At 51.6% G+C, this 42,720-nt stretch carries 68 protein-coding genes; 54 read left to right on the top strand and 14 right to left on the bottom strand.

Annotated features, from left to right (window positions below):
- Nucleotides 1-190: 190 nt before the first annotated feature.
- The 3 genes from L1D31_RS21820 to L1D31_RS21810 all read right to left on the bottom strand — a co-directional run bounded on the left by L1D31_RS21820 (nucleotide 191) and on the right by L1D31_RS21810 (nucleotide 1,565).
- The gene (locus tag L1D31_RS21820; RefSeq protein ID WP_203506454.1) at nucleotides 191-538 is read right to left on the bottom strand and encodes a hypothetical protein; all 348 of its coding nucleotides are present in this window, start codon (nucleotides 536-538) and stop codon (nucleotides 191-193) included.
- Nucleotides 531-800, bottom strand: coding sequence for a hypothetical protein (locus tag L1D31_RS21815; protein WP_203506452.1), 270 nt, complete (start codon nucleotides 798-800; stop codon nucleotides 531-533). Before L1D31_RS21815 ends, L1D31_RS21820 begins: the two co-directional genes overlap by 8 nt.
- A 114-nt stretch (nucleotides 801-914) precedes the next feature.
- Complete coding sequence (locus L1D31_RS21810; RefSeq protein WP_203506450.1) at nucleotides 915-1,565, bottom strand: LexA family transcriptional regulator; 651 nt, start codon at nucleotides 1,563-1,565, stop codon at nucleotides 915-917.
- Nucleotides 1,566-1,761: 196 nt separating this feature from the next.
- Between L1D31_RS21810 and L1D31_RS21805 the strand changes: the two genes are divergently transcribed.
- The 52 genes from L1D31_RS21805 (at nucleotide 1,762) to L1D31_RS21550 (ending at nucleotide 36,543) form a co-directional block, all read left to right on the top strand.
- Nucleotides 1,762-1,983 (top strand): helix-turn-helix domain-containing protein, encoded by a 222-nt coding sequence (locus L1D31_RS21805; RefSeq protein WP_238774943.1) that lies wholly within the window; start codon nucleotides 1,762-1,764, stop codon nucleotides 1,981-1,983.
- Nucleotides 1,980-2,423 carry a hypothetical protein gene (locus tag L1D31_RS21800; protein ID WP_239839056.1) on the top strand — a complete coding sequence of 148 codons (444 nt, stop codon included), beginning with the start codon at nucleotides 1,980-1,982 and terminating at the stop codon, nucleotides 2,421-2,423. The genes L1D31_RS21805 and L1D31_RS21800 overlap by 4 nt, the downstream gene beginning before the upstream one ends.
- Entirely contained in the window at nucleotides 2,420-2,668 is a 249-nt protein-coding gene (locus tag L1D31_RS21795; RefSeq protein WP_239839055.1) for a hypothetical protein, read from the top strand. Before L1D31_RS21800 ends, L1D31_RS21795 begins: the two co-directional genes overlap by 4 nt.
- On the top strand, nucleotides 2,665-2,877 hold the full coding sequence (locus L1D31_RS21790; protein WP_203506445.1) for a hypothetical protein: 213 nt from the start codon (nucleotides 2,665-2,667) through the stop codon (nucleotides 2,875-2,877). The genes L1D31_RS21795 and L1D31_RS21790 overlap by 4 nt, the downstream gene beginning before the upstream one ends.
- A gap of 9 nt (nucleotides 2,878-2,886) precedes the next feature.
- Complete coding sequence (locus L1D31_RS21785) at nucleotides 2,887-3,252, top strand: hypothetical protein (RefSeq protein WP_203506443.1); 366 nt, start codon at nucleotides 2,887-2,889, stop codon at nucleotides 3,250-3,252.
- Nucleotides 3,253-3,256: 4 nt separating this feature from the next.
- Complete coding sequence (locus tag L1D31_RS21780) at nucleotides 3,257-3,418, top strand: hypothetical protein (protein ID WP_203506441.1); 162 nt, start codon at nucleotides 3,257-3,259, stop codon at nucleotides 3,416-3,418.
- 104 nt (nucleotides 3,419-3,522) lie between these two features.
- Complete coding sequence (locus L1D31_RS21775; protein ID WP_239839054.1) at nucleotides 3,523-4,764, top strand: site-specific integrase; 1,242 nt, start codon at nucleotides 3,523-3,525, stop codon at nucleotides 4,762-4,764.
- A gap of 39 nt (nucleotides 4,765-4,803) precedes the next feature.
- Entirely contained in the window at nucleotides 4,804-5,016 is a 213-nt protein-coding gene (locus L1D31_RS21770; RefSeq protein ID WP_239839053.1) for a hypothetical protein, read from the top strand.
- A gap of 329 nt (nucleotides 5,017-5,345) precedes the next feature.
- The gene (locus L1D31_RS21765; protein WP_239839052.1) at nucleotides 5,346-5,999 is read left to right on the top strand and encodes a hypothetical protein; all 654 of its coding nucleotides are present in this window, start codon (nucleotides 5,346-5,348) and stop codon (nucleotides 5,997-5,999) included.
- Complete coding sequence (locus L1D31_RS21760; RefSeq protein WP_203506436.1) at nucleotides 5,993-6,217, top strand: hypothetical protein; 225 nt, start codon at nucleotides 5,993-5,995, stop codon at nucleotides 6,215-6,217. The genes L1D31_RS21765 and L1D31_RS21760 overlap by 7 nt, the downstream gene beginning before the upstream one ends.
- Entirely contained in the window at nucleotides 6,207-6,596 is a 390-nt protein-coding gene (locus L1D31_RS21755; protein WP_239839051.1) for a hypothetical protein, read from the top strand. The genes L1D31_RS21760 and L1D31_RS21755 overlap by 11 nt, the downstream gene beginning before the upstream one ends.
- On the top strand, nucleotides 6,593-6,943 hold the full coding sequence (locus L1D31_RS21750) for a hypothetical protein (protein WP_239839050.1): 351 nt from the start codon (nucleotides 6,593-6,595) through the stop codon (nucleotides 6,941-6,943). Before L1D31_RS21755 ends, L1D31_RS21750 begins: the two co-directional genes overlap by 4 nt.
- Before the next feature lie 210 nt (nucleotides 6,944-7,153).
- Nucleotides 7,154-7,447, top strand: a complete 294-nt coding sequence (locus tag L1D31_RS21745) for a hypothetical protein (RefSeq protein WP_239839049.1) — start codon at nucleotides 7,154-7,156, stop codon at nucleotides 7,445-7,447.
- 105 nt (nucleotides 7,448-7,552) lie between these two features.
- The gene (locus L1D31_RS21740; RefSeq protein WP_206971505.1) at nucleotides 7,553-8,164 is read left to right on the top strand and encodes a lytic transglycosylase domain-containing protein; all 612 of its coding nucleotides are present in this window, start codon (nucleotides 7,553-7,555) and stop codon (nucleotides 8,162-8,164) included.
- Nucleotides 8,155-8,535: a hypothetical protein gene (locus L1D31_RS21735; RefSeq protein WP_206971506.1), complete on the top strand. Its 381-nt coding sequence runs from the start codon at nucleotides 8,155-8,157 to the stop codon at nucleotides 8,533-8,535. Before L1D31_RS21740 ends, L1D31_RS21735 begins: the two co-directional genes overlap by 10 nt.
- 276 nt (nucleotides 8,536-8,811) lie before the next feature.
- A complete protein-coding gene (locus tag L1D31_RS21730; protein ID WP_239839048.1) occupies nucleotides 8,812-9,315 on the top strand; it encodes a DUF1441 family protein in 504 nt (167 codons plus the stop codon).
- Entirely contained in the window at nucleotides 9,305-11,368 is a 2,064-nt protein-coding gene (locus tag L1D31_RS21725; RefSeq protein ID WP_203506427.1) for a terminase gpA endonuclease subunit, read from the top strand. The genes L1D31_RS21730 and L1D31_RS21725 overlap by 11 nt, the downstream gene beginning before the upstream one ends.
- A 9-nt stretch (nucleotides 11,369-11,377) precedes the next feature.
- Nucleotides 11,378-11,593 carry a hypothetical protein gene (locus L1D31_RS21720; RefSeq protein ID WP_193243578.1) on the top strand — a complete coding sequence of 72 codons (216 nt, stop codon included), beginning with the start codon at nucleotides 11,378-11,380 and terminating at the stop codon, nucleotides 11,591-11,593.
- Complete coding sequence (locus L1D31_RS21715) at nucleotides 11,593-13,080, top strand: phage portal protein (protein ID WP_193243579.1); 1,488 nt, start codon at nucleotides 11,593-11,595, stop codon at nucleotides 13,078-13,080. Before L1D31_RS21720 ends, L1D31_RS21715 begins: the two co-directional genes overlap by 1 nt.
- Nucleotides 13,070-14,413: a S49 family peptidase gene (locus L1D31_RS21710; protein WP_239839047.1), complete on the top strand. Its 1,344-nt coding sequence runs from the start codon at nucleotides 13,070-13,072 to the stop codon at nucleotides 14,411-14,413. The genes L1D31_RS21715 and L1D31_RS21710 overlap by 11 nt, the downstream gene beginning before the upstream one ends.
- Before the next feature lie 43 nt (nucleotides 14,414-14,456).
- A complete protein-coding gene (locus L1D31_RS21705) occupies nucleotides 14,457-14,816 on the top strand; it encodes a head decoration protein (RefSeq protein WP_203506419.1) in 360 nt (119 codons plus the stop codon).
- 41 nt (nucleotides 14,817-14,857) lie between these two features.
- Nucleotides 14,858-15,871, top strand: a complete 1,014-nt coding sequence (locus tag L1D31_RS21700) for a major capsid protein (RefSeq protein WP_239839046.1) — start codon at nucleotides 14,858-14,860, stop codon at nucleotides 15,869-15,871.
- Nucleotides 15,871-16,251, top strand: coding sequence for a hypothetical protein (locus tag L1D31_RS21695; RefSeq protein ID WP_239839045.1), 381 nt, complete (start codon nucleotides 15,871-15,873; stop codon nucleotides 16,249-16,251). The genes L1D31_RS21700 and L1D31_RS21695 overlap by 1 nt, the downstream gene beginning before the upstream one ends.
- Nucleotides 16,232-16,852: a hypothetical protein gene (locus tag L1D31_RS21690; protein WP_193243584.1), complete on the top strand. Its 621-nt coding sequence runs from the start codon at nucleotides 16,232-16,234 to the stop codon at nucleotides 16,850-16,852. The genes L1D31_RS21695 and L1D31_RS21690 overlap by 20 nt, the downstream gene beginning before the upstream one ends.
- A gap of 9 nt (nucleotides 16,853-16,861) precedes the next feature.
- Nucleotides 16,862-17,392, top strand: coding sequence for a hypothetical protein (locus L1D31_RS21685; RefSeq protein ID WP_203506413.1), 531 nt, complete (start codon nucleotides 16,862-16,864; stop codon nucleotides 17,390-17,392).
- On the top strand, nucleotides 17,385-17,987 hold the full coding sequence (locus L1D31_RS21680) for a phage baseplate assembly protein V (protein ID WP_193243587.1): 603 nt from the start codon (nucleotides 17,385-17,387) through the stop codon (nucleotides 17,985-17,987). Before L1D31_RS21685 ends, L1D31_RS21680 begins: the two co-directional genes overlap by 8 nt.
- A 9-nt stretch (nucleotides 17,988-17,996) precedes the next feature.
- The gene (locus tag L1D31_RS21675; protein WP_193243588.1) at nucleotides 17,997-18,194 is read left to right on the top strand and encodes a hypothetical protein; all 198 of its coding nucleotides are present in this window, start codon (nucleotides 17,997-17,999) and stop codon (nucleotides 18,192-18,194) included.
- Between the two features lie 6 nt (nucleotides 18,195-18,200).
- Nucleotides 18,201-18,548 carry a hypothetical protein gene (locus tag L1D31_RS21670; protein WP_206971512.1) on the top strand — a complete coding sequence of 116 codons (348 nt, stop codon included), beginning with the start codon at nucleotides 18,201-18,203 and terminating at the stop codon, nucleotides 18,546-18,548.
- Complete coding sequence (locus tag L1D31_RS21665; protein WP_239839044.1) at nucleotides 18,541-19,380, top strand: baseplate J/gp47 family protein; 840 nt, start codon at nucleotides 18,541-18,543, stop codon at nucleotides 19,378-19,380. Before L1D31_RS21670 ends, L1D31_RS21665 begins: the two co-directional genes overlap by 8 nt.
- The gene (locus L1D31_RS21660; RefSeq protein WP_239839043.1) at nucleotides 19,377-20,120 is read left to right on the top strand and encodes a phage tail protein I; all 744 of its coding nucleotides are present in this window, start codon (nucleotides 19,377-19,379) and stop codon (nucleotides 20,118-20,120) included. The genes L1D31_RS21665 and L1D31_RS21660 overlap by 4 nt, the downstream gene beginning before the upstream one ends.
- Nucleotides 20,117-20,665 carry a phage tail protein gene (locus L1D31_RS21655; RefSeq protein ID WP_239839042.1) on the top strand — a complete coding sequence of 183 codons (549 nt, stop codon included), beginning with the start codon at nucleotides 20,117-20,119 and terminating at the stop codon, nucleotides 20,663-20,665. Before L1D31_RS21660 ends, L1D31_RS21655 begins: the two co-directional genes overlap by 4 nt.
- On the top strand, nucleotides 20,662-21,498 hold the full coding sequence (locus L1D31_RS21650; protein WP_239839041.1) for a hypothetical protein: 837 nt from the start codon (nucleotides 20,662-20,664) through the stop codon (nucleotides 21,496-21,498). Before L1D31_RS21655 ends, L1D31_RS21650 begins: the two co-directional genes overlap by 4 nt.
- A 9-nt stretch (nucleotides 21,499-21,507) precedes the next feature.
- Nucleotides 21,508-21,795 carry a hypothetical protein gene (locus L1D31_RS21645; RefSeq protein ID WP_239839040.1) on the top strand — a complete coding sequence of 96 codons (288 nt, stop codon included), beginning with the start codon at nucleotides 21,508-21,510 and terminating at the stop codon, nucleotides 21,793-21,795.
- A 118-nt stretch (nucleotides 21,796-21,913) separates the two neighbouring features.
- Nucleotides 21,914-23,050, top strand: a complete 1,137-nt coding sequence (locus L1D31_RS21640; RefSeq protein WP_239839039.1) for a phage tail sheath C-terminal domain-containing protein — start codon at nucleotides 21,914-21,916, stop codon at nucleotides 23,048-23,050.
- Between the two features lie 12 nt (nucleotides 23,051-23,062).
- Nucleotides 23,063-23,575, top strand: a complete 513-nt coding sequence (locus tag L1D31_RS21635; RefSeq protein WP_239839038.1) for a phage major tail tube protein — start codon at nucleotides 23,063-23,065, stop codon at nucleotides 23,573-23,575.
- Between the two features lie 74 nt (nucleotides 23,576-23,649).
- Nucleotides 23,650-23,910, top strand: a complete 261-nt coding sequence (locus L1D31_RS21630) for a phage tail assembly protein (RefSeq protein WP_203506393.1) — start codon at nucleotides 23,650-23,652, stop codon at nucleotides 23,908-23,910.
- A 17-nt stretch (nucleotides 23,911-23,927) separates the two neighbouring features.
- Complete coding sequence (locus L1D31_RS21625) at nucleotides 23,928-24,065, top strand: GpE family phage tail protein (RefSeq protein ID WP_239839037.1); 138 nt, start codon at nucleotides 23,928-23,930, stop codon at nucleotides 24,063-24,065.
- A gap of 60 nt (nucleotides 24,066-24,125) precedes the next feature.
- Nucleotides 24,126-26,942, top strand: coding sequence for a phage tail tape measure protein (locus L1D31_RS21620; RefSeq protein ID WP_239839036.1), 2,817 nt, complete (start codon nucleotides 24,126-24,128; stop codon nucleotides 26,940-26,942).
- Nucleotides 26,943-26,996: 54 nt separating this feature from the next.
- On the top strand, nucleotides 26,997-27,425 hold the full coding sequence (locus tag L1D31_RS21615; protein WP_193243510.1) for a phage tail protein: 429 nt from the start codon (nucleotides 26,997-26,999) through the stop codon (nucleotides 27,423-27,425).
- On the top strand, nucleotides 27,425-27,628 hold the full coding sequence (locus L1D31_RS21610) for a tail protein X (protein ID WP_239839035.1): 204 nt from the start codon (nucleotides 27,425-27,427) through the stop codon (nucleotides 27,626-27,628). The genes L1D31_RS21615 and L1D31_RS21610 overlap by 1 nt, the downstream gene beginning before the upstream one ends.
- Nucleotides 27,629-27,699: 71 nt before the next feature.
- Nucleotides 27,700-28,674, top strand: a complete 975-nt coding sequence (locus L1D31_RS21605; RefSeq protein ID WP_239839034.1) for a contractile injection system protein, VgrG/Pvc8 family — start codon at nucleotides 27,700-27,702, stop codon at nucleotides 28,672-28,674.
- A 127-nt stretch (nucleotides 28,675-28,801) separates the two neighbouring features.
- Nucleotides 28,802-29,005, top strand: a complete 204-nt coding sequence (locus tag L1D31_RS21600; protein ID WP_239839033.1) for a hypothetical protein — start codon at nucleotides 28,802-28,804, stop codon at nucleotides 29,003-29,005.
- A 300-nt stretch (nucleotides 29,006-29,305) separates the two neighbouring features.
- Entirely contained in the window at nucleotides 29,306-30,334 is a 1,029-nt protein-coding gene (locus L1D31_RS21595) for a hypothetical protein (RefSeq protein ID WP_239839032.1), read from the top strand.
- Nucleotides 30,335-31,130: 796 nt separating this feature from the next.
- Complete coding sequence (locus L1D31_RS21590; protein WP_239839031.1) at nucleotides 31,131-31,364, top strand: hypothetical protein; 234 nt, start codon at nucleotides 31,131-31,133, stop codon at nucleotides 31,362-31,364.
- A gap of 39 nt (nucleotides 31,365-31,403) precedes the next feature.
- Nucleotides 31,404-31,700 (top strand): transcriptional regulator, encoded by a 297-nt coding sequence (locus L1D31_RS21585; RefSeq protein WP_239839030.1) that lies wholly within the window; start codon nucleotides 31,404-31,406, stop codon nucleotides 31,698-31,700.
- 186 nt (nucleotides 31,701-31,886) lie between these two features.
- Nucleotides 31,887-32,990, top strand: a complete 1,104-nt coding sequence (locus L1D31_RS21580; RefSeq protein WP_239839029.1) for a phosphoadenosine phosphosulfate reductase family protein — start codon at nucleotides 31,887-31,889, stop codon at nucleotides 32,988-32,990.
- 36 nt (nucleotides 32,991-33,026) lie between these two features.
- The gene (locus L1D31_RS21575; RefSeq protein ID WP_239839028.1) at nucleotides 33,027-33,203 is read left to right on the top strand and encodes a hypothetical protein; all 177 of its coding nucleotides are present in this window, start codon (nucleotides 33,027-33,029) and stop codon (nucleotides 33,201-33,203) included.
- Nucleotides 33,204-33,232: 29 nt separating this feature from the next.
- Nucleotides 33,233-33,571: a hypothetical protein gene (locus tag L1D31_RS21570; RefSeq protein ID WP_029858751.1), complete on the top strand. Its 339-nt coding sequence runs from the start codon at nucleotides 33,233-33,235 to the stop codon at nucleotides 33,569-33,571.
- Between the two features lie 17 nt (nucleotides 33,572-33,588).
- Nucleotides 33,589-34,953: a replicative DNA helicase gene (gene dnaB, locus L1D31_RS21565; protein WP_239839027.1), complete on the top strand. Its 1,365-nt coding sequence runs from the start codon at nucleotides 33,589-33,591 to the stop codon at nucleotides 34,951-34,953.
- 53 nt (nucleotides 34,954-35,006) lie between these two features.
- The gene (locus L1D31_RS21560; RefSeq protein ID WP_237487161.1) at nucleotides 35,007-35,420 is read left to right on the top strand and encodes a hypothetical protein; all 414 of its coding nucleotides are present in this window, start codon (nucleotides 35,007-35,009) and stop codon (nucleotides 35,418-35,420) included.
- A gap of 326 nt (nucleotides 35,421-35,746) precedes the next feature.
- On the top strand, nucleotides 35,747-36,094 hold the full coding sequence (locus L1D31_RS21555; protein WP_203506480.1) for a hypothetical protein: 348 nt from the start codon (nucleotides 35,747-35,749) through the stop codon (nucleotides 36,092-36,094).
- A 131-nt stretch (nucleotides 36,095-36,225) separates the two neighbouring features.
- Nucleotides 36,226-36,543: a recombinase family protein gene (locus tag L1D31_RS21550; protein WP_239839026.1), complete on the top strand. Its 318-nt coding sequence runs from the start codon at nucleotides 36,226-36,228 to the stop codon at nucleotides 36,541-36,543.
- Here the strand turns inward: L1D31_RS21550 and L1D31_RS21545 are convergent, their stop codons facing one another.
- Complete coding sequence (locus tag L1D31_RS21545) at nucleotides 36,544-36,873, bottom strand: helix-turn-helix transcriptional regulator (RefSeq protein WP_239839025.1); 330 nt, start codon at nucleotides 36,871-36,873, stop codon at nucleotides 36,544-36,546. It lies immediately after the preceding gene.
- Between the two features lie 184 nt (nucleotides 36,874-37,057).
- Here L1D31_RS21545 and L1D31_RS21540 point away from each other — a divergent pair, with 184 nt between their 5' ends.
- A complete protein-coding gene (locus L1D31_RS21540; RefSeq protein WP_238774977.1) occupies nucleotides 37,058-37,234 on the top strand; it encodes a hypothetical protein in 177 nt (58 codons plus the stop codon).
- A gap of 114 nt (nucleotides 37,235-37,348) precedes the next feature.
- Nucleotides 37,349-37,516 carry a hypothetical protein gene (locus L1D31_RS21535; protein WP_239839024.1) on the top strand — a complete coding sequence of 56 codons (168 nt, stop codon included), beginning with the start codon at nucleotides 37,349-37,351 and terminating at the stop codon, nucleotides 37,514-37,516.
- A 269-nt stretch (nucleotides 37,517-37,785) separates the two neighbouring features.
- On the opposite strand, the gene L1D31_RS21530 is transcribed toward L1D31_RS21535, so the two are convergent.
- The 10 genes from L1D31_RS21530 to L1D31_RS21485 all read right to left on the bottom strand — a co-directional run.
- Complete coding sequence (locus tag L1D31_RS21530) at nucleotides 37,786-38,028, bottom strand: hypothetical protein (RefSeq protein ID WP_029858497.1); 243 nt, start codon at nucleotides 38,026-38,028, stop codon at nucleotides 37,786-37,788.
- 21 nt (nucleotides 38,029-38,049) lie between these two features.
- Complete coding sequence (locus tag L1D31_RS21525; RefSeq protein WP_029858496.1) at nucleotides 38,050-38,691, bottom strand: ParA family protein; 642 nt, start codon at nucleotides 38,689-38,691, stop codon at nucleotides 38,050-38,052.
- Between the two features lie 149 nt (nucleotides 38,692-38,840).
- Entirely contained in the window at nucleotides 38,841-39,161 is a 321-nt protein-coding gene (locus tag L1D31_RS21520; RefSeq protein WP_239839023.1) for a hypothetical protein, read from the bottom strand.
- A 20-nt stretch (nucleotides 39,162-39,181) separates the two neighbouring features.
- Entirely contained in the window at nucleotides 39,182-39,589 is a 408-nt protein-coding gene (locus L1D31_RS21515) for a hypothetical protein (RefSeq protein ID WP_239839022.1), read from the bottom strand.
- A gap of 14 nt (nucleotides 39,590-39,603) precedes the next feature.
- On the bottom strand, nucleotides 39,604-39,798 hold the full coding sequence (locus tag L1D31_RS21510) for a hypothetical protein (protein WP_239839021.1): 195 nt from the start codon (nucleotides 39,796-39,798) through the stop codon (nucleotides 39,604-39,606).
- 24 nt (nucleotides 39,799-39,822) lie between these two features.
- Complete coding sequence (locus L1D31_RS21505) at nucleotides 39,823-40,203, bottom strand: hypothetical protein (RefSeq protein WP_238774958.1); 381 nt, start codon at nucleotides 40,201-40,203, stop codon at nucleotides 39,823-39,825.
- Between the two features lie 9 nt (nucleotides 40,204-40,212).
- Nucleotides 40,213-40,818 (bottom strand): ASCH domain-containing protein, encoded by a 606-nt coding sequence (locus tag L1D31_RS21500; RefSeq protein WP_238774955.1) that lies wholly within the window; start codon nucleotides 40,816-40,818, stop codon nucleotides 40,213-40,215.
- A gap of 12 nt (nucleotides 40,819-40,830) precedes the next feature.
- Complete coding sequence (locus tag L1D31_RS21495) at nucleotides 40,831-41,721, bottom strand: hypothetical protein (RefSeq protein WP_238774952.1); 891 nt, start codon at nucleotides 41,719-41,721, stop codon at nucleotides 40,831-40,833.
- A gap of 21 nt (nucleotides 41,722-41,742) precedes the next feature.
- Nucleotides 41,743-42,096 (bottom strand): hypothetical protein, encoded by a 354-nt coding sequence (locus tag L1D31_RS21490; RefSeq protein WP_238774949.1) that lies wholly within the window; start codon nucleotides 42,094-42,096, stop codon nucleotides 41,743-41,745.
- Nucleotides 42,097-42,105: 9 nt separating this feature from the next.
- Nucleotides 42,106-42,720 (bottom strand): phage N-6-adenine-methyltransferase (locus L1D31_RS21485; protein ID WP_239839020.1); only part of this gene is annotated, 615 nt, incomplete at its 5' end.

Below are 42,720 nucleotides of genomic sequence, written 5' to 3'. Positions count from 1 at the left end.
GCGTCGATTTCAGGGGTAAAGTACACCGCGCACTTTGCCGATTTGTCGGTCGCGGCGAGGTCAATGCCGAACTGGAACTCGGCATCGAACGCGGCGAACAGCCAGTCGGTTGTGGACGTTTGGTCGCGATAGGCTTTGTTTGTCTTACTGTGTTGCTGATGATTTCTTCCCATTGGTTGTGTTCCTGTTGTTAGCAAGTGGCTTCGTTGCGGCCGCTGCGAACGGTGCGGCTGTATTCGTTTCGGGTGCGTGTTCTTAGGCGCATCGCCTGATCGTCGAGGTCGGTCACGATGGAGAAACAAAGGACCAGACAAATCACGCGTAAAATGCCGTGTTCAAACGCACGGGTGATCATGTGCATTGGGCTGTTGGCGCGGAGCTTGAGCCGGATGTCTTGCTCGATGAGCTTCATTTCCGGCGGGGTGAGATCAAGTTCCTTACCAAGTTGTGAAGGGCGTTTCCCTTCGGCGTGGCCTTTCAGGACGGCCAGTTCGTCAAAAGTAAGCCCCATCCCTGGGACCAATTCGAGACTACTCACGGCTTTGGTCCTCCAGTTGAATGTTGTCGATTTGGGCGACGAGTTTGTCAAAGGTGGTTTGTACCTGGTTAACCTGGAAATACGCCGCGTTGATCAGGGCGTGGGTTTCGTCGTCGAGGTTGCCATCAAGGGCCTTTTCCAAAAGTGCCGCGGTAGCCAGTAAGTCGGCGGTGGCCGCTTGAACGGTTTTCTTTTGTTGGCGCTGCACCATTCGAAATTCATTCGGATTGTTGATGCAAATCAGCGATAGTGAGCCGGTCATTGTAATTCCTTAGCCGTTGTTCGTTTTGCGTTATAGTTGTTATCTAGTACCGCAAAATGTTGTTTGTTGCCCGGTAAAAAAACGCGACAAAGCCGCGCTTTTAAAAAGCGTTGTTTACTGGTCGTTGTGCCAGCTTCCCTTAAAGACGAACTTTCCGATGACGGTCAGTTCGGCGAACTGGTCGTCGGTGAATTTCTGGGTCGGGGCGTGTTTCTCGTCGTTGGCGTACACGCTGTAACCGGATCCGATGTCTCGGCGAACGTAACGGACAAACATGTCACCCGCGCCCGTTTCCAGGGCGTAAATACCTGCGCCGGTGATGGTGGTCGCGGTCTTATCAATCAGGATCAGGTCGCCGCGCTCGATGTCCGGCGTCATGGCATCGTCTGGGGCTGTCAGTAGGCGTAAATTGTGTTCGTGTAGGCCGTGACGCTTGAGCGCTTCCACGTTGAACGCCAATTCGTCCGCCACACCGCCCTGGTTCACGTTGGCCACGATGTACTTATTAGTTTCCACCCCGATCCCGGCTTCATCGGTCCAGCCGGCTAAATACTGCGGCGTGGTGTCGAGCACTTTCGCCAGATAGGGGTAAAGCTCCACGCCTGGGCTACGCTGGGCACATTCCCAGTTTTGCCAGCGTCCGGTGGAAATGGATTCCGGGGCGGCTATGGTGGCCGCTGCCGCGGCTTCTCTCGCGGTCCAGCCTTTCTTTAAACGGCGCTCTCGTATGCGGTCGCCGATGATTTCTTTTATGTCTGTTTTCATTCGTTACGCCCTGTTAAACGGGGAGTTTTGTTACCTGGTTAACGTTTTCGTTATTTCATTAATTCGTTAACCACGGCTTTTCAATCGTTATTTTACCACAAAATACCACATTTTGCGGAAATTGCTACACCTCGATCATTGTCATAACAACGTTTTGTTGTTAATCTGTGTCGCAAATCGCGGAAAGGACAACTAAATGAGGTTTCAAGACTGGATCACATCGAAGGGTTTCGGCGCTCAAACTTGGCTGGCCCGCCTGATTGACGTCAGTCCTAAAACGGTGAATGAGTGGGTTCACTTACGCCGTTCGCCTAAACCCTCAAGCAGAAACAAGATCCGCCGCATCTCTGGCGGGAAAGTCGATTTCAGTCTGTTCGATCTGGAGTACGAGCAAGCGCAAGCAGAGAGGGCAGCATGATTGTAATGGCGTTATTAGGCGGAACAGAGGACGACGGCGAGGCGGTATACCTGGCCTTAGTGAGTGAACTCGGCGCGGGTCGGGTTCGTCGCTTATACCTGGGCTATTTGCCGGACCCGGCCGAAAGGGCGCGTCGTCTTCGGTTAGAACTGTCGGGCCGTTGGCCGGATGACATTGTCACCCTGGTTATTGGCAGCAATAGCGCCGAAGAACTGCAAGCACTGCGCCGTTTGGGCGCGTTCGTTTGCCATCAATACGGGTCATTGACCGAGTTTTATGATCGCCTGGACATCAAACATCACGATTTGATGGTCAGCGAAGCCGACAACACGCCGGCGCACGTACTGACCGCCATCGAAGCCTGGTCGGAATGTTATGTCCGAAAGCTCGATCGCCGTCGTAAGCGCAAGCAGCAAACAACCAATAAGGCGGTGGCATGAGTTTAACCAAAGGGGCGGTGATGCTGGGACAGCGTCCCCGCTTTCGTGAGTTCCTGGCGGCATTACTAAGCCGTCATGTAGACAGCGAACAACAGGCCGCGGTGGCCGTTCGTGATTACTGCGGCATTGCGTCCCGCCGTGAGCTGAACACCAACCGCGCCGCGGGCGACAAATATCGCCACCTGATCCGTTTGTTCAATCGTTGGATGAACGGCGAACCCATTCACCAGGAGAGAAGCCAATGAGCAAGCCGACTAACCGTTTCGCCGTCACCGGTGAGAAAGAAGCCGAGGACCAATTAAAAGCCCTGTACGGTCGCGCACCGGTGCGAACGGGCTCGACCTCGGCCCACCGCATGACCTGGTTTGTGAAAAACCGCTCCGCTCAAATGGCGCGCGCCAGTACCCACCGTAACGGCGCGGGTCAGCCCCTTTTCATTGTGGAAGTGAAGTAAGGGCAATTCATGGCGAACTGGGATGAGATTTTCGACCAATGGGCGCGGTGGGTACATCGCGGCGCATTGGTGCCCGGTGGCCAGTCGATTTTGGGCAAGCTGATCGAGTGTCAAGGGGTGTTTGGCGGCGGTGGCGCGGGCCCTGTTTTGGATTGCATCGAAGCCGAAGTTGAGGCGGCGGTGTTACGTTTGGCGGCAGAGAATAAAGCAGCCGCGACCATTCTACGCATTGAGTACGGGGCCGTTGGCAACATCAACGACGATACCCAACTCAAACGAGCACTACGGGCCGGGATCAGCTTGCCCACCTATAAACGCCGCCTGAAAACGGCGCGCGAATTCGTGATCGAGTCATTAATCAAGAAAAGGACTTAAACGCATGTATCGGACCTCTGACGAACGCCATTTACTGAACCACAAACAACGGGATAAGTCGCGCACCATCCCAATCGTGAAGGTGAACCCGGATAAGGTCCACTGTCGCCGTCGTATCGAGGACATTCTCGAACAGCGTCGCATTAATGCCGATTTTGAACTGTAAAGAATTAACGAATTAAAGAAAGTGAGAGAGCTTATTTTATTGGGTGTCAGTCTTCCCGCCGCGTATGCGCTGTTTGGTTGGCTGGCACCGTAAGCGGGGCCAGTATGAAAACCAACGTCATCACCTTTTCAGAGCCGAACATCAAAGCCGAGAAAGCCGGCACCGCCCGCACCTTACGAGAGGCGGGACTCCCGCTTCGCTTTCGCTTCCATCAAAACCGCGACAGTGGATCCTGGTATCTGGTCCGCCGTGACCGTTGGTATCTGCTGGGCTATTGGCCGTTATTGACCGCGAAAGCCGTGAAGAAACTCTTACCCGAGAAGCTGGCCGCGCTGGCCATCAATGCCAACAGCAACTTATTACACACCGAGTTCGAGAGCGTCGGCGACGTGTTGAACTGGTATCAAGGGCGCATCGAGAAGGACGCCCACCGCTCGAAAACCCGTAAGGCCACCATTAAAAGCGCCATCAAGTGCCACCTGATCCCACACATTGGCGATCTGGCCATTGAAGCGTTAAACCGCCAGGTATTGGATGACGCCTTGATCTGGCCACTCCAGGAACATCGCTCCCTGGCGACCGTGAAATCCGTGTTATCGGTCCTCAAGCAAGCCTTTAAGCAAGCCGAGAAACTGGGCCGCATTGAGGTGAATCCGTTGGCCGGGGTGGTGTTCTCGGACTTCATCTCCGTATCGATTGAACCGAAAGACGGCCGATTGCTGGCCACCGACATCGAACCGCTGTTCCGGGCCTTGGTTGGGTGTGACCTTGTCACGCAATGTTTGGTTGTGATGCTGCTATGTCATGGCACCCGGATCACCGAAACCTTAGCCGCGAAGTGGAGCCACATCGACATGATGGGCCGTCAATGGCGTTTACCGATGGCGGACACCAAAACCGGCGACTGGCATGTGTTGCCGATCTCGGATCCGGTCGCGGACTGGCTGCATCAATATCGTGCCTGGCAAATCGAAACCGGGTATCGCGGGGTGTTCCTGTTCCCCGGTCACAGCCACGCCCAGCCATTAAGTTACAGCACATCAAGAAAACACATTAAGCGAGTGAGTGAGAGTGCCTGGAGCGCCCACGATTGCCGCAAAGCCTTAAAGACCATTTGCACCGATTTAGGGATAGACCACTCGGTCAGTGAGCGCCTGTTAAACCATGCCCAAAGCAAACAGGACAAAGCCTATAACCAGTCGCTTTTCATGGGTCCGATGCGTGACGCCTTAGCCCGTTATCACGCCTGGTTAGACGAACGCGGTTTCATGCTGTTGCGTGGCGAGACAGACACGAGATCAACAAGATCATTTAAACACGACGAGTTAAGTCACTGCGCGGCCTGAGCCAGCAAAGCGACCATCTATCACAGAGGAATAAACAACATGGTGAAAATCATTGAGCTAACACCAGTCGGAAAGGCAGTGAGTTATCAGATTCACCACCGCCGGATACTCGCTACTAAAGGCGATAACTATCTGATTGATAAGGAATTAGATAGATACAAAAGCATCCGTGAAGTGGTCATCGAAGACCAGAAAGCCGGGGACCCTGGGACCCAGAACCATTACCACGGGTGCGAGGCCCGCGGTGTTTGAGAATTTTTCGGCTGTCCTATGCGCCGTCAGCACTCTCGCCAGATCCCTGACGAATCGCAGATCCCGCAAGGGTTGAGCCCTGCCGAAACGATCCTTTTTTAGTGAGTGATATGCCGATGCGATACATGAACATCACCCAGATAGCCATCACCTTCGACCTGAGTCGCGACACGGTACGAAAGCGACTGAGAGCGGCGAACGTCGGGTCGGCCATGAAGGGAAAAAAGCGCGAAGATCTGTATGACATGGCCCAGGTTGGACCGGCCTTGTTTGGTTAATTAACTAATCACCTTTGAGGTGAATAAGAAATTTAGATAAGAGGTAATGATATGCCGCTATTGAAACAGGACATCCGTTCGCCATCGAGAACAGGCAAAACCACCATGTTGTTGGCCCTGGCTGCGGGGTACTTCGCACAAAACATTCCAGGGGTGATCGTGACCCGAACCCAGCAAGCGGTAGGGGAATTTAAAAAACGCCATGCTTCACCGTTTGATGTGTGGGGTCCGAATGAGTTGGTTCGCTATCTTCGAAGAACTCGAAGCAGTGCGCCCCATTACCGTGTGTTCCTGCTGGATGATTCGGATCTGATGTCGTCCAGTGAAGGCCATCCGGCGGAGCTGTTGGAACATCACTTCAAAGATACGTCCGATTACATCGTCGTGGCGTCGTTCTATACCGATGAGCAAACGAAGTCGCCGATCTTGATGTCCCGAGAAAATCCGACCGGTTGGAAACTGGAATCGCTCACCGAAAAGCTACGCGAAGAAATTAATCGTAAGTCGCTGAACATCGCGTCCGATCCGTCATTCGAGGCGCAAATCGTGACGAACAATAACTTTCAAATCATTGGGCTATTGATGCAAATCGAAGCCTTACAGCGCGAATCAATGGTCATTATGTCGCAAATAGGCCCCGACCAGGGACCGACTGGCCGCGCGCGTTTGGGAAACAAAGAGAAACAGGAAGGTGCTACATGCTAATCAACAATTGGAAACAGGCTTATAAGTTGTGGAGTGTCCAGTGTGCCCTGGCCATTGCCCTGGTTAACGTTCTTCTGGCGGTGCTGCCATCGCTCCAGGACTACATGACCGTAACGGTTTACGCGGTGTTGAATGCTGTTCTTGCTGGCGGGATTGCTGTGTTACGTGTTCTGTCCCAGGTTCCCGTGGATCAGTTGAAGGCAAAACATGGCCAGTGAAACCGACCAGGAAAAACTGGAAAAGAAACGCGCCGCGGATCGACGTCGAAAGCGTAAGTCGCGCGCCAAACTGAAAGCCGAACGCGAAGCCCTGGAGGAAAAACAGGGCATCGCTAAGGTTGAGCTGGAATTGCCCGCGACCGATCGGGATCGCCTTGATGCTATGCGCCAGGCCCGCGCCGTGGTTGGCGAACCGTACAGCCGAGAGGAATACATCGCCGAGTTGATCCAGCAAGACGAAAAGCGATACCAGGAACAGGTGGCCGCGCTCGGTTGTTGTGGGAAATGTAAGTCACCGTTGCCGCAAGGCTGTGAAGGTGTGTTCGAGGGTGACAGCGAATGCTGGCGCACCCGTAAGTTTAGGGAATTGATGCTATGAGACTAAGCCACAAACGAAAAATTGCACATAAGAAAGGGGCTTATCAGCCTCGCCTGGTAAGCCGAGTTAAATTTCGCTGGCCGCATTTATTGCCTGGTGAAAAAGTTTGCCTCATGAAATGTCGGACAGGTATGTCTCGTTCGATGTTGCATGATGAAATGATGGGGACGGCCTTGTTTACTGGCAAGCCGCTAAAGGTTGTTATGTCTTGTCACGCAGATGATTGTCTTAAATCTTTGTCTTTGGCCGCGAAACGATTGTCGGAAGTGTTCATTCCTAAAAAGCTATTGTCGTTATTCAAAGGTTCTAGTGTGACAGGTCACAATAAAACACTTAATCAAGCGTGACGCGTCACGCTTGGCTAAGTCCCCGATATGGGGTCAAATGTGATTTAAGTCACCAACGAAAAGATTTTTTAACAACGAAGTGTTGTTTTTTCTGAGCTATTAGATTATGGTTTTCTATAACGTGGTTTTAGTGCGTCCAGAGGGCGGGCTGAATCGCATTCCTAGCCAGCTACTTTTATAAGCCCACCGTATCTTTGGTGGGCTTTTTTTATGCCTATGCAAAAAGTCATCGATAAAGTTTCCGAATGGAAAGGGCGGCTTATCGCGTATGGTGGCGGCTCCGGCGTTTCGGCCTACAGTGCGAAATCCGTCGCCCAACCTGAAAAAATACCCGAAACCGCTCACCAAGTGACAGACATCCTTTCTGTTTACATTCTTCCAGGCGTGACCTTTGGGTCCGCGATCACCATCCTCGGCGCTGCCGTTGTCGTTGGGCGTTTTATTTTCGACGTCTGGAAATACTTCGATCAGCGAAAGCGCCATCAACCAAGTGAGGCCGCTTAATGCTATCCGTAACGCTGTTTAATCTCGCGTATCTGGTTGTTGCCGTTATTACCGTATTTCTGGCGCTCCGAATCCGCGACTGGTTATCAAAGGTTAAATTCCGCGATGAAATCATTCCGATCATCAAAAAAGACCCGCTGGCAACGGCGGTTTATTACGGCTTTTGGGCTGTCGGTGTTTGCCTTCTCGCCGGTTCAATGTTGGGCGTCGGTTGACAAATACGACAGTCAAATTAAGGCCGCCTGGCGTCGCTATGTGCCCACCTATCCCTGGGGACTGGGATGGGCGCAGTTGTGGCAAGAGTCCAGGCTAAACCCGGATGCAGTGAGTCCGGTCGGCGCGGCCGGTGTTGGACAGTTTATGCCTGGCACCTGGTCAGATATGCAGAAACAGGGCGTCGTTCCCGAGGGTGTTTCCCCTCGGGATGCTCGATTCAGCATTCAAGCCGCCGCGTATTACATGCGCCAAAACCTGGACGGTTGGAACGTTTCCGGCCGAACGTCGGGCAGTCGTTACGATTTGGCCGCCGCCGGTTATAACGCGGGCCGTGGTCATTTGTACCGTGCCCAAAAGTTATGTAATGGGGTGATGGAATACACCGGGATCATTGCTTGTTTGCCGGATGTTACCGGCAGACACTCGGCCGAAACCATCGACTACGTGAACAAAATTCACCACTGGTACGAAAAACGGTTCGGGGTGTCCTTATGGTGGTAACAAAAATTCGCATGTTCCTGGCGGTTGGCGTTTTAGCCGCCGGGGCTGTTTTGCTGTGGCGGCTGGATACAGTCACCGACGAACGCGATCAGGCTAATGTTCGCGTGGGCCAGCTAGAGCAAAGCAACAATCAATTAATCGCAGATCTGGCGGCGCAGCGTCGCGAGGTGTCCGCCTTGCAAAGCAGCTACCAGAACGAACAGTCCCGAGTGGCCGACCTGGTCAAAGACTTGGAGCAAGCGCAACAGCGCCGCGCCGAGCGTCAAAAGGTGATCTATGAAACGGCAAATCAATCTGATTGTGGCGTCCAGCCTTTGCCTGATGAGCTTATCCGGTTGCGCCGTGAGCGAACCGCCGCCACCGGTGATTAAAACCGAAGTCATTTATCGTACTCCGCCGGCCGCTTACATGGTCGATTGTGTGGTCCCGCCGTTTACCGGGTCCACCTGGGCCGATTTGGCCGCGGATAATGACGCGCTGATCTCAGTGATCGAGTCTTGCGATAAACGATTCAAACTCATTCGAGCCTGGGAGCAATCGCAACCAGGTAAAACCAATACCGACCCGATGCAATAGGGGACCACTTCCACGCATTCCTTGAAAAGACGCCCTTCACGCATCGGGTCGCTATGCCTTGAGGTGGAAGCGTGGGAACAGTCAGCCACTTAAACGATGCCTTTGCCTGGAACATAACCCGGATCGCCGAGGCATTTGGATTGCACCGCGACACGGTGCGAAAACGATTAAAAGAAGCCAGGGTTAAACCCGCCGGTAAAAAGTCCGGTGTGGATATTTACGCCCTGGCCGATGTTGGCCCGGCATTGTTCGCGGCCGAAGTCGGGAATAAAACCGAAGACGATTACGACCCGAATAAGATGGTTCCGAAAGACCGGAAAGACTTTTTCCAGTCCGAACGGGAGCGCCTGAAATTTCAAACCGAGATCGGCGAGTTGATCCCCGATAGCGATTACCGCCTCGATTTGGCGGCCACGTTGAAATTTTTGGTCAGTGCCTTTGAGTCATTGCCGGATAACCTGGAGCGTCGCAACAAGGTGCCGCCCGAGGTGCTGGAATATGTCGAAGGTTGGGCCGATGAAAACCGGACCTATCTTTATCACAAGTTGCTAGAGGTTGAGCCTGATGCAAATTAGTTACGCGTCGCCGGGGAAAGTTCGGCGCGATGTAGCCAGTTTGATTAAGCCGCCGAACCGTGAACCCGTTTCACAAAGCGCCCGCCGTTTGTTGCATGTTGAACAGGGCGGCGCGATGGTTCCGTGGGATGGGGACCTTGTCCCCTATATCCATGAACCGATGGATTGCCTTAAATCCCGTTTGTATAGCGCGGTAATCTTCGCCGGCCCGGCTCGAACGTCTAAAACCGTGAGCCTGGTCGATGGCTGGATCTGCGACACAATCGTGAATAATCCGGCCGATTTTCTCCTGGTGCAAATCAGCCAGGAAAAAGCCGCGGAATACTCAAAAAAACGTCTGGGACGTGAGTTTAATGCCAGCCCAGAAATACAAGCGGCCTTGTCACCGCGGGCGCATGATAACAACGTCCACGACAAGGTATTCCGAGCAGGTAACTTTTTAAAAATCGGTTGGCCATCGAAGAACATCTTCGCCAGTTCTGACTGGAAGTATGTCGCTATTACCGACTATGACCGGATCCCGCTTAACGTTGATAGTGAAGGCTCCGCCTTCTTGTTGGCGTCAAAGCGTACCCAGACGTTTATGTCCTCGGGCATGACTCTCGCCGAAGGGTCGCCCGGTTTTTACATCACCGATCCGACCTATCGCCCAGCAACTCCGCACGAAGCGCCGCCAACCAATGGCATTTTGGCATTGTATAACCAGGGGGATCGCCGCCTGTTTTACTGGCAGTGTCCTGAGTGTGGCGAATGGTTCGAACCTGATTTCCCATTATTGCAGTGGGATCGGGATTTGACCGACCCGTCAAAGGCTGCGAAAGAGGTGTTTATCGGCTGTCCACATTGCGGCAGTTTGTTAAGCGAATCGAAGCGAATGCCCGGCGGGAAGTCATTAAAAATGACCTTAAACAAGGCCGGATTATGGGTCCCCGAAGGTTGCCAGGCCGACCAGAACGGGCTGATCACCGGCATGAAGCGCGACACACCTATCGCCAGCTTTTGGCAGAAAGGCCCAACCGCCGCGTTTCAAACCTGGAATCAGCTTGTTTATAAGTACCTAACCGCTTTGGCGGAGTATGAGAAAACCGGCAACCTCAACGATTTACAAACCACGGTCAATACCGACCAGGGGAAAGCATTTACGCCGCCGCGTAAGGGGGACCAAAACGCCCATGAGTTAATGCAGCGCCGCACTGATCTAGGTGTGCGTGTTGTGCCTGAGTGGGCGCGGTTCCTTACCGCCGCCGTTGATGTCCAGGCGGGCGCGAAAACTGCCCGTTTTGATGTCATGGTGCTGGCCTGGGGTCCCGAATTGGAACACCAGGTGATCGACCGTTTCAAGATTGAAAAATCCAAACGGACTGATCCGGATAACCCGGACAAGTTTGTCCGGGTGAACCCGGCCGCGTATCTGGAAGATTGGGACTTGTTGACCGAACGAGTGATTAACAAGTCTTACGAACTGGACGACGGCACCGGCCGCCGAATGTCGATCATGCTTACCGGCTGTGACTCGGGCGGTGAGGATGGCGTGTCCGATAACGCCTACGAGTTTTATCGAAAGCTTAAAGCGGAAGGCTTAACACGCCGCTTTATGTTGGTGAAAGGCCGCGGAACGGGGCCCGCTATTCACGAGAGTTTCCCGGATAACACCAAGCGAAGCGACCGAAAGGCGCGCGCTTATGGTGATGTGCCGGTGTACTTGCTGAACACCGACCGGATCAAGGACACGGTGTCGGCAGCCCTGGAGCGCCCCGAACCGGGTCGCCGTTATGTGTGGTTCCCGGATTGGTTGCCCGAAGTCTTTTTCGATGAGTTGTTAGCCGAAGAACGAAGCGCCACGGGCAAGTGGGAACAAGTATCGAAGCGTAACGAAACACTGGACCTGTTTGTTTATAACTGGGCGTGTATCTATAAGCGCAAAGCGGATCGGATTGATTGGGAAGCGCCTCCACCGTGGGCGGTGCCCATTAATGAAAGTTCAGAACTGATAACAAGCGACGGTGAAGCCGTGGCGCTGCCTAAGCGTCGCCGCCGTAGCGCAAGTGTGTAATGGTGGCTTATGGCATATACAAAAGACGACCTCGACCTGATCGACGAAGCAATCGCCAGCGGTGAATTGACGGTCAAGATTAACGGCCGTGAAGTGACCTATCGAAGCATTGACGATTTGCTCAAGGCTCGGCGTCACATTAGCCGCATGATAGCCCGTCAGAACGGGGTCAAGATTAACCCGCTATCTGGCATCGTGACGCGTGTTGATAGAGGGATCCGATAATGGGACGAATCGTAGGACTAGACGGTCAGCCGCTTATGTCCCAACCGTATGAAGGGGCTACCCGTGACCCAAGGGCGACGGGATGGCCAGCGCCATCGGTTGGACCTAATCGGGCCCTGGCCACTGCGGGAAAACCGCTTCGAAACCGGACTCGCGCCGGCTATCGAAACAGCTTGTTGATGCGTTCTGGCCTCAACAAGAACACCACGAACGAAGTGGGGAAAGGCTTCACGCTGATCAGTACGTGTAAGGACGATACGTTCCGCGGTGAAATGAATGCACTATGGAAAATCGTCTCGATGGAGCTTGATCCCTGGGGCGACCTCAATTTCGGCGGGATCTGCCATTTGGCGGTGTTATCTCGTCGAATGTCGGGCGAAGTGTTTATCCGCCGATTGCATCGCCGGATCGGTTCCGGTTTGGAAGTGCCGGTCCAGGTTGAACTGTTAGAGGCCGATATGTGCCCGCAAGAGTTAAACCGCCGGATCAGCCCAACTCGCCGAATCATTCAGGGGATCGAGTTTAACGGCAAGGTGAAAGTGGCTTACTGGTTTTACAAGTCGCACCCAGACGACGGGATCGACTCGGTCAGCTTGAACCAGCTCGAACGCGTTCCGGCCCGTGATGTGCTGCATCATTATAAGCCGTCGCGGCCTGGGCAAGTTCGCGCGGAACCAGAAACGGCCGCGGCATTGCTGAAAGACCGTACCTTCCACGAATACGACGACGCCGAACTCATTCGCAAGAAAGAGCGCAGCGCGTTTACTGGGGTGCTGTATCGAGAATCGTTCGGTGAGGAAGATTGGGAATATGACCCAATGACCGGGAAACCGAAATACGCCGATTCTGAGGCGGCATCGTCCTCGGAAGCGGTCCGAGCTGGCACCATGTTGCGCATGTTACCAGGTGAAAAATTGAACCTGTTCGACGGCGACGACACGGGCGCGGGCTATAAAGACTTTGTTCGCTGGCAATCGTTATTGATGTCGGCCGGCCTTGAAATCCCTTATCCATTGCTAACGGGTGACTGGGCCGGACTTAATGACCGGTTGGTCCGCGCGTTCCTCAATGAGTACCGCCGCGGCATCGCCTTTGATCAGACGAACCTGTCCGGGTTCCAAGTTGCTTTTGGGATCTGGCGCTGGGTGGTTGAAGCGGCGATCTTGGTTAGCAAGGTGAACGCGCCAGGCTTTGCCAGTGACCAGTGGAAATATTTAGCCCTAGACGTCCGCCCGGATGCCTGGAAGCACTTACACCCAGAACAAGACATTAACGCCCGTAATAAGGCGGTGGCGTCGCATATCTCGAATGCAGAGCGCGAGGCGGCCGATTACGGAACGGATGTCGAGGACAACATGAGGCGTAACGCCCGCACGTTGGCCAAGTGGGAAGAAATTTGTAAAGAAGAAGGTGTCGAACAGCCCGCCAAATTAGGCGGGCTTTTTAGTGCCTCGGATAACACCGGAGCGTTAACGGATGAAACATAAATTCGCCCTTAATTATTTGATGTCCCAGCCCTGGGCGCTGGACCAGCAATTGCTGTCACTGATGAGCGACATCGCCAACCGTGACGCCAACAGTCTGACCCTGGAGGATTTCGCCCCGGAATCCTTATCAGGTAAGCCAGGCAAGGCGATTACGCGTGGGATGGAAAAGCGCGAAGGTGGCGTCGCCATGATCCACGTAAGCGGGGTGATCAGTCGCTACGCCAACCTATTCACCAATATCTGCGGTGGCACAACCACCCAGCTATTGGCCCAGGACTTTACCCAAGCCCTGAATGACCCAAGCATTAAGGCCATTTTGTTGAACATCGACTCGCCAGGCGGCGAGGCGAAAGGCATTCACGAACTGGCTGAGATGATTTATCAGGCCCGCGGCAAAAAACGAATTATCGCCTATGTCGGCGGGAATGCTTGTTCCGCGGCGTACTGGATCGCCAGTGCGTGCGACGAGATTGTCATCGATGCAACAGGGTGCGCTGGCTCTATCGGCACCGTGCTCGAAATGCGCGTCCGTAAGCAGCGAGACGAGGACGAGTTCGAAACCATCGAAATCGTGTCCAGTCAGTCGCCGAATAAGCGCCAGGACCCAAGTACAGAAACCGGTCGGGCCGCTTACCAGAAACACCTGGACGATTTGGCCGAAGTATTTGTCCAGCGCGTCGCGCGAAACATGGCGGTCAGTCGTGACACGGTCATTAACGAATTCGGCGGCGGCGGGATCTTGATAGGTCAAGACGCCGTCGATAAAGGCATGGCTCACCGATTGGGGAGTCTGGAAGGCGTTATCGCCGAACTCAAAACAGGAAAAAAAGCCACTATGGATCCTAAGAAAGAAGAAACCGGCGCGAGTGACGACAACAAAGTCGTGCTTACGCTGCCGGGTTCCGATGCTGTCAGTGCTGCCGACCTGGTCGCGGCGATCACGGAGCAGCGTCCGGACGCAATTGAAGCCATTAAAGGCCCAGCCCCGGAAATGGCTCTCGCTCATGCGTCCGATATTGTTCAGCTATGTGCTAAAGCGGGCGTTCCGGCATTGTCGGCCACGCTGTTAAAAGATGGCGTCACCAAGGCGTCAGCCGAAAACACCATCACGATGGCCGGCGCGCTAAAAGATACCTTGGCCGCTTCGGGCCTATCCGGTAGTTATGACGCCCTGGTCGGCTGCATTGACGATCCGGTGAAAATGGTCGGTAAGGCTATCCATGAAGCGAAAGCCGAAGTCGATGAAAACGGCGACCAAACCCGCCAAATCACCGATGAAGTCAAAAAGACCGCGTCACTGAACGCGAACGACATTTACGCCAAGCGCCGATAAGCGCCTGGTATCACTTAGGCCCACTACGAAATAAGGAAAGGCAATGACTGTAAATAAAATGCTGCCACATCCTGGCGCGCACATTGCGGGCGAGGTTGCGGGCGTATCAAGAGATTCGATCGTCGTGGTCGGTGGTGCGTATGCGTCGGGCACCGTGCTCGGCGAGAAAGACGACGGCACCTTCACCCAGTTAGACCTGGCCGTTGATGCAACAGAAGCCAACACCGCCGAGGTGGTGCTGTATGGTCACATTGATGCAACGGCCGGCCCGGTTCCGGCGGTTGCTCATGCGCGTGTTTGTGGGGTGTATGACGCCAAACTGACCTGGCCGGATGGTATGACGGAAGTCCAAAAGACGGACGCGGTCGCTAACCTGGCGAAAAAACAGATCGTCCTGCGTTAAGCGGGGCGTTTACTTCCCATTTCTGATAAAGAGAGAGATTCATGGAAATTCAAGCAGCGCTGGAATCCGGTAAATTTGAAATCCGTTCACTGACGGCCGCAATTAACAACCTGGAAGTGCCTAAAACACGCCTGGCTGAACTGAAACTGTTCGAAGAAAAAGGCATTCGTACCACGACTATCGATATTGAATATAAAGACGGTCAAATCCAACTGGTTGAAGATGTTGAACGTGGTGCCGATGGCACACCATTAGATGATCCAGACCGTAAAATCTACTCGTTCCGTGCGGTGCATTTGCCAGTGCCGGCGAGTGTGTTTGCTGATGACATCCAAAACAGCCGCGCTTTTGGTGAAGAAGATGAACTCGAAAGCCTACAGGTGGTGATCGATGAGAAACTGGAAACAGCCCGTCAGAGCATCGATGTCACGATCGAGTATTTCCGTTTTGGTGCCATCTTCGGCAAGGTTTACGGCAAGAAAGGTAAAGTGATTGTCGATCTGTTTAAGGTGTTCGACATTAAAGAAACCGACGGTGAAAACACGGTCGATTTCAACAAGCCACTACGAACCCAGCTTCTCCAGGTAAAACGCGATTCAGAAAAACACCAGAAAGGCATTAAAGCGAAAGGCTACCGCGCATTTTGTCGCCCTGAGTTTTTCGATGAAATGCTGGAAAACGAAAGTTTCTATAAAGCGTTTGAGCGTCAGAACGACGGTGAAAACTTGCGTGAAGACGTTCGCCGCGGTGTGTTTTGGCAAGGTACATGGTGGGAAGAATACGACGAGAAATTCGGCGATAAAGACCCAATGCCAGAGAAATACGGCGCGGTGGTTGTTCCGGTAGGAAAGCCGAAAATGTTCATGACCTACTTTGCACCGGCGAACTACAACGAAACCGTGAATACGGTCGGCCTACCGTATTACACCAACTCGGAGCCGAAGAAGATGAATAAGGGTGTGGATATGGAAGCACAGTCTAACCCGATGAACGTCTGTACTAGCCCGCTGGCGGTTCGCCGTATCAAGTTCACACCGACGGCTGAGGCTGCTTAATGCCTCGCGAACGGGACCCGTTCAAACGTGCCGCAAGCCGGATCATTAAACGGTTATGCCGTCCGGTGAAAATGGTCACGCCGAACGGGGTGCCGGTCGAGTTGGTCGGCGTGTTCGACCATCCAGAAAAAGAAGTCATCACCAAAGGGAAGCGGGGGCAACTGACGCTTAAGGCGGACGTTCCCACGCTAACCGTATTGGCCGATGAATGCCCAACGTTAAACAAAGACATCCGTGTCTTTATCGATGGCCGTGAATATTACCCGGTCCCGTCGCAATCCTATGATGACGGGGCGGGCGGTATGGTCATCGTGTTAGCTGATGCGATCCCGGATGCCAATTTCGAGGATGATCAGGAAGATGGCGGAAAGTGGCGTTAGCGTTCAGATGAACTTTGCCCGTGCGATCAGGAATGTGACCGCGCGGATTGAAGCAACACCGGCACAACTCACCAAGGCCAGCGAACGGGCAATGAAAAAAACCATTCGCTGGCTTTCGGGCCGAGTCGCCAGGGAACTGGCGCAACAGCTCGGGGTTCCTCAAAAGTACCTGAAAAAACGTTTGTTAGTGCGTACCGCCGGCAAAGGTTCGGATCAGGTCCATATCCTTTGGATGGGTGCCATGCCATTGGCCGCGGAACAGGCGGGCAAAGCGAGGCAAACCCGGAAAGGTGTCACCGTTGGAAAGCGAAAGTTTGACGGCGCGTTTTATCGGGCGGTGTATAACGCCGATGAAAACGTCTATATCCGAACATCTCGCAACCAGGGATACACCACGTTAAGCCCAGGCCAGCGAAAGCCGGCTAATCGCACACTGGCCCCGGAATATGCCGGCCGTTTCCCAGTTCAGCGTTTGGGCGTTGAAATCGAAACTATCGCGGCGGAAATATTCCGACGGCTCGATCGTCGTGCCATCGATAGGTTTAACACCCTAATCGAACAGGAATTGAATTACGCCGTGAACCATGAAAAAGCCAAATAAGGGGTTGTGATGCGTGATGATGATTTCACAGTGATCCATAACGCCCAGGTAGCCGCGTTCAAAGAAGCGATGCCGAAGCAATTCCAGGTTACTGATTACGCCCCGGAAATGCTCACGGGTAAAACGGCTATCAATTCCCCGGCGATCTTGATTGAAGCGGTCAGCGTTAAGCCTGGCGAGAAACGTTCCGGCGGTCGCCTGGCGCTTAATGTTGAGTTTGCCGCTCACTGCATCCTGAGCATGAAAACCCAAAAGGTACAAGTGGAGGTCCGCAACGTGGCCGCCCGTGCTTTGCAAGTGGTGGATAAAAACCGCTGGGGCCTTTCTCATGCCGAACAGCCGAAAGAGCTATCCGCTTATCCTGGTATGTTCAGCGAAAAGCTCGGGTTTGAAAGCTGGGTCATTTCCTGGGAACAGGAATTCCACCTCGGCGAAGTGGATCTCGGCGATGACTGGCTCCCATCTGAGGTGTATATCGGGGAAGCGCCGAACATTGGCGCAGCCCATAAAGACGATTACGAGAAAGTGACCGATGAGTGATCCACGAATTGAAAACTTGCTAAAGCGAGTTGAAGAACTCGAACGCCGGGTCGCGCAAATGGTGGTCCGTGGGAAAGTTCATGCAGTGGATCCCGCGAACAAAGTCGCCCGTGTTGCTTATGGCCCGCGTGGTCAACAGCAGCTTACCGGGTGGTTGCCCTGGAAGCCGTCACGAACGGGTAAGGCCATTGTGTGGTGGTGCCCGGAAATTGGCGAAGGGGTGACGGTGGTCAGTGATGGCGATTTATCCCTTGGCGAAATCTTACCAGGTAGCTATCAAAACGATTTCCCCGCTCCAAGCGAAGATCCGGACGAGTTCTTAATCCATTTCGGTGACGGCTCGAAAGTCAGTCATCACCGCGGCACCCATAAGCTGGAAGTGGTCAACGTTGGCGATGTCAACATTACCACCCAGCAAAACATTACCGTCAAATGTAACGGTAAGGCCACGGTGAACGCTGGCGGCGATATTGTCGCGAACGGGAGCAAAGTCAAACTGAACGGTGGAAAGGGCGTCGTGACCGGTGACTGTATTTGTCATTTCACAGGTAAGCCGCACGGCGACATTTCAAGCCAAGTCACCGCCGGTAAGTAAGGGGGCGACATGGCCTTAAGTAAATCTTCCCTGAAAGGGCGGATCGTCAGTGAGTTTGAAAAGCTCGGCGCGACATCGGACGGGCCTCATTCCTGGGTCAATAAGATGGCCGAAGCAATTGCCGCCGCGGTTGTGGATGAAATCCAAAGCAACGGTGAAGCGGTGATCAGTGGTGGCTCAAGTAGCGGCCGACACAAAATTGAGTAAAGCACGATGAAAACAGGCACAAACCGCGACACGGGCGCGGCGATTGGGGGGATCCCCTACCTACGCCAACGGCTTTACGACGTCATTAACACCCCGTTGGGATCCCTGGTTGGTCGGCGCGACTTTGGTTCACGCTTTTACGAACTGGTTGATCGTAACGTGGACGCCCGTTTCCACATGGAAGCCTATATCCGCTTATCAGACGCAATAAACAATCCAGCCAACGGCCTGGAGGATTTCCGATTGTCTGAAATGGTGGTCGAGCGAGAGGGCCCCGCCCATTTCTCGATCACGATAGTCGGAAGCACGGCCGAAGGGGAAACGGTAGAAATGGACGGGATCATTTATGGCTGAAGGCATTAATTTAGCCCTGTTGCCGCCGCTTGATGTGGTGAAACAGGTAGACCATGAAGCAATTATCGCGGACGTGGTCGAACGGGCCGGCTTAGAAAATGCCAGTCCGTCGGATCCGGCGTTTCGGGTGACGTTGGCCAATACCTACCGCGAAGTGTTACTTCGCCAGGATGCCAACGAACAGGCGCTCGGGTTAACCCTGGCGTATGCCACCGGTCCCGAACTGGACCACATCGGAGCCACATATTACCAACATCCAGACGGAACACCGGTTCAGCGTCTCGATGGCGAATCCAATGATGACTATCGCGCCAGGCTGCAAAAGTCCCCGGAGGGCCTTTCGGTTGCCGGTCCCGATGGTGCTTACGAATACCACGCCCAGAGCGCCCACCCGGACGTAAAAGGCGTGGCGGTAGACAGTCCCGCGCCGGTTGAGGTGGTGCTGTCCATTCTGAGCCATAGCGGCACCGGTGAGCCATCCCAAAGCGTCCTAGATGCGGTGACGGCTTATATCGAGCCATTCAGACCAATGACGGACCAGGTGTCCGTGGTTGGGGCGGCGGTGTTGTCTTATAGCGTTGTGGCGGCTTTGTATATCAAAAACGGACCGGATCCTGAATTGGTGCGAAAAACGGCCGAGGATCGGCTGTTAGCGTATGTGAACGAGCAACACCGGCTAAAGGGCCGGGTGGTTGAATCGGGTATTCATGCCGCTTTGACTCTGGAAGGGGTCGAAGAAGTGCGCCTCACTAACTGGAATGACGTTATTTGTACTAAGCAACAAGCGCCGTTTTGTAGTGGGGTAACGGTAACAATCGGGGGCCTTGTATGACGGATAAGCCCTCGCTACTGCCCGCGAACGTCTCCGATTTGGAGCGCGACCTCGAAATCGCCTTAGCGCGTATCGAGGACGTTCAAATCCCTATCGCGACATTGTGGGACCCGTGGAAATGTCCGATTGAGGTGCTGCCGTTTTTAGCCTGGGCTGTCTCGGTGGATATGTGGCGAACGGATTGGCCGGAAGTGGTGAAACGCCGGATTGTGGCGTCGTCGCTATCGGTCCACCGTCGCAAGGGTACTCGCGCCGCGGTCGATCAGGCATTGCGTGATCTCGGGGTTACGGTGGACCTGGTCGAGTGGTTTCAGGCATCACCACCCGGCCAACGTGGCACTTTCGACGTGACCGCCTGGGCAAATGAGAACATCACATCCGAGCCGGGTTATTTGAACCAAGCCCTTTATGACCAATTGCGCCAGGCCGTGGATAACGCAAAAAACACCCGGAGCCATTACAGCTTTAAGGTGGGGGCTAAATTTGGCCCGAACGGGGTCGGTGTGGCGGACGCCATCACTGGGTTAGCCGCGTTAGCCCGTCGCAGTGCTGACAGTATTCAAGAGCCATTAGAAAGCCGCGCCAGTGTTGGGGCGGCTTCTAGTATGGGTGGGGTGAGTTTGTCCCGCCGGACCGCGAAAGCGGAAATCGACGCCGGGCCTAGACCTTCGACCGCATCCATTGCTGGCCGAGTTCAGGCCGCGGTGGTTATTTACAGACAAATGGAGGCGATCGCGTGAGTAATGCGCTAATTCCAGTGATCACCACCAGGGGCCTAGCTGCTGTCTTCAATGCCCAAAATACGGGGTTGGCGGCAGATATTACCCATATGGCTCTTGGTGATAACGGGCGAACGCCCAGCAAAAACGAGGTGGGACTCGTTAACGAGCGAATGCGGATCCCGATAGCGGAAGGTGAACGCATCGACGACCATCAAATCCACCTGGCCGCCTTGGCTGATGAGGATGGGGAGTTCTGGGTTCGTGAAATAGGCTTTATTTTGTCAGATGGCACCATGTTAGCCGTTTGGTCTGATACTGATCCGCTGGCTTATAAATCGAATGAAGTCCCGCTTTTATTGGCTTTTGATTTGGTTCTGGCGGCCTTACCGGCTAACTCAGTCAATATTATTGGCACCGGAGCCAACCTTTCGTTGGCGGCTTATGCTGATAAGTTTGTTAGCAATGCGGCGTCGACCATTTTTACCCAGGCCCGCGTGATAAAAAACGCCCATTGGAACATGCAGTTAAGTGAAAAAATCCGGTTGATGGAGACAGGTAAATGAGTTTAGAAACTGAAGTTCAAGAGCTTACTAAAGCTTCGAATGAACAAACCGCCGCCAGTCAGGCATTGTCGCAAGAAGTTGCGGGAAAAATGGCAGAAATCGACGCCGCGGTAGCAAAATTAACTGGAGATGTAACAACCGTAATCAACCGTTCAATGTATGGTTCTTTGGTTGTTTCTCCAGACGGCAGCGATACAAATGAAGGCACATCGGAGTCACCATTGGCGACGATTGATAAAGCAGTGTCGTTGGTTCCCAATGGAGCTACAAGAATCATTTTCTTAAAGTCGGCGGCGAATGAATCACCTAATAACGTGTATGACATTAATCATTGGCACGACTTAGAAAGTAAAAATATCGTTTTTTCATCTTCGGGTGGTAACAATGTAACGATGCGCTTTTTAGAAGATAGCGGCTTTACCACTCGCTCCGGTGGTTCCATTAGAATCGGCAGTGCTTATCATATGAATGTCGAAGTTGTTGCATCAAGAACCAAAAAAGAACTGGTGCGAAGTTATGGCGGCGATTGTGGCTTTGGTGGGTACTATCGAGTTTATATTCAAAATGATTCGCCGAATTTAATGCGACTGGTGTCAACTCACTATCACACAGGGGATTACGCTGCTGGCATAAGCATGTGTCGTGTTAGTGCGATCAAAGTGGATGTGTCTTTAAGTTCACAGACGGATTTTCATTTCATAGGCATGGAAACTGCCGGGCTTACAGTGTTGCTTGCTAATTCGGTCACTTTGTCGGGGAATGTGGCTTTATATTCACCTGACTTAAAAGTGCAGCAAGTGGCTGCTGGTGATGCTTATTTAATAACGTCCTAAAGGTGTGTGATGAACAATATTAATAAACCAAACGAGCAACGCTTTACCTTGCATTACAACGGAAAGCATTACTTATCTTTTTCTGAATCTGAGCTTTTGGAAGAGGGTGTCCCTCAGTCCGAAGTAGACAAAGTGAAGGTTGCGCAGATACAGGATAAAAGGCAAAAGGCGTATAAAGAAGAGTCAGATCCGCTTTATATGGAATGGCAATACGACCAAACACCTGAGTCAGAACAAGCCTGGCGCGATAAGGTGGTCGAAATTAAAGCCCGTTATCCGCTCCCTGTTGAAGCGTAAAGAAATAACGAATTAACGAAAGCACGAAAACAACACGCCGCGATAAGCGGTTTTTTTGTGCCTGAATTTTGTCACTTGCCCCGGCTTCGGCTGGGGCTTTTTTATGGGAGTTAACAACATGGCCGACTACTTACACGGCGTTGAACAGTATTTCCTGGAGAACATGAACCGCCCGATCGAGGTGCTGGCCGCCTCGGTGATCGGGTTGGTGGCCACGGCCGACGATGCGGACGCGGACGAGTTCCCACTAAACACCCCGGCCCTGGTTAACAGCGAGAAGCAAATCGCCAAAGCCGGCACAACGGGCAGCCTGAAACATGCCCTTGAAGACATCTATCGCCAAACCGGCGCGATCGTCGTCGTGGTGCGTGTGGCCGAAGATGCGGACGAAGGCGTCGAACTGGCTAACGTGATCGGTCAGCTCGATAACGATACTAACAGTTACGGCGGCCTTAAGGCGCTGCTATTTGCAGAGAGCAAGCTCGGCACCCGTCCACGCTTGATCATCGCTCCGGAATACTCGCATAAGCTCGGCGTGGGTGCCGAAATGGAAGCGGTGGCCAAGAAGTTGAACGCAATTCCTATCATCGATGGCACCGAGAACGGCTATTCCGACGTGGTTAACGAGGTGAAGAACTTCGACCAGGCGTTCTTTGTTAATGGCGGCATTAAGTTGATTGATGAAGCCGGCAAGGAAATTACCCGCAAAGCTTCGGCTACTATCGCGGGCCATATCGTTCGCGTGGATAACGAGGAGGGTTACTGGCACTCACCATCAAGCCGCAAGATTTACGGCATTGTGGGCACGTCTGAGCCTATCGATCACGCGATTGGTTCATTGACCAGTAAAGCCAACCTTTACAACTCGAATAACGTCGCGGTGATTGTGAACCAGCAAGGCGGTTGGTTCCTGTATGGCAACCGTCTCGCAAACGGAACCATGCTTCCGCATCAACGTATCCGCTATATCGTCGGTGACTCGATCCTGTACGCACACCAGGAAATGGTGGACCGCAATGTCACCAAGTCCTATGTGGACGGTGTGAAAGGTCGCGTTAATAGCCTGTTGCGTCGCCTGAAATCCCGCGAGGTGATTTCCGGTGGTGAATGCTGGCTCGATAAAGAGCTAAACATCGCCGCAATCGGCACCGCCCAGGTTTACTGGGATTACGACTTAGGGTTCTACGATGTCGCCGAACGTCTCACGTTCCGCCAACACGTAACCGACCGTTACAACGAAGCCATTTTCAGCTAATAAGGGGGACTAATGGCACGTTTACCAAGCGTCATTAATGACATTAACGCCTTTTTCAAGGACGAGAGCTTCGCTGGTGTGTGTAACACCGTGACTTTGCCGAAAGTGGTGGTTAAAACCACCGATATGGTACTCGCCGGTTATGCCGGCGACATCGAGCGCGACCTCGGAAAATTGGAAAAGCTCGAATCTGAGGTCACGATCTCGGAATACAACTCGAAGGTGATCGACCTGGTCGGCAACCGTGAAAGCCGCGACGAACAGTTCGTGATCCGCGGTGCCCTGGACGTAGACGGACAAATCAAAAGCGTGGTGGTTCGCCAGCAAGGCTTTTGGAAGTCTTACGAACACGGCGGAGACTTCAAAGGTGAAGAAGAAGCCACGCTTAAATTTGCGATTGGTGTGGAAGTGTACGGCCTGGAAATCGACGGTAAGGAAGTCGTGTTTATCGACAAGCCGAATAACATTTTCCGCGTGAACGGTAAAGACCGCAACCAGGCGATCCGCGAAGCCCTCGCCCAGTAATTACCCCGGCCCTGATGGGCCTTTTCTTTTTCTGCCCTGGCCATTGGTCGGGGCTTTTTTATGAGTGACAAATCATGAGCCAGAATCAAAGAACTGTACCACTGAATCAAGTTATTGCCCGCGGTGAAACCGAAATCAAAGAAGTCACCCTTCGCGAACCAAAGTCCGGCGAACTGCGCGGTCTGGAGCTGTTTTCCGTGCTTCGCATGGATGTAACCGCCCACCGAACGCTGATCCCGCGTATTTCCAACATCACGGCCAATGAGTTCGACCAGCTCGGCCCTAAAGATCTGGCCCTTGTCACCAATGAGGTGGTGAGTTTTTTCATGGAATAAGCGTTCCGGCGGATGTGATGGAGGTCGAAGCGGACCTCTATTTGATATTCACCGGCTGGGATGCCCTTTCAACGGCCAACATGTCGCTGGCTGAGTTGATGGACTGGCATCGCATCGCGATCAAGCGGTACGAGAAAGCCAACGAAGAAGATTAACGCCCAGCGCCCGCCCTTTGTGGTGGTCGCTGGGCCTTTTTTTGTTTATGAGGTGACGCAATGGCGGATACCAGTATGCGCCTTAACCTGGTGATGGGCATGGTCGATAAATTGACCGGCCCGATCCAGAAGGTAACGACGCAAACCACCAAAGCGGGCGAACGCATCAAAGCCACCGAAGCCGAGCTTAAAAAGCTGGGCGGGATGTCGAAAGACATCGAGCATTTTCGCAAGCTGAAAACCCAAAGCCAGCAAACCAGCGCCGAGCTGGAGAAAGCCCAGGCCAGAGTAGCGCGCCTGGCTTCGGAAATGAAATCGGCAGAAAAGCCCACCGCGAAGATGACCCGAGAGTTTAACGCGGCTCAAAAGGCAGCCGGCAAGCTGAAAAGCCAGCATGAAGCCGAAACCGCCCAACTCCAGAAAATGCGCGGCAATCTCCAGCAAGCCGGTGTTTCCACCAAGAACCTGAGCGATGCGACCAGCAAGATCCGCAAGGAAACCGCCCGTTACAACGAGCAATTGAAGGTCCAACAGAAAGAACTGGACGACGTCGCGACCCGCCAGGAACGCATGGCTAAGTTAGCCGAGCGTAACAGTAACATGAAAATGTCCGCCACGGCCGACGCGGTCGGTGTGGGTGCGGCCATGTTCGGGATCAAGAAGTTGGTGGACGCCTCGGGCGAAATCGGCAGCGCCCAGGGCGAAATCGGGTCCCTCGGTATCGATGCCGCGGGGATCGATGCCATCACCAAAAAGGCGAAGGAGTTTTCCGACGAGTGGGCAGGGACCACCACGTCGGACTTTATCAAAGCATCTTACGACATTAAGTCGGGTATTGCTTCGCTGTCGGATGCCGCGGCCGGTGAGTTCACCAAGATCGCCGCCTTAACCGCAACCGGCACCAAATCAACCACTGGCGAAATGACCTCGCTATTTGCGACCGGCTACGGGATTTATCGCAAACAGTTTAGCCAGTTTGCCGCCGGCACCATTGACGGCTGGGAAAAGCTGTCCGAGCAAGAGCGGGACATCAAGTTCGGCGAATTCTTCTCCGCCGGTATCGCTAACAGTGTGCGGCAGTTCAAGACAGACGGCGCGCAAATGAGTGCGGCGATCTCCAATCTGGGCGCGACGGCCACCGCGGCGAATGTGCCATTTTCGGAACAGTTGTCCATTCTCGGCCAGCTCCAGGCGACCATGTCGGGCAGTGAAGCCGCCACCAAATACCGCGCCTTTTTAGGCAAAGCCGCCGAAGCCGGCGACAAACTGGGGCTAAGTTTTACCGATGCCAATGATCAGCTGTTATCGATGCCGGATATTCTCGGCCAGCTTCGCGATAAGTACGGCGAAACCATCGACGCGGTGGAAGCCCAGGAGCTTAAAAAAGCCTTTGGCACCGATGAGGCCGTCGGCCTGATCCAGTTGCTTTATCCTGAAATCGATACGCTTAACGGCAACATTTCGGCGATGGATAAGAACCTCAAGGGCGGCATGGCCACCACGAAGGAAATGGCCGAATCCATTGGTAAAGGGACCTCTGAGTCGTTTCAAATCCTAAGCCAGCGTGTGGCCACAACAACGGCCGCCATCGGTGATCTGTTTGCGCCGGCGGCGATTGCTGTTGCCACCTTTATCGGTGACGCCGCTATCGCGCTGCGCCACTTTATCGAAACCTTTCCGATGCTGTCCCAGGTATTAGCGTTTGCCGTGGTGGGGATGCTGGCCTTTAAAACGGCCTCGATCGCCGGTCGCCTGGCGTTCGCCTATTACTCGGATGCGGTCATGTTTGGCCAGAAGGTCCTGGCGCTGATGAATGGGACCCAAATCAAAAACACCGCGCTCATGGTAGCGAACCGGGTTAAGACACTGGCATCGGCCGCGGCATCGATGACGATGGCCAGCGCACAAAAGGCCCATGCTTTGGCCACAACGTTAGCCAGCTCGGCCACGTTGCGCGCGAATGCGTTGATGATGTTGTCACGGGTGCGAACCCTGGCGGCTGTCTCGGCCCTGGTGCTGATGTCCGGAACTCAAAAGGCCCTGGCCGCCGGCACGGCTGTTATGACCGGCGCACAATGGGCGCTGAATGCGGCCATGATGGCCAACCCGATCGGTTTGGTGATTGCTGGCGTGATGGCCCTGGTTGGGGTGGTTGCCCTGGTGGTGAAATATTGGGAACCACTCGGCGCGTTCTTCTCCGGACTGTGGGACCGCATCAAAGGCGCATTTTCGGCGGGATGGGAGTTTATCAAGTCCGTGTTTGCCTGGACGCCGCTCGGTCTGGTTATGCAAGCCTGGGAGCCGTTAACCGGTTTCTTTGGTTCGGTTTGGAATGGCATCAAGACGGCCTTTTCTGCGGGATGGGATTTTATTAAGTCAGTGTTTGCCTGGACGCCGCTCGGTCTAGTTATGCAAGCCTGGCAGCCATTAACCGGTTTCTTTGGCAGCATGTGGGAAGGCATCAAAGGGATGTTTGGCCAGGCGATCGAGTGGCTTAAGTCGGTGGTGTTGGCTCCGATCGAGGCTTTAAAAAACACCCTCGGTTCGGCCTGGAATGCGTTATTCGGTGGCGGTGAAGATGTCGAAGTCGCCGCCAAGGTGAAACAAGTCGGGGAACAGCTCCCGGCAGTGACGAACCCAGCCGCTCGACCGGAGGCTATTTCCAGCGATGGGGTAGCCGCCAAACCGAAAGCGAAAGCCGCCCAGGTTCCCGCCGGCACCAGTCAAGCGATTAAGGTTGAAAATACCTACGGTGACATTGTGGTCCATGCCGCGCCAGGCATGAACGCGGAAGACGTCGCCCGCGAGGTTCGTCGTCAGCTTGATGACCGGGATCGCCAGGCGGCGACGCGCTATCGTGGCCGTCTGTATGATTAAAGAATTAACGATTTAAAGAAGTAACGGCCGCCCAGCGCGGCCTATGGGGGTGATATGTCGGTAATGATGGCGCTCGGCGATTTCCAGTTCAGCATGTCAACCGCTCAATACCAGCGGTTAAAGACATCGATGTCCTGGCGCTGGGCCAAATACGACCGTATAGGGCGCAAGCCCGGTAAGCAATACCAAGGGCCTGATAGTGACACGAAATCCTTTGATATTGCCATCTATCCACAATCCGCGCGGGATTTGGAAGTTATGGATAACCTGAAAGCCTTGGGTGATCAGGGAAAACCGCAACGGCTTATTGCTGGCGCATTGAAACGCATTAACGGCCAGGCGAAAGGCTCCGGGCTGGATCTGGGTCTTTGGGTCCTGGAAAAGCTCGACATTGACGAAGGCGAGTTCCTGGACAATGGCATCGGCCTAGAAATCAAAGGTTCGTTATCGATCAGTGAATACGGCGACGATGAGGTGAAATAGTGAAGTATCGAACCAACCAGGGCGACATGTTGGACGCCATTTGTCACCGCTATTACAGCGGCCGGCCCGGTGCCACTGAGGCGGTATTAAAAGCTAATCCCCGCCTGGCTAAAGTGGGGGCGTTGTTGCCGGCAGGGCTGATCATTGAATTGCCAGAACTGGGCCCCGCGGAGAAAACGCCCCAGGTTTCACTGTGGGATTAATTTCAACAACATTTTTTTGTTGTTACCGAGTGGAAATTCATTCGGTAAAGTTCGTTTAGGATGAATCGACCATGAAGAACGCCGCTTATAAGGTCTTGGCCAACCGCCAGGACATCACCGCAAAAATTAGCGACCGGTTGATCCGGCTTGCTTTGCACGATGAGGCGGGAGTTGAGAGTGATACCGCCGAATTAGAGCTCGATAACCGTGATAGTGCGGTCGAGATACCGCCTACTGGTGCGGAACTCGATATTTATATCGGTTATGAGGACGAGCTGTCCTATCGAGGCACGTACACGGTGGACGAAATCGAGGAACCGCTCGAAGTTGATGTCTTAATCATCAAAGCAAAGGCGGCCAAGATTAAAAAGAGCATAAAAGCGCCAAGGGATACCAGTTATGACGATTTAACCCTGGGTGATTTGGCCAGCCAGATCGCCGCCCGACATGGCTATCAGCCCGCGGTGGCCAACTCGATGGCCAGCATTACGCTAACGCACATCGATCAGCGTGGTGAATCGGATATGAATCTGTTAACTCGGCTGGCTAAGGAGAATAACGGGCTATTTAAAATCGCTGCTAATCGCCTGGTTGTCGTACCAAAAGAAGCTGGTAAGTCTGTTAGCGGGAAAGAGTTGCCCAGGGTGACGATTAGCGATCCGGAGAACTCGACCGGGCGAGTCACCATTTCAGAACGTGACGACTTTCAATCGGTGGTTGCGTATTGGTTTGATGAGCCGAACCAGGAAAAGGTGGCCGAAACGGTCGGAGGTGGGGAACCCCAGTTCGTGATCAAGAAAACCCATTCGGACCAACAGGCCGCGATAAACGCCGCCACGGCCAAGCTGGGCGAGTTAAAGCGCGGAAATGGCTCTTTGTCTATCACTCGGCCGTTATCGCCTGAGATTATGCCGGAGGGCTTTCTCGTCCTGGAGAATCATAAACAAAGTGCGAATGGAGAATGGTTAGTCGAGAGTGTGGATCATGTCATTGAACCAGGACGCGCCGCGACGACGTCGGCCTCTTGCGCGATCAAGGACTCATGATTGAATGGTACTCGAACGATAAGCCTAAGCCCTTAAAAAGTCGGGCATTCGCTTGATGAATTCGCGGCTTTAATGTCTAATACCTGTATAGATATACAGTGATATTTATATCACGGGAGTGGAAAAGTTGAACCTAAACGCTTTAAATGATGGAACAAGATCCGGTACATTAAGTAACTTGGCGCAATATTTGCGCTTTTTAGCATCTGCAAGTGAAAATCCGGAGATCTGCGACCCTGGCTTACACCAGGCAATTTTAATCGCCAGTCAAACGGCGAGAGAGCTTGAACAAAAAGACAACGTTCAGGCGGGTGAGATCCTCGAAAATTAAACAGCAGATCTTTTTTTGGATGACGCTTTCCGCATCGTGTGGTAGGCTTACACCGAAATGTTGTTTTATAGCTTGTGCGTTATGGTTTGGCGACTTAGCGGGCAAGTAAGAAAATTTAACCTGGCTTAAAAAAGCAAAACCCCGCAAGAGCGGGGTTCAAGATTCGGGTCAGGAAGTAAACTAGTCACTTCTCTAAATTTGTTTTGGCGACAGAATTTAGAAGAAACCCTTAAACACAAGACTAAGTTTACTTCGTGCGCCCGGTTGCTGCAAGCCTTACAGCGAAAAAGCAATCAAAAAATGACCGTTATTGGACTTAGTAACGCGTCAGCGTGGCAGGATGACCGCAGCGGCTGGCGTAGATATACCCCAAAATTTGATATTCCGATGGCTAACCATCCAATCGCTAAGCGATTGGATGCCCTTCTGTCTGGCCACAACTGGAACCGAAACCGTTTTATGCGCAAACTGCGTAAAGACGGTGCCACTCTTAAACGTCGTAAATTGTCGGACGGCACCTGGAAGACCAAACACATCGCGCCACGCCGTACCTCGATCCGCCTTGAACGCGAACAAACTCTCGATGCACTTGTTAGAGCCATGATTTACCGCGCCGATTATTGCCCAGACTCAAACTATTTGTTTGAGGTAAAGGCCAGCGTGGAAGAACTGGCCAAGATGATCGGCCAGCTTCACGAATACGAACCAGGCTATGATGGCCAAGGCGGCCAGTATCGACACGGCCGAAAATCTTGTGATCCTGTTCATGGTGCTATCGATGACATGGAAGCGGCGGAAATGATTGTCGTCGTTCGTGAGTTTGACAAGGAAAGCAAGACCAACAAGGCAAAGCGGATCTTCTTCCGTCCGAACTTTTTTAAAGGGTTCGGTTTGTCGATGGAAGATACTCGTTCAATGTTGTCAATGGCGCGTAAGTGGCAAGAGAAAAACGGTTTACTTAAAACGGCCAAACAAAAGCGCCAAGCTGAATTGTTACGCCAGGCTGAGTCTGATCGCATTGCTTCTTTGGATCGCCCTTCGTTGCGCAATCTATTGGCCCGTATCAAGCGAGAGTTTACCGGCGAGAATAAGCACACTAAGCGAGTGATGGACGCAAACCATCGCTTAAAAGAGGCTGAGAAGCGCGCAAGTGAGCAACGTGAACAGTCGCAACGTAGTGATACGGAAAAGCGCCTCATTCAGTTACAGGGACAATTACCGCCTGTTTATGTATACCAGGCTAAAAATCAAATCAAAGCCGAGCATGGGCTAACGAACGGCCCAGAGTTTGACGCCTTGCTATTGGCCATCCTAGAAACCCGAACATAACCCCTCTTTTTATTTGAATCCGCTTGATGGCGGAGGCTTTGCCGTACCTGGCGGTTAAAGCTGTTCAAAAAACAAACAGAAATGATCCGCTTGATCCTGTTTCTCGTCTGATTTCCTACCGTTATCACCCTCCATTGTCCGCGATCGCCGGCTAAATAAAAAATAACCTCGAAACTAAACCCTGAACTAACCGCTTCCCTAAAGGGAAGGATATAAGCCCGCCATAAAGGCGAGGCTTATTATCTCTTTCGCTTTGCTACAGATATAAAGGTACATCCCATTAAATTGCTATTTAGATTCAGTGCTAACAATAAGATCAGCGTTAAGCAATTTAACGGGCCCCAACTGCCAGCATCGAGTAAATGCAAAAATAATACGTTCAGCGCTATAGCTGGCAGCGCTGAACATTTCTTTTGTCATCCGACCGTCATGCTTTCGAGAATTACGATTATCCAGTGGACCCGATACTTAACCTTTTGTGTTGAATTCAACCTCATCACCTAGCCTTCTTTCGCTTCGCGAGGTCTAGCAGGAGGGTAAGGCGAGATTTAACGATGTCCTGTGCAGCTAACCGCGCCGATATAGTTCTGTGGTCTATCAAACAGCGTCGAGCGGCTTGGTGCTTCGCTTGCGCAAGCGCATCGCTTATCCCTGCGGGGCTAGTATCTTCGCGTGTCAGCTTCTGTGGGTGCGCTTCTGGGCGCAAAAAAGAAAGGTTGCAATTTAGGACGAAAAGTCCTAACATTTATCTCAAAGGCCGGGCAAGCTGCCAAGGCCATAACCGAGAGAAATCACGATGAGAAACGTTATTCAACAACTTGGCGAAACTACTTTTTATTTAGAGAGTCGCGGCAACAAAATGACACTGTCACGTGTTACCGATGTGTGGGGAACTCACTGGCAAATGCACACTGATAACGCTAGTCATCGCGCATATCGTGGGTTGGGAATTAAAGAGTTCGCAACACTAGAAGATGTTGAAAAAAATTATAAGAGCTGGCGCGGCATTACTGCCCTGGTAAACGCATAAGATAAAACCGGGCGGCGTGTCCGCCCAAACTGGTGAATTATGGAACTTGAAACAATCCGCCCTGAAACATTGGTCCCGTTTGGTGATGATTGGGCGCAGCCAACGGGCGCAGAAGTGCGTGAAATGCTTAAACGCTGTGAATTGACCGGGAGTGAAGCCGCGGCCCTTGTGGGTATCTCTGACGGCCGTACAGTGCGTAAATGGGCTGCGTTTGATCCTGTCGAGGTGGAAAAGGCTAAAAAGGAAGGCAGAAAAACGAATATGCAGCGGATCCCGTTCGCCGCCTGGGCGATTCTGGCGGAGTGCGCCGGCTTTGGTTGCATCTGGAAGAAATAAAGATAATACATTTAGCTGGAAGTGATACAACGCCGCCGTCATGGCGGTTTTTTGTGCCTGGTAATTCAGAGTAAGTAAAGAAATAAAGAATTAAAGAAAATAAAGCTTGCCAATTAGGACGAAAAGTCCTAATATTTATCTCGAAGGCCGGGCAAGGTGCCAAGGCCATAACCGAGATAAATCACGATGAAAATGTCTTTTGATTCACACCAGTTTGATGATCAGTTCATTGTTCCCCACCTTAGAAATATTGCATCAAATGGTGATGTTGTTTCTGACCCTAAAAAATATTTTTCTGCCCCAGTTGTTGATTTGGATTTTTATGATCGAATAGTCATCTGCATGTCTGGCGGTAAAGATTCTATTGCCTGTTTACTTTGTTTGCTTGATATGGGAGTCGAAAAGTCAAAAATTGAGCTTTGGCATCATGACATTGACGGCCGTGAAGGTAGTGATCTAATGGACTGGTCCTTTATGGCTAGTTACAACCAAAAGCTGGCCGATGCGTTTGGGCTGCCTCTGTACTTTAGTTGGTTAGATGGGGGCTTTGAAGGTGAAATGTTAAAAAATAACTCTTTTAGCCGCCCGCATAAAATAGAAACACCTAACGGCCTGGTCACGCTGGAAAGAGATAAAAAAAGGGGTAAGCCTGGAACCAGACTTAAGTTTCCCCAGGTGTCAGCCAGCCTACAAACTCGTTGGTGCAGTTCAGCATTAAAAATAGATGTTGGACGCCGCGCTCTTAATAACCAAGATCGATTTAATAACAGTAAGGTTTTATTTGTTACTGGAGAGCGCCGTCAGGAAAGTTCAAATAGAGCTAAATACAATCAGTTTGAACCACATGCTTGCGATCGCCGAAGTGGAAAGAAAAGCCGTTTAGTTGATGCCTGGCGACCAGTTTTACACTGGGATGAAGAAATGGTCTGGGATGCACTTTCCCGTCATGGAGTCATTGCCCCCGTTCCTTACCGTTTAGGCTGGTCCCGTTCATCTTGCATGACGTGTATCTATAACGGGCCAAGGATATGGGCAACAATTAATGAGTATTTTCCAGATAGAACACAACGAATTGCTGAATATGAGCGCCAATTCGGTATCACTATCAGCAGAAAGAGAATTGATGTTATCGATCTTGGTTCTTCGGTAAAGCCTTTTGAAATAGAGGACCTGGAGGCTTTGGAGCAAGCCGTTAAGCGAGATTATGACCTCGATGTAATCCTCAAACCTGGTGATAAATGGATTATGCCTGTTGGGGCCTTTGGTTGCGAAGGGTGTGGGGCGGTGTAGCAAATGCCGGCTTTTGGTCGGCCTGGAGCGTTAGCCATGAGAAAGGAAGCATTTTACATCGAGTTAAGTAAGGGATGGGAACAGCCTATTTCACTAGCGGAGTTTAACCGGCTTTGTGATCTGGTTGTGGCTGATGTACCCAGCTTATCCACTCAAAAGGTGGATAAGTGCAAAGAACAAATAAAGAGTGATCGCCAGGCCTATGATTGCTAGTTATTATTCACTCTTGAGGTGATTAAGAAATGAAGAAAACCCGATTTTCGAAAAACCAGAATGACGCCCTTTTTATCCTGGCGCTTTTGGAAACCAAACAATTTACAGGGCCGATACCCGTGGCCAAAATGCGGACCATGATTTCCCAGTCTCGCGAGGGTGAGCTCGATGCGTCGAATTTTAGAAAGGGGCTTCACGCCTTATCTGATAAGGGTTGCGTTGAACTGTCCCGCGCTAAAGATTTAAGTTTGGCCGCTAAACTTACTCGCCCCGGCCGTCACCAGGCCGCCAAGGTTTACCGAGAACGGACAGGCGAAGAACTGGACGTGATGCCCGTTGATGACGAGCAAGTGACCATTTTTGATTAAAGGTTGGGAAAAGACAAATGCAAAATGAAGAAGCTTTAAAAAAGCCGCCGTTCTCGATGGAAGCGGAACAATCCGTTTTAGGTGGATTACTACTTGATAATGGCCGTTGGGATGATGTGTCCGACAAAGTGGCGGGGCCTGATTTTTATCTACGTTACCACCGCATTATTTTTGAGGGCACCAGAAAATTACTTGAAGGCGGTCAGCCGCTTGATCTGGTTACGTTGTCAGAACTATTAGAAAAGCAAGGATCATTAGAAGACGTTGGCGGCTTTGCTTACTTGGCTGATTTGGCCAAGAACACGCCCAGCGCCGCAAACATAACCGCTTATGCTGACATCGTAAGAGAGAAAGCGGTGTTAAGGAATGTGATTTCGGTAGGTAATGAAATCGTCGCTTCGGCTTACGACTCAAAGGCCGCGACCTCGACGGACATTATCGACGAATTAGAAAGTAAGGTCCTGGCGATCTCGAATCAGCATTCGGTGAGCGTCGATAGTATGCAAAGCGCGCGTTCGGTGTTAGAGAAAACTATCGACCGCATGGAAGAATTAAATAAAACCGCTATCGATGGCGTGACCGGTTTATCGACTGGTTTTATGGATTTAAATAAAAAAACTGCCGGCTTACAGAATTCCGATTTAATTATCGTCGCGGCTAGGCCCTCTCAAGGGAAAACAACCTTCGCCATGAACATTTGTGAAAACGTGTCGATGGAGAATGATAAGCCAGTATTGATTTTTTCTTTAGAAATGCCGTCCGAACAATTAATGATGAGAATGCTATCGTCATTATCCCGTGTTGAGCTTTCCAAGATAAGAACGAGCCAGCTCGATGATGAAGATTGGGCGCGAATTGCTTCGGCTACTGGCCACTTGATGGAAAGGAACAATATTTTTATTGATGACCGTTCCGGCATTACTCCGACTGAACTCAGAGTTAAAGCGCGTCGTATGGCCCGCGAACATGGCGGCTTGTCGATGATTATGGTTGATTACCTTCAATTAATGCAGGTGCCAGGCTTACAGAACAACAGAACGCTAGAAATTGCGGAGATAAGCCGATCATTAAAAGCGTTAGCAAAAGAACTCAATGTCCCCGTGGTTGCGTTGTCCCAATTAAACCGAACATTGGAAAACCGCCCAGACAAGCGCCCGATAAATTCAGATTTGAGGGAATCAGGTTCCATTGAGCAAGACGCCGATCTCATCATGTTTATTTATCGTGATGAGGTGTATCACGAAGACAGCAAGGACAAAGGCACCGCGGAGATTATCATCGGTAAGCAAAGGAACGGCCCGATCGGAACGGTTAGGCTCACGTTTCAGGGACAATACTCCCGCTTTGATAACTTTGCTGGTTCGTCATTTGATGAATATTAAATCCTCTAGTCGGCCGCTAGAGGTCGATTAATAACACATAGTAAGGCTAGTATATGAATACGACATTTGAACAATCAATGCTGAAAGAGTACATCGAACAGCTAGAGAAGCAATTCCCGCAATACAGCAAGCTACAACAACAGAAAATCTTAGAGTCTGTTCGCTCACTTGTGGTTGAGCCTAAAACAATCTCAAACGCTCGACCACAGGAAGATGTTTTAGCCGATATTCGTGAGCAGATAGAAGAAGACGGCCGCGCCGGCTTATTCTTCGCAACTGCATTTAGCAACTGGTATCGAAGAACGGAAACGCCGCGCGTGGCTCATCTACACGATTACGTGAACCTGGACTTTAACAACCGTCACCTGTTCATGGAAATGATGAGCTTGCGCGATTCGGGTCGTTTCGATGATGAGGCGCTATATCAATTTGAACAGTATTGCTTAGATAAGATGGGCGTAGAATAGAAAACTTGATCTTTTGGCGGTTTCGACGCAAATCGGCCGCCAAATCATACCGCTAAATTTCCAGCCGAAAACCTCGCCAAATTGAAACAAATTTACAACATTAAAAATCACACCTCGATCACTGCTTAACCGTCAAATTTGGCGGCTTGATGCGTTCAATCCGCCAAAACTGGCGTAATGCTATCTAAAATCAGCCATTTAACATAATGGGCATAATGACTACCGAATTTGTGCCGTGTGGATTTCGTTTTCGTGGTGATCTTCTCGACCAGGTCCAACCGGATCGGATACCCTGAAAAACTCCATAATCATTAGAAGGTTAAACAATGCGTAAATTGTCCTTGTTGGCGGTTGCGGCCGTCGTTGGCTTGGTTGGGTGTACGGACCCAGAAACAAAATGGCTTTATTCTGGGAGTTCGGTTGGCCTGGATCGTGAAGGGTGGACCAGTGCCAGCCCAGAACGCCAGCTCGGCACCGCTGGAAACTGGCTTAAGTCGCTCCAGGATAAAGGCTGGCTAAATGACCCAGCCATCACGGCGGAGAATGCCGAATTGAAGAAGAACGCCCAGTCGTTAACTGACTGCCTGAACACCTCGATCGAGTACAGCCAGGATGAAACCAATTATTTGGTGGCGGAGTGCGTTAAGGTCCTGGGCTGGGCTGCTAATAAATAGCCTGGTGCTGTTTCATTAATAGGGCGACATATCATTTTGTCGCCCTTTTTGTTTCTACTAATACGCGTCTGTTTTAATATTATTAAAAATAAAAGAGTGTGACATGTCACACGAGAAAGGAATCAGAACAAATGAAATATGGCTATGCGGTACGCGATAATGATTTAGCTATTCAGCTAAAGGCTTTAAATGAATTCGGTTGTGACGACATCCAGTTCGGTGATGATCTGGCCCAGGTGGTTGAAAGGCTAAAACGGGGTGATGTGGTTGCTGTGTGGCGTTTGGATAAACTGGCCAAGAGTATCGGGCAATTAGAGCAAGTGATTGAGGATATTCACGCTGCCGGCGCGACGGTGGAACTGTTGTACGAGAGACTGAATTCGGGATCTGATTATAAGGAGTTATTAAGCCAACTGATCGGTGTTATGAAGCAAATCGAAAAATGCTAATTATTTGTATGGGGTTTTGTCTCGATAAATCATCATGAGCATAGAGACTAAAACCGTTCTTATCTCCGGCGGTAGTGTTCGGGCTGCCGCGGCCACGTCCCAGGGTGTCGCCTGGTCTACCCCAAGCATATCGAGCGATAGATCGAGGTCTGTTGTTTTTAGTTTCTCGACCAGGATCCGATAGTGCGACATTTTCATCGCTGTTTCCCCCCGTTCTATACGTTGATAGGTCTTTAAGTGAACGCCTATCATGTTGGCGGTTTCTTCTTGTGAGAGGCCCGCCGCCTCCCTTCGCGCCTTTAGCGCGTCAATCAACGGGTCGTTAGACATACCCCCTCCTAATTTCGACTTAGATCACGTTCGATAGGACAATTTTATTTCTTATATTGCAAGTATAGGACTGTTTTATGCCTTGGCTATTTATAGAGCTATTACTTAAGTGCATATTCCACTTATCACATGAATATCATGATGATGTAACGAGCATATATTGCAGTTGGAAAGGTATGTCTTAATGGATACTAATAAAAAAATAATCAGTAAAAAACTGGATCAAATGATGGCTCTTTTGCAAGTGATGGACGACTTGTCTAAAACTGGTGATAGTGTTGTAGGTGAAATGGTTTGCGCTACGAAGTTGTTAAAAGGCTTAACGATAGACGTGTCCGCGTTAGTAGACAAAGGAGATTAAAAAAAGCCCCGGTTTCGGGGCTTCTCTTTAGAACAGTGATTCCTGGCGTGGTTCTAACGGTTCGGGCCGCTTCGGGCAGGGATGGACATCGATGTCGGTGTCCTGGGTGTATAAGTGGCACTTCTCATTCCAAAACACCTCCGCGTTGTTCCTGGTGCATTGGCCATAACGTTGTTTTCTCGGCTCAATGCTGAAACCGTAGTTATCCACCTTTGGCGCGAACTGGTCGTGTTTCCAGCCTGTTTGCTTGTAGTGCTGACAACTAAAGCACGTATCGGGTAGGCTCACCCTGGCTATGTTCATGAATGGCCCCCTTGCCTCGCTAGTTCCTGGTAACACAATTTTGCAATAGCCTCGCCCATAAATTCGGGCTTATCTTTCAGGTACTCGATCACCTGGTCGGCTGGTTGATACATAAGGTCACATAGACGCATAGCGCCCGAGAGGGTATTATTAGCTTGCAACATGATTAAATCCCATTGGTTGTGTTGTTGATGCCGGCGGTTGTAGGGGTGAGATACTTCAACCGTCCGGCGTTCCCTTCTGACGGATTACCCGCCGTGATGGCTCTTGTAGAACTCAAAAGCCTTAATCAGTAGTTCCTTTTGTTTCATCTTGTTAGCCGCGCAGAACATGCGCCAGTCCATCGCGAATTCTTCACTGACTTTGAAGTTTAGCGGCTCGTTTTCTACGGCTTTGCTCGACTTGGTGGTGTTCTCTGTGCCTGTAGCGTTTTCCGCTGTCGTAGGTGGCGCGCCTTTACCTTTAGGTTTTTTCGCTGGGTTAAGTGCCATTTTAAAAGCCTCTTTAATTCTTTATTTCGTTAATTCGTCAAGTTTATCAATCAGTGATTGGACCATCTTTTCCGCGGCTTCGCGTGGGCCTTTGTATTTGGCCTCGATGGCAGATAAACCCAAATCATGAGCGCGGCGAATAGCCGTTTTTTCTGGCATTGGGTGAGGGATGGCCGTATAGGGTGTTTGGGCCATGTACTGGAGCGATTCCTCAAGCTCGGCTTTGCTGTCTCCAGTTCGGCAGAACGTAAAGACGATCTTGTCTCTGTTTACGCCGTTCTTTACCAGGTCGTTGGCCAGGATGACGCAAGGTTCCATGTCATCGAGAGATAAGCCGGTCGGAATGATGACCATGTCGGAAATCTCGGCGATCTCCAGTGTGGCTTTGGTGGCGTGTGGTGCGCCATCAAAGATAAATAAGTCGTAGTTGTCAGCCTGTTTCATTGCCTGGCTAACAGTGCCGAAACACTCGACCGCGACAACGGGTTCGACTTCTGAGGATAGGCGGCGTTTCTGCCACACGTAACTGGTTGATTGTTGAATGTCGAGATCGCCGATTTTTACGTCCCAACCAAAGCCGGCATGAGCGGCCCCAAGACAACGAGATACGGCTGATTTGCCGACCCCGCCTTTTTGTGAGATTACCCCGATTTTATGTCCCATTGGTTTGTTGTCCCTTTCGTTAATTAAATAATTCGTTAACGGATAGGGTGATAATAGGACGAAAAGTCCTGAATGTAAATAGGGAAGAATTAAATAATTAAATAATTAAAGAAATAAAGAAAGCGGGACGGGCCCGCTTTTGAGGTGGGTTAGTAGGGTTCGACGTCTTGCGGCTGCATTGAGCCTTTATTGCATTCCTGACAAGTGGCTCCGATTTCGGAGACAGTAAACCAGTTGCCACAATCTGGGTTATCACATTGGCAGTAATAGCCATCATCTTCGGCCCAGTAACATTCAACTATCCCGGCTTCTACTAACTCGATCACACCGCCCTGGTTACATTGTCCGCACGTGACGACATCACCTTCGTTTAATAGGTCAGGGTTCGCGCTGTTTGTTTCAACATTGTGCGGCCCTTCGTGATTGCATCGAGGGCAAGCGCTAAGCCAGTTAACTTTTAATGGTTCCATGTGTTGATCCTTAGTTCGCGTTATAGATTTTCGGGTAACTTTGGCTGTGCGCAGATAGCCCACCAACCGCCGTATTCCTTGCAGAAAACAGCCTTTTTAATGCCGTATTGCCCCGTACTAACAAAGCATTGCTTGTTTGTCCCTGAGCGCAGCACAGATAGCACAATGGGCGCATCATCAGTATTTCCGGACCAATGCCAATACAAGCCCTGTTCTGTTGGTTCCGTTTGGCTCCAGCGTTTCCGATTTCGGTTAGAATGTTCAGCTTCCGCATGTTCAGATAGTTGAAGGACGTCATTCTCTGAATAATCTTCCAGGCAATCGAATCGGTTATCGTTTTCCGAAATTTTACGAGCGTGTAGAAAACCGTCATACCACCCATCACCATAGGCGCTATCTAGATCTAGTTGTTCATGATTGACTTGCATAGTCGAATTGCTCCTTAGTCTTCTTCACAGTATGCGCCAGCTTCACCCGGATCTTGCCATCCAGACATAACGGCCGCTTGAATGGGTCTGTGACCTTCCTCAAGTAGTGCCTGATATTCGTCATAGGTTTCTTCAATGCCAGGGTAATAGCAGTCGTTACAAAATCGCTCGTTCTGGTCTGTTTCTTTTCTACATCTACGGCATGTCATAGTTTTTCCCTTAATCGGCTTGTTTTAGCTAAAAAATGCCAAACGTTCGGCGTATTGATTTTTCCGTCTCTTTAGGTCGCGAAGTGCATCTTTTAGGGCGTTGATTTCATCTTCATATTTAAAGAACTGATCTGTCGATTTCTGGCTGTAGGCGTTTTCTATTCTCTTAAGCTGGCGGTTTAGTTCTGCCAGCTTCTTTTCTGCTGCTTGCTTTTTAGCGCCCTGGTAAACCTCGCATTGACCCTCGGCGTAACCAATGTCAAATAACAATTTGGCTCGATATTCAAGATCGAGAGATAACGCCTCTAACTGTTGTTGAGCGGTTATCTTCTTCTGGCGTTCCTTGATGGCTTTCTCTGTAGCCGTAACAGCCACAGAGAAAGGATTGAATTTGTTTGCGGCCACGATTTCCCCTCAAGCTACTTGTTTCAAGTAAGTGTCAATGTTTTGGTGAATGACTTCGAACTCGATAACCCACACAAGATCACCGGGCTCGCATTGGCCGTAAATCTTGCGCCAGGTGTGCCGAAACTGCGGGAAGCTGCCAAACCCTTCACGGCTTATCTGTTCGTGGTCTTGGCGTAGCTCTTTCATTGTTTCGATTCGGACATCGGTAACTTTCAAAGTTAGCCGGCTGGCCCAACGTGGCATGTGGATCGACGGGGTCCATTTTATTTCTGATAGGCTCGGCACGTTCTCATAGTGTGCCGGTACGTGTTCCGGATAATTGGCTTTGTATAAGGTAAGTTCTGGCGCGTTAGCTCCAGCGTCCGCCCAGGTTTCGCGAACATAAATTAAATCGCCGATATTCGCAGGGCAGCCAGCCTTAACAGGACGTTTTATTATGTTGTTCATTGTTTCGCGGTGATCTGAACCAATGCCATGAGCATAGCCATTAAAAACAAAGCCCATACGGTCCGAGTAGCTCACACCTTTAGCTGGGCGTCGGGTAACGGTCTTTCGACCGTTCACCAAGGCTTTCACCATGTCACTATTAAAAATCATTGGAATAGTTTTCATCGGTGCCGTTCCTTATGCTGCTTTGCTGTTTAAGTCGGTTTGTGCCAGGTCGCGGGGGGTGACATTGCCGTCCTGGGTAACGTTGACATTGAATAGCCAGTCCTCGGCGAACTGTTGGACGTCTTTCGGGATCCGTACACCACCGGCTGGCGCTTTGTGGGTAACAATGGCGTTATTGTCCATGTCGTAAGAAATCAGGCGCGCGGTGCCGGATTGGTGCATGTGTAACAGGGCTCGGCTTTGATGTGTCTCGCCGGTGTCGGCGTTTTGAGAGGTGATCACCTGTGGCCATAAAATCAAATGGTGGTCGTCTTTGTGGAATAGGCCGGTGAAGTCCATGTTTTGCTTTTCCAGCTTAAGCTGTTTGATTTTCTCGATCGCCTGGTTTTGCTTAACTTTCAAATCTTGGATTTCATGGCGGTACTGTTTGGCCTCACGTTCCAGGCGCGCGTTCTTCGTGTCTTTCTCTTTGCTTTTCTCTTTGATGCGCTTGATCTGTTCGCGGAGTTTCTTCGGATTGTCGCCGCCTTTGATTTCGTTAAGCTGGCGCTGGAGTTCTTTCGCCCGGTTGCGGGACATTTCCAGCTCACGGGTTAACGCCTGGTTGTCTTTCTCCAGTTTCATTTTGGCGTGGGCGACTTTCTCGGCCGTCAATAGAATGCCTTTCAAGTCCTCCAGTTCATCCTGGAGATCGCCGATCTCTTTTTCCATATCCACGATTTGGTTGGCATAACCTTCGGCGCGGTTTTTATGGTGGTGATAGTCTTCCAGTTTGGCGTTTAGGTGGTTGATGGTGTCCGCCATGCGGTCGGAATCTTTAATCATGTCATTGAATTGACCGATAAAGGCTTCCAGGCTGTTCGCGGCGTCGTTGTTAAGTTCAAGCGGTTGTAATTGGTCCATTTGGTGAGCCTCTTTAATTCGTTATTTCTTTAATTCTTTACGTTTTGCGGTGGCGCGTTCGAGTTCGCAAGCGCGGCACCAACCGAGAAAGCCGTCCGGGCTATTGCGGCAGTTGTGCCAAAACTCGGTGGCAATAGGGAAAAACTGACGGCACCGGGAGCAACGTTTCTCGATGGAATCTTCCCCGAGTCGAACAGTGCCTCGACGGGACCGGCTTTCGAACTGCGCCGCCGGGATAAACTGCTTCGGTGGGTAAATGTGCTGTATGACGTCTGAGGGCGGGATCTCGAATTTCTCGCCGATGATGTCGAGGTCCATGCCATCCAGTAATAGCGCGCTCATTAAACTAACGTCGTGTTGGGTTATCGCTTCCATGTCTCCCCCTTATGCGGCCAGCTCGGCCTGTTGTTTCGTGGCCATCCATGCCTGGCCTTTTTCCATGAGTTCGAGTTTTGTGACCGGTTGATGAAGAGTCGGCCCGCAATAGAACGCCGGGAAGATGATCGCGCACATCGGTTTGTTGAGTGGGTCTTTCATGATCTCGCCGGTTTCCGCGTTCACGAACTCGATACGGCCCGAGGCCCACTTTTTAACGGTGGTCCCTTTGCGCTTGCCTTGCTTGTAGGTGTATTCGTAGTAATAACCGGTAATGTGGCGAATGATGCAGGGCTCACCCTCTGGCCACCATTCACCGGAACAGTCGTTCGGAACCAAAAATACGGTGGTAAAGCCCTTTTGCTGCTCACGGCGCGCATGTTGTACCCAGGGCAATATGTTGCTGTAAGGCGGATTTAACCACCCGGTCGCATTCGCCAGGGGCGGCACATTGGCCAGCCAGTTCTGGCCCAGGGCGTCGATTTCAGGGGTAAAGTACACCGCGCACTTTGCCGATTTGTCGGTCGCGGCGAGGTCAATGCCGAACTGGAACTCGGCATCGAACGCGGCGAACAGCCAGTCGGTTGTGGACGTTTGGTCGCGATAGGCTTTGTTTGTCTTACT

The organism is Vibrio sp. Isolate23 (assembly GCF_022398095.1).
Taxonomy (GTDB): Bacteria; Pseudomonadota; Gammaproteobacteria; order Enterobacterales; family Vibrionaceae; genus Vibrio; species Vibrio coralliilyticus_A.
This window is presented reverse-complemented; position numbering and strand designations above follow the sequence as displayed.

Excerpts from the sequence above, each read along its gene's own strand:
- L1D31_RS21815 (WP_203506452.1), bottom strand. The coding sequence starts at position 800 with ATGACCGGCTCACTATCGCTGATTTGCATCAACAATCCGAATGAATTT.
- L1D31_RS21810 (WP_203506450.1), bottom strand. The coding sequence starts at position 1,565 with ATGAAAACAGACATAAAAGAAATCATCGGCGACCGCATACGAGAGCGC.
- L1D31_RS21805 (WP_238774943.1), top strand. The coding sequence starts at position 1,762 with ATGAGGTTTCAAGACTGGATCACATCGAAGGGTTTCGGCGCTCAAACT.
- L1D31_RS21800 (WP_239839056.1), top strand. The coding sequence starts at position 1,980 with ATGATTGTAATGGCGTTATTAGGCGGAACAGAGGACGACGGCGAGGCG.
- L1D31_RS21795 (WP_239839055.1), top strand. The coding sequence starts at position 2,420 with ATGAGTTTAACCAAAGGGGCGGTGATGCTGGGACAGCGTCCCCGCTTT.
- L1D31_RS21790 (WP_203506445.1), top strand. The coding sequence starts at position 2,665 with ATGAGCAAGCCGACTAACCGTTTCGCCGTCACCGGTGAGAAAGAAGCC.
- L1D31_RS21785 (WP_203506443.1), top strand. The coding sequence starts at position 2,887 with ATGGCGAACTGGGATGAGATTTTCGACCAATGGGCGCGGTGGGTACAT.
- L1D31_RS21780 (WP_203506441.1), top strand. The coding sequence starts at position 3,257 with ATGTATCGGACCTCTGACGAACGCCATTTACTGAACCACAAACAACGG.
- L1D31_RS21775 (WP_239839054.1), top strand. The coding sequence starts at position 3,523 with ATGAAAACCAACGTCATCACCTTTTCAGAGCCGAACATCAAAGCCGAG.
- L1D31_RS21770 (WP_239839053.1), top strand. The coding sequence starts at position 4,804 with ATGGTGAAAATCATTGAGCTAACACCAGTCGGAAAGGCAGTGAGTTAT.
- L1D31_RS21765 (WP_239839052.1), top strand. The coding sequence starts at position 5,346 with ATGCCGCTATTGAAACAGGACATCCGTTCGCCATCGAGAACAGGCAAA.
- L1D31_RS21760 (WP_203506436.1), top strand. The coding sequence starts at position 5,993 with ATGCTAATCAACAATTGGAAACAGGCTTATAAGTTGTGGAGTGTCCAG.
- L1D31_RS21755 (WP_239839051.1), top strand. The coding sequence starts at position 6,207 with ATGGCCAGTGAAACCGACCAGGAAAAACTGGAAAAGAAACGCGCCGCG.
- L1D31_RS21750 (WP_239839050.1), top strand. The coding sequence starts at position 6,593 with ATGAGACTAAGCCACAAACGAAAAATTGCACATAAGAAAGGGGCTTAT.
- L1D31_RS21745 (WP_239839049.1), top strand. The coding sequence starts at position 7,154 with ATGCCTATGCAAAAAGTCATCGATAAAGTTTCCGAATGGAAAGGGCGG.
- L1D31_RS21740 (WP_206971505.1), top strand. The coding sequence starts at position 7,553 with ATGAAATCATTCCGATCATCAAAAAAGACCCGCTGGCAACGGCGGTTT.
- L1D31_RS21735 (WP_206971506.1), top strand. The coding sequence starts at position 8,155 with ATGGTGGTAACAAAAATTCGCATGTTCCTGGCGGTTGGCGTTTTAGCC.
- L1D31_RS21725 (WP_203506427.1), top strand. The coding sequence starts at position 9,305 with ATGCAAATTAGTTACGCGTCGCCGGGGAAAGTTCGGCGCGATGTAGCC.
- L1D31_RS21720 (WP_193243578.1), top strand. The coding sequence starts at position 11,378 with ATGGCATATACAAAAGACGACCTCGACCTGATCGACGAAGCAATCGCC.
- L1D31_RS21715 (WP_193243579.1), top strand. The coding sequence starts at position 11,593 with ATGGGACGAATCGTAGGACTAGACGGTCAGCCGCTTATGTCCCAACCG.
- L1D31_RS21710 (WP_239839047.1), top strand. The coding sequence starts at position 13,070 with ATGAAACATAAATTCGCCCTTAATTATTTGATGTCCCAGCCCTGGGCG.
- L1D31_RS21705 (WP_203506419.1), top strand. The coding sequence starts at position 14,457 with ATGACTGTAAATAAAATGCTGCCACATCCTGGCGCGCACATTGCGGGC.
- L1D31_RS21700 (WP_239839046.1), top strand. The coding sequence starts at position 14,858 with ATGGAAATTCAAGCAGCGCTGGAATCCGGTAAATTTGAAATCCGTTCA.
- L1D31_RS21695 (WP_239839045.1), top strand. The coding sequence starts at position 15,871 with ATGCCTCGCGAACGGGACCCGTTCAAACGTGCCGCAAGCCGGATCATT.
- L1D31_RS21690 (WP_193243584.1), top strand. The coding sequence starts at position 16,232 with ATGGCGGAAAGTGGCGTTAGCGTTCAGATGAACTTTGCCCGTGCGATC.
- L1D31_RS21685 (WP_203506413.1), top strand. The coding sequence starts at position 16,862 with ATGCGTGATGATGATTTCACAGTGATCCATAACGCCCAGGTAGCCGCG.
- L1D31_RS21680 (WP_193243587.1), top strand. The coding sequence starts at position 17,385 with ATGAGTGATCCACGAATTGAAAACTTGCTAAAGCGAGTTGAAGAACTC.
- L1D31_RS21675 (WP_193243588.1), top strand. The coding sequence starts at position 17,997 with ATGGCCTTAAGTAAATCTTCCCTGAAAGGGCGGATCGTCAGTGAGTTT.
- L1D31_RS21670 (WP_206971512.1), top strand. The coding sequence starts at position 18,201 with ATGAAAACAGGCACAAACCGCGACACGGGCGCGGCGATTGGGGGGATC.
- L1D31_RS21665 (WP_239839044.1), top strand. The coding sequence starts at position 18,541 with ATGGCTGAAGGCATTAATTTAGCCCTGTTGCCGCCGCTTGATGTGGTG.
- L1D31_RS21660 (WP_239839043.1), top strand. The coding sequence starts at position 19,377 with ATGACGGATAAGCCCTCGCTACTGCCCGCGAACGTCTCCGATTTGGAG.
- L1D31_RS21650 (WP_239839041.1), top strand. The coding sequence starts at position 20,662 with ATGAGTTTAGAAACTGAAGTTCAAGAGCTTACTAAAGCTTCGAATGAA.
- L1D31_RS21645 (WP_239839040.1), top strand. The coding sequence starts at position 21,508 with ATGAACAATATTAATAAACCAAACGAGCAACGCTTTACCTTGCATTAC.
- L1D31_RS21640 (WP_239839039.1), top strand. The coding sequence starts at position 21,914 with ATGGCCGACTACTTACACGGCGTTGAACAGTATTTCCTGGAGAACATG.
- L1D31_RS21635 (WP_239839038.1), top strand. The coding sequence starts at position 23,063 with ATGGCACGTTTACCAAGCGTCATTAATGACATTAACGCCTTTTTCAAG.
- L1D31_RS21630 (WP_203506393.1), top strand. The coding sequence starts at position 23,650 with ATGAGCCAGAATCAAAGAACTGTACCACTGAATCAAGTTATTGCCCGC.
- L1D31_RS21625 (WP_239839037.1), top strand. The coding sequence starts at position 23,928 with ATGGAGGTCGAAGCGGACCTCTATTTGATATTCACCGGCTGGGATGCC.
- L1D31_RS21620 (WP_239839036.1), top strand. The coding sequence starts at position 24,126 with ATGGCGGATACCAGTATGCGCCTTAACCTGGTGATGGGCATGGTCGAT.
- L1D31_RS21615 (WP_193243510.1), top strand. The coding sequence starts at position 26,997 with ATGTCGGTAATGATGGCGCTCGGCGATTTCCAGTTCAGCATGTCAACC.
- L1D31_RS21605 (WP_239839034.1), top strand. The coding sequence starts at position 27,700 with ATGAAGAACGCCGCTTATAAGGTCTTGGCCAACCGCCAGGACATCACC.
- L1D31_RS21595 (WP_239839032.1), top strand. The coding sequence starts at position 29,306 with ATGACCGTTATTGGACTTAGTAACGCGTCAGCGTGGCAGGATGACCGC.
- L1D31_RS21590 (WP_239839031.1), top strand. The coding sequence starts at position 31,131 with ATGAGAAACGTTATTCAACAACTTGGCGAAACTACTTTTTATTTAGAG.
- L1D31_RS21585 (WP_239839030.1), top strand. The coding sequence starts at position 31,404 with ATGGAACTTGAAACAATCCGCCCTGAAACATTGGTCCCGTTTGGTGAT.
- L1D31_RS21580 (WP_239839029.1), top strand. The coding sequence starts at position 31,887 with ATGAAAATGTCTTTTGATTCACACCAGTTTGATGATCAGTTCATTGTT.
- L1D31_RS21575 (WP_239839028.1), top strand. The coding sequence starts at position 33,027 with ATGAGAAAGGAAGCATTTTACATCGAGTTAAGTAAGGGATGGGAACAG.
- L1D31_RS21570 (WP_029858751.1), top strand. The coding sequence starts at position 33,233 with ATGAAGAAAACCCGATTTTCGAAAAACCAGAATGACGCCCTTTTTATC.
- dnaB (WP_239839027.1), top strand. The coding sequence starts at position 33,589 with ATGCAAAATGAAGAAGCTTTAAAAAAGCCGCCGTTCTCGATGGAAGCG.
- L1D31_RS21560 (WP_237487161.1), top strand. The coding sequence starts at position 35,007 with ATGAATACGACATTTGAACAATCAATGCTGAAAGAGTACATCGAACAG.
- L1D31_RS21555 (WP_203506480.1), top strand. The coding sequence starts at position 35,747 with ATGCGTAAATTGTCCTTGTTGGCGGTTGCGGCCGTCGTTGGCTTGGTT.
- L1D31_RS21550 (WP_239839026.1), top strand. The coding sequence starts at position 36,226 with ATGAAATATGGCTATGCGGTACGCGATAATGATTTAGCTATTCAGCTA.
- L1D31_RS21545 (WP_239839025.1), bottom strand. The coding sequence starts at position 36,873 with ATGTCTAACGACCCGTTGATTGACGCGCTAAAGGCGCGAAGGGAGGCG.
- L1D31_RS21540 (WP_238774977.1), top strand. The coding sequence starts at position 37,058 with ATGGATACTAATAAAAAAATAATCAGTAAAAAACTGGATCAAATGATG.
- L1D31_RS21530 (WP_029858497.1), bottom strand. The coding sequence starts at position 38,028 with ATGGCACTTAACCCAGCGAAAAAACCTAAAGGTAAAGGCGCGCCACCT.
- L1D31_RS21525 (WP_029858496.1), bottom strand. The coding sequence starts at position 38,691 with ATGGGACATAAAATCGGGGTAATCTCACAAAAAGGCGGGGTCGGCAAA.
- L1D31_RS21520 (WP_239839023.1), bottom strand. The coding sequence starts at position 39,161 with ATGGAACCATTAAAAGTTAACTGGCTTAGCGCTTGCCCTCGATGCAAT.
- L1D31_RS21515 (WP_239839022.1), bottom strand. The coding sequence starts at position 39,589 with ATGCAAGTCAATCATGAACAACTAGATCTAGATAGCGCCTATGGTGAT.
- L1D31_RS21510 (WP_239839021.1), bottom strand. The coding sequence starts at position 39,798 with ATGACATGCCGTAGATGTAGAAAAGAAACAGACCAGAACGAGCGATTT.
- L1D31_RS21500 (WP_238774955.1), bottom strand. The coding sequence starts at position 40,818 with ATGAAAACTATTCCAATGATTTTTAATAGTGACATGGTGAAAGCCTTG.
- L1D31_RS21495 (WP_238774952.1), bottom strand. The coding sequence starts at position 41,721 with ATGGACCAATTACAACCGCTTGAACTTAACAACGACGCCGCGAACAGC.
- L1D31_RS21490 (WP_238774949.1), bottom strand. The coding sequence starts at position 42,096 with ATGGAAGCGATAACCCAACACGACGTTAGTTTAATGAGCGCGCTATTA.